Origin of the sequence: Ureibacillus manganicus DSM 26584 (assembly GCF_000772945.1) — a bacterium.
GTDB lineage: Bacteria > Bacillota > Bacilli > Bacillales_A > Planococcaceae > Ureibacillus > Ureibacillus manganicus.
In genome coordinates this window covers 1-57,671 of record NZ_JPVN01000008.1, presented here as the reverse complement: position 1 = coordinate 57,671, position 57,671 = coordinate 1, and the positions used below count along the sequence as shown (strand labels likewise).

The 57,671-nt window shown below is 35.3% G+C and carries 44 protein-coding genes; 14 read left to right on the top strand and 30 right to left on the bottom strand.

Annotated elements, in window-relative coordinates; translation table 11 throughout:
- The first annotated feature begins 113 nt into the window (after positions 1-113).
- The 4 genes from CD29_RS07885 (at position 114) to CD29_RS07870 (ending at position 4,830) form a co-directional block, all read left to right on the top strand.
- Complete coding sequence (locus CD29_RS07885; protein ID WP_036185080.1) at positions 114-392, top strand: type II toxin-antitoxin system HicB family antitoxin; 279 nt, start codon at positions 114-116, stop codon at positions 390-392.
- A 449-nt stretch (positions 393-841) separates the two neighbouring features.
- The gene (locus tag CD29_RS07880) at positions 842-1,519 is read left to right on the top strand and encodes an SDR family NAD(P)-dependent oxidoreductase (RefSeq protein ID WP_036185077.1); all 678 of its coding nucleotides are present in this window, start codon (positions 842-844) and stop codon (positions 1,517-1,519) included.
- A gap of 104 nt (positions 1,520-1,623) precedes the next feature.
- Positions 1,624-1,827 (top strand): hypothetical protein, encoded by a 204-nt coding sequence (locus tag CD29_RS07875; RefSeq protein WP_036185075.1) that lies wholly within the window; start codon positions 1,624-1,626, stop codon positions 1,825-1,827.
- Between the two features lie 630 nt (positions 1,828-2,457).
- Positions 2,458-4,830 carry a TOTE conflict system archaeo-eukaryotic primase domain-containing protein gene (locus CD29_RS07870; RefSeq protein ID WP_036185073.1) on the top strand — a complete coding sequence of 791 codons (2,373 nt, stop codon included), beginning with the start codon at positions 2,458-2,460 and terminating at the stop codon, positions 4,828-4,830.
- A 585-nt stretch (positions 4,831-5,415) separates the two neighbouring features.
- Here CD29_RS07870 and CD29_RS07860 read toward each other — a convergent pair.
- The gene (locus tag CD29_RS07860; protein WP_052124071.1) at positions 5,416-7,068 is read right to left on the bottom strand and encodes an RNA-binding domain-containing protein; all 1,653 of its coding nucleotides are present in this window, start codon (positions 7,066-7,068) and stop codon (positions 5,416-5,418) included.
- A 204-nt stretch (positions 7,069-7,272) separates the two neighbouring features.
- Here CD29_RS07860 and CD29_RS20460 point away from each other — a divergent pair, with 204 nt between their 5' ends.
- A complete protein-coding gene (locus tag CD29_RS20460; RefSeq protein WP_052124070.1) occupies positions 7,273-7,548 on the top strand; it encodes a hypothetical protein in 276 nt (91 codons plus the stop codon).
- A gap of 82 nt (positions 7,549-7,630) precedes the next feature.
- Here the strand turns inward: CD29_RS20460 and CD29_RS07850 are convergent, their stop codons facing one another.
- Positions 7,631-7,894, bottom strand: coding sequence for a hypothetical protein (locus CD29_RS07850; RefSeq protein ID WP_036185065.1), 264 nt, complete (start codon positions 7,892-7,894; stop codon positions 7,631-7,633).
- A 507-nt stretch (positions 7,895-8,401) separates the two neighbouring features.
- On the opposite strand from CD29_RS07850, the gene CD29_RS07845 reads away from it, so the two are divergent.
- From CD29_RS07845 to CD29_RS07830, 4 genes are all read left to right on the top strand, one after another.
- Positions 8,402-9,319 carry a dimethylarginine dimethylaminohydrolase family protein gene (locus tag CD29_RS07845; RefSeq protein ID WP_052124069.1) on the top strand — a complete coding sequence of 306 codons (918 nt, stop codon included), beginning with the start codon at positions 8,402-8,404 and terminating at the stop codon, positions 9,317-9,319.
- A 31-nt stretch (positions 9,320-9,350) separates the two neighbouring features.
- Positions 9,351-10,112, top strand: coding sequence for a dimethylarginine dimethylaminohydrolase family protein (locus CD29_RS07840; protein ID WP_036185062.1), 762 nt, complete (start codon positions 9,351-9,353; stop codon positions 10,110-10,112).
- 65 nt (positions 10,113-10,177) lie between these two features.
- Entirely contained in the window at positions 10,178-11,797 is a 1,620-nt protein-coding gene (locus CD29_RS07835; RefSeq protein WP_036185059.1) for a M20/M25/M40 family metallo-hydrolase, read from the top strand.
- An 85-nt stretch (positions 11,798-11,882) separates the two neighbouring features.
- On the top strand, positions 11,883-13,337 hold the full coding sequence (locus CD29_RS07830) for an amino acid permease (protein WP_081976189.1): 1,455 nt from the start codon (positions 11,883-11,885) through the stop codon (positions 13,335-13,337).
- A 116-nt stretch (positions 13,338-13,453) separates the two neighbouring features.
- On the opposite strand, the gene CD29_RS07825 is transcribed toward CD29_RS07830, so the two are convergent.
- The 4 genes from CD29_RS07825 to CD29_RS07810 all read right to left on the bottom strand — a co-directional run bounded on the left by CD29_RS07825 (position 13,454) and on the right by CD29_RS07810 (position 18,073).
- Complete coding sequence (locus CD29_RS07825) at positions 13,454-14,185, bottom strand: IclR family transcriptional regulator (RefSeq protein WP_036185057.1); 732 nt, start codon at positions 14,183-14,185, stop codon at positions 13,454-13,456.
- 195 nt (positions 14,186-14,380) lie between these two features.
- A complete protein-coding gene (locus tag CD29_RS07820) occupies positions 14,381-15,619 on the bottom strand; it encodes a Zn-dependent hydrolase (RefSeq protein ID WP_036185054.1) in 1,239 nt (412 codons plus the stop codon).
- 81 nt (positions 15,620-15,700) lie between these two features.
- Positions 15,701-17,020, bottom strand: coding sequence for a M20/M25/M40 family metallo-hydrolase (locus CD29_RS07815; RefSeq protein WP_036185051.1), 1,320 nt, complete (start codon positions 17,018-17,020; stop codon positions 15,701-15,703).
- Positions 17,021-17,191: 171 nt separating this feature from the next.
- Entirely contained in the window at positions 17,192-18,073 is an 882-nt protein-coding gene (locus CD29_RS07810) for a hypothetical protein (protein ID WP_036185049.1), read from the bottom strand.
- A gap of 242 nt (positions 18,074-18,315) precedes the next feature.
- Between CD29_RS07810 and CD29_RS07805 the strand changes: the two genes are divergently transcribed.
- Both CD29_RS07805 and CD29_RS07800 read left to right on the top strand, forming a co-directional pair.
- Positions 18,316-18,711: a (deoxy)nucleoside triphosphate pyrophosphohydrolase gene (locus tag CD29_RS07805; RefSeq protein ID WP_036185046.1), complete on the top strand. Its 396-nt coding sequence runs from the start codon at positions 18,316-18,318 to the stop codon at positions 18,709-18,711.
- 23 nt (positions 18,712-18,734) lie between these two features.
- Complete coding sequence (locus CD29_RS07800) at positions 18,735-21,617, top strand: DUF3427 domain-containing protein (RefSeq protein WP_036185044.1); 2,883 nt, start codon at positions 18,735-18,737, stop codon at positions 21,615-21,617.
- Positions 21,618-21,687: 70 nt separating this feature from the next.
- On the opposite strand, the gene CD29_RS07795 is transcribed toward CD29_RS07800, so the two are convergent.
- The 6 genes from CD29_RS07795 to CD29_RS07770 all read right to left on the bottom strand — a co-directional run bounded on the left by CD29_RS07795 (position 21,688) and on the right by CD29_RS07770 (position 30,415).
- On the bottom strand, positions 21,688-23,799 hold the full coding sequence (locus tag CD29_RS07795) for an ATP-binding protein (RefSeq protein ID WP_052124068.1): 2,112 nt from the start codon (positions 23,797-23,799) through the stop codon (positions 21,688-21,690).
- Between the two features lie 167 nt (positions 23,800-23,966).
- Positions 23,967-24,725, bottom strand: a complete 759-nt coding sequence (locus CD29_RS20665; RefSeq protein WP_235801796.1) for a DUF6339 family protein — start codon at positions 24,723-24,725, stop codon at positions 23,967-23,969.
- A gap of 3 nt (positions 24,726-24,728) precedes the next feature.
- Positions 24,729-25,574, bottom strand: a complete 846-nt coding sequence (locus CD29_RS07785; RefSeq protein WP_052124067.1) for a hypothetical protein — start codon at positions 25,572-25,574, stop codon at positions 24,729-24,731.
- Positions 25,564-27,498: a hypothetical protein gene (locus tag CD29_RS07780; RefSeq protein ID WP_052124066.1), complete on the bottom strand. Its 1,935-nt coding sequence runs from the start codon at positions 27,496-27,498 to the stop codon at positions 25,564-25,566. Before CD29_RS07780 ends, CD29_RS07785 begins: the two co-directional genes overlap by 11 nt.
- A 341-nt stretch (positions 27,499-27,839) precedes the next feature.
- Entirely contained in the window at positions 27,840-29,495 is a 1,656-nt protein-coding gene (locus tag CD29_RS07775; protein WP_052124065.1) for a restriction endonuclease, read from the bottom strand.
- Between the two features lie 143 nt (positions 29,496-29,638).
- Positions 29,639-30,415: an NERD domain-containing protein gene (locus CD29_RS07770; protein ID WP_036185042.1), complete on the bottom strand. Its 777-nt coding sequence runs from the start codon at positions 30,413-30,415 to the stop codon at positions 29,639-29,641.
- A gap of 129 nt (positions 30,416-30,544) precedes the next feature.
- Here CD29_RS07770 and CD29_RS07765 point away from each other — a divergent pair, with 129 nt between their 5' ends.
- Entirely contained in the window at positions 30,545-32,926 is a 2,382-nt protein-coding gene (locus tag CD29_RS07765; RefSeq protein ID WP_036185040.1) for a DEAD/DEAH box helicase family protein, read from the top strand.
- 224 nt (positions 32,927-33,150) lie between these two features.
- On the opposite strand, the gene CD29_RS07760 is transcribed toward CD29_RS07765, so the two are convergent.
- The 13 genes from CD29_RS07760 to CD29_RS07710 form a co-directional block, all read right to left on the bottom strand.
- Positions 33,151-33,753: a class I SAM-dependent methyltransferase gene (locus CD29_RS07760; protein WP_197061746.1), complete on the bottom strand. Its 603-nt coding sequence runs from the start codon at positions 33,751-33,753 to the stop codon at positions 33,151-33,153.
- A gap of 194 nt (positions 33,754-33,947) precedes the next feature.
- Positions 33,948-34,157, bottom strand: coding sequence for a hypothetical protein (locus tag CD29_RS20455; protein ID WP_169716166.1), 210 nt, complete (start codon positions 34,155-34,157; stop codon positions 33,948-33,950).
- A gap of 214 nt (positions 34,158-34,371) precedes the next feature.
- Positions 34,372-38,784 carry a coiled-coil domain-containing protein gene (locus CD29_RS19655; RefSeq protein WP_052124064.1) on the bottom strand — a complete coding sequence of 1,471 codons (4,413 nt, stop codon included), beginning with the start codon at positions 38,782-38,784 and terminating at the stop codon, positions 34,372-34,374.
- A complete protein-coding gene (locus CD29_RS07750; RefSeq protein ID WP_036185034.1) occupies positions 38,771-39,514 on the bottom strand; it encodes a DUF6063 family protein in 744 nt (247 codons plus the stop codon). Before CD29_RS07750 ends, CD29_RS19655 begins: the two co-directional genes overlap by 14 nt.
- Positions 39,504-41,021: a hypothetical protein gene (locus tag CD29_RS07745; protein ID WP_036185031.1), complete on the bottom strand. Its 1,518-nt coding sequence runs from the start codon at positions 41,019-41,021 to the stop codon at positions 39,504-39,506. Before CD29_RS07745 ends, CD29_RS07750 begins: the two co-directional genes overlap by 11 nt.
- A complete protein-coding gene (locus CD29_RS07740) occupies positions 41,006-42,016 on the bottom strand; it encodes a Wadjet anti-phage system protein JetD domain-containing protein (RefSeq protein WP_036185028.1) in 1,011 nt (336 codons plus the stop codon). The genes CD29_RS07745 and CD29_RS07740 overlap by 16 nt, the downstream gene beginning before the upstream one ends.
- Positions 42,017-42,428: 412 nt before the next feature.
- Positions 42,429-42,572, bottom strand: a complete 144-nt coding sequence (locus CD29_RS20205) for a hypothetical protein (protein WP_156111878.1) — start codon at positions 42,570-42,572, stop codon at positions 42,429-42,431.
- A 74-nt stretch (positions 42,573-42,646) separates the two neighbouring features.
- Positions 42,647-42,844: a hypothetical protein gene (locus CD29_RS07735; RefSeq protein WP_036185026.1), complete on the bottom strand. Its 198-nt coding sequence runs from the start codon at positions 42,842-42,844 to the stop codon at positions 42,647-42,649.
- Positions 42,845-42,862: 18 nt separating this feature from the next.
- Positions 42,863-43,426: a hypothetical protein gene (locus tag CD29_RS07730; RefSeq protein WP_036185024.1), complete on the bottom strand. Its 564-nt coding sequence runs from the start codon at positions 43,424-43,426 to the stop codon at positions 42,863-42,865.
- A gap of 125 nt (positions 43,427-43,551) precedes the next feature.
- Positions 43,552-44,040: a hypothetical protein gene (locus CD29_RS07725; RefSeq protein WP_140422901.1), complete on the bottom strand. Its 489-nt coding sequence runs from the start codon at positions 44,038-44,040 to the stop codon at positions 43,552-43,554.
- 57 nt (positions 44,041-44,097) lie between these two features.
- Positions 44,098-45,435 (bottom strand): replicative DNA helicase, encoded by a 1,338-nt coding sequence (locus tag CD29_RS07720; RefSeq protein WP_036185020.1) that lies wholly within the window; start codon positions 45,433-45,435, stop codon positions 44,098-44,100.
- An 18-nt stretch (positions 45,436-45,453) separates the two neighbouring features.
- Positions 45,454-46,365, bottom strand: coding sequence for a conserved phage C-terminal domain-containing protein (locus CD29_RS19650; protein ID WP_052124063.1), 912 nt, complete (start codon positions 46,363-46,365; stop codon positions 45,454-45,456).
- A complete protein-coding gene (locus tag CD29_RS07710; protein ID WP_036185018.1) occupies positions 46,362-46,769 on the bottom strand; it encodes an ORF6N domain-containing protein in 408 nt (135 codons plus the stop codon). Before CD29_RS07710 ends, CD29_RS19650 begins: the two co-directional genes overlap by 4 nt.
- Before the next feature lie 327 nt (positions 46,770-47,096).
- Between CD29_RS07710 and CD29_RS07705 the strand changes: the two genes are divergently transcribed.
- Complete coding sequence (locus CD29_RS07705; RefSeq protein ID WP_036185017.1) at positions 47,097-48,203, top strand: type I restriction endonuclease; 1,107 nt, start codon at positions 47,097-47,099, stop codon at positions 48,201-48,203.
- A 698-nt stretch (positions 48,204-48,901) separates the two neighbouring features.
- Here the strand turns inward: CD29_RS07705 and CD29_RS19645 are convergent.
- From CD29_RS19645 to CD29_RS07685, 4 genes are all read right to left on the bottom strand, one after another.
- On the bottom strand, positions 48,902-49,714 hold the full coding sequence (locus CD29_RS19645) for an HpcH/HpaI aldolase family protein (protein ID WP_052124061.1): 813 nt from the start codon (positions 49,712-49,714) through the stop codon (positions 48,902-48,904).
- A gap of 64 nt (positions 49,715-49,778) precedes the next feature.
- Complete coding sequence (locus CD29_RS19640) at positions 49,779-51,167, bottom strand: MmgE/PrpD family protein (RefSeq protein WP_052124060.1); 1,389 nt, start codon at positions 51,165-51,167, stop codon at positions 49,779-49,781.
- A gap of 126 nt (positions 51,168-51,293) precedes the next feature.
- A complete protein-coding gene (locus CD29_RS07690; RefSeq protein ID WP_036185352.1) occupies positions 51,294-52,622 on the bottom strand; it encodes a sodium/glutamate symporter in 1,329 nt (442 codons plus the stop codon).
- Between the two features lie 193 nt (positions 52,623-52,815).
- Positions 52,816-53,694, bottom strand: a complete 879-nt coding sequence (locus CD29_RS07685) for an isocitrate lyase/PEP mutase family protein (RefSeq protein ID WP_036185014.1) — start codon at positions 53,692-53,694, stop codon at positions 52,816-52,818.
- A gap of 191 nt (positions 53,695-53,885) precedes the next feature.
- On the opposite strand from CD29_RS07685, the gene CD29_RS07680 reads away from it, so the two are divergent.
- Positions 53,886-55,514 (top strand): PucR family transcriptional regulator, encoded by a 1,629-nt coding sequence (locus CD29_RS07680; protein WP_036185009.1) that lies wholly within the window; start codon positions 53,886-53,888, stop codon positions 55,512-55,514.
- A gap of 557 nt (positions 55,515-56,071) precedes the next feature.
- Here CD29_RS07680 and CD29_RS07675 read toward each other — a convergent pair.
- Complete coding sequence (locus tag CD29_RS07675) at positions 56,072-56,932, bottom strand: alpha/beta fold hydrolase (protein WP_052124058.1); 861 nt, start codon at positions 56,930-56,932, stop codon at positions 56,072-56,074.
- Positions 56,933-57,671: the final 739 nt, after the last annotated feature.

The following is a 57,671-nucleotide window of genomic DNA, read 5'->3' as shown; positions in this document are numbered from 1 at the left end:
TTATTTCTCTTTCAAAATCTAGATTTCCTTCCAATGAGAGAACTGCTAAATAATCCAGCTATGATTTCTTTACGGCTTGGTTATAATGTTTAGGTACAAGGAGATGATAAAATATGGCAATATACAAATACTATTCCATTATAAATTGGTGTGAAGAAGATCAAACCTACAACGTAGACTTTCCGGATCTAGAGTATGTATTTACAGATGGCGATACATTACATGAAGCAATTACAATGGCTGAGGATGTACTTGGCCAAACGTTAGCCACAAATGAAGACGACAACATCCCTTTTAACCCGCCGAGTCCCACAAAGGAAATCAATATACCTGAAGGAGCAAGTTTAGTCCTGATTACTGTTGATACGGATGATTTTAGAGATGATGATTAGATTTCGTCGAGTACTTCTGTCAATGAAATGTTCGGCCCTCTTGCGTGGCTATCGAAAATGAGATTTTTGGAATCGCGTATTTTGATGATACGACATAACTGTAATTAAGTGCAGGTTCAGCGGTTAATCGAATTTGCACTTATTTTTGATTAAGTCGTAGGTTGAAATACGCGTTTTTCATTTATTAAGATCAGAAAACCATCACTCCTCTCAAACACTTAATGTATTTCACTATGGACTTCCTTAACCCCTCGATTCCTTTCCTACTTTTTGTTCATATAAAGGCCTTACTATCTATTTTTTGAATAACAAAGGATATCTCCTAGATATAGAGAATAGTATATTCAAATGAAGAACTATTCAGAAAACTATAATTCTGTATTTCTTTTAAATAGTTAAGACATGTGAAAAGTCGCTTATGTGCGAAATATCATTTAGGAGGTAGCAATATGAATTTGCAGTTAGCTGGTAAAAAGGCACTAATTACAGGCGGTTGTGAAGGAATTGGCAAGGCGGTTGCTCGCCAATTAGCGCAAGAGGGTGTGGATTGTGTAATAAGCTCTAGTAATGCTACAACTTTGAAAGAAACTGCGAGAGAATTATTTACGGTAACCGGAAGTCATCTTTACCCAGTACCAGGAAGTAAAATTTACCCAGTCGCAGCTGACCTTAGAGATCCAGACTCTATTTTGAGTCTAGTAGAGAGAGCCGCAGAGCTATTGGGTGGTATTGATATCTTGGTGAACTACGGAAGTGATGGTGAGCTCGAGGATTTTGAAGATCAGGTTAGGAGTTATTCTCGTTGCATCCAATCAGTTGTTCCATACATGAAGAAAAATAATTGGGGGCGAATCATTAATGTCAATGCTCCGACTACCCAATCTGTTGAAAGCATTAGTGCCGATGAACAAGTTGAACTAGCGAAATACGGAATTACGGTGAATGCGGTTTATACAGGGGTTGAAGAAGCTAAAACAACGAATTCAATCGGACAGTTAGCTAAACCTGAGGAAATCGCTAATGTGATTACTTTCTTATCTTCACCACTATCCGTTGCGATTACGGGCGAAGCTATTAATGTTTCTGGTGGGTTAAATAAAAAGGTTCAGTATCAAAATAACCTATAGTTCACAGTAAAAATCCAAAATAATTCTATTTAAATGGAATCATCAGCTATACATTTAACTGATTGATAAGTACTTCTGGCAAGTTAATAGAATCACAGAAGATTATGTCAGAACATCTAGTAGAAGCAAATATCTCTCGTGAATCAAAAAGTAATAGAGGTAAAACTAGATCACCTTTCTTAATGGAAACGACAGCTCAAACAATTCCGCAAACTACTCCTTCGTTATATACAATAGAATTGTTTGAAAGAAGTAACAAAGCAGTTAAACGATTAAAAGATAGCAGTTACGGTGAAGTGAAATTATAAGACAAGACAGGATATCCCTGTCTTTTTTTGTTTAAATCCTCTAAATTATGACCATATTAAAAATAATAATATATACGTAATTTGGGAGATGTACAAATGGGAAATAAAAAGAAAAAAGTCCTTTTTCAGGTAAGCCTTCCGATGATTTACCTAATAGAGAAACTAAAGATAGTCAATTGCTAAAAATGAGTAAAAAAATAATAGGTAAAATTGATAAGTTTAAGAATGTTAGATAATCACATATTCAATCCTCTTTATCAAATATAAAAAACAATTTTTCTTCATCTGTTAAAAGTCTAAATTCTTTTTTCTCTTCGAGAGTTAGTAGATTATTATTTCATCCATAACAATTAAAATTTATCATGTTTTTTCCTATATAATTCATGAATCTGATCCGTTAACTCAACATATGATAACTGCCCCACTTCCCATTGTTGAAAGCCAGATAGGGGCTCCAGTGCATTTTAGGTTACTTTTTGATGTTACACCGTTTAACTAGTTCATGATACAATTCCTTTTGTTCTTTTCGTTTTTTCTTCTTTATCACACAAACCTCTCTTCTTTTTATGTTTCTATGTATAATGTGACTAAATAATAGAATATCTTGGGATAATATTGTTAGGTGATAATATGGAAAATATAAAATTACAACTACAACAAGCTTTACAAAAATGTGAGCAGTTGAAACAGGAAAATATAAAATTAAAGGCTATTTTACATTCTCATAATATTTCCTTGCCATCTTCCCCCGCTTCTCAAAATAATGAATTTGTAATGTCGAAAACCCAAATAATTCATGAAAGAATTCAAATATTTAAGCAGCTCTTTAAAGGTAGAACGGATACATATGCTGTAAGGTATGAAACAAAGAATGGAAAATCTGGCTATACACCAGCTTGTAAAAATGAGTGGCAAAAGCCCATTTGTCAAAAACCAGCTATTAAGTGCTCAGAATGTACTCACAGATTACTTCTCCCATTAACAGATCAAGTTGTTTACGACCACCTTATAGGTAAGCAAACTATAGGACTTTACCCACTTTTACAAGATGAAACTAGTTGGTTCTTGGCAGTCGATTTTGATAAAAAAACTTGGCAACAAGATGTACAATCCTTTATCTCCACTTGCAAGGAATTACAGGTTCCCGCTAGTATTGAACGCTCTAGATCGGGAAATGGATGCCACGTATGGGTTTTCATGCAAGAAGCAACTCCTGCATCACTTGTCAGGAAACTTGGGAATGTTCTCCTATCTCGTACCATTTCTAAAAGACACGAACTAGGGATGGATTCATTTGATCGAATGTTTCCAAATCAAGACACTTTACCAATTGGGGGTTTTGGAAATTTAATCGCGCTTCCACTACAAAATGGTCCTAGGAAAAGTGGGAATAGTGTGTTTATTGATGAAAATTTAATCCCTTTTCCTGATCAGTGGAAATACTTAAGTAGCTTACAACGGATAACGATTAAAGAAATTCAAAAAATCGTACATGAATACCACGAAAACATCGATAATCCAAAGTACTCAGTACAATCTAGTAACACACCAAATAAGGATATCCCTAAAAGGATTCTAGTTATTGAAAAAAATGGGTTATTTATTGATAAAAATCTCCTTCCATCTTCTTTAATTCTGAACTTGATGGAACTTGCAACTTTTAATAATCCTGAATTTTACAAAGCTCAAGCCAAAAGAGTTTCGACTCATGGTATACCGAGAATAATATCTTGCTATGATGAAGACAAGCATTTCTTAGTACTTCCACGAGGATGTAAAGAGAATTTAGTAAAACTTCTGAATGAGCAATCAATAGAGGTTGAATTTAAAGATTCTACGAATTCAGGATTACAATTTCCTGTAGATTTTATTGGCCATTTAAGAAACGAGCAAGAAGTAGCTGTAAATCAACTAATGCAATATCCAACCGGTATATTATCAGCAACTACTGGTTTTGGAAAAACGGTGATTGCAGCTTCATTAATTGCCAAACGTAAAACTAGTACTCTCATTCTAGTGAATCGAAAGCAATTGCTCGATCAATGGAAGGAACGCTTATCCACTTTCTTAGATTTAAAAGAACATAAAATTGGACAAATCGGTGGTGGGAAAAATAATCAGACAGGAATCATAGATTTAGCAACCTTTCAAAGCCTTAATTATAAAGGTGAGACAAAAGATCTGGTCACTCAATATGGACAAGTAATTGTAGACGAATGTCACCACACTTCCGCTTTTAGTTTCGAACAAGTTTTGAAAAAAGTTAAAGCAAAGTACATTCTAGGGTTGACTGCAACGCCAACTCGGAAGGATGGACTACAACCAATAATGAATATGCAACTAGGACCTATTCGATATAAAGTAAGTGCTAAAAACAGTAAAGCAGCTAAAAATTTTAATTACATCCTAACTCCAAGGGATACAAACTTTAAAAGTAAGATAAACGTGGAAGAAAAGAATATACAATTATTGTATAAAGAGCTTATTAACGACAGGTATCGAAACGATATGATATTTGATGATGTACTCAAAGCGTTGGATAAAGGAGCCACTCCCTTATTATTAACTGAACGTGTTGAGCATGCTCAAGCATTAGCATCTAAGTTCCAAGGTTTTGCGAAAAATATTTTCTTATTAACTGGAAAGATGAAACAAAAAGAACGCGATGAAACCTTAAAAAAACTAAAGCATATTTCGGATAATGAAGAACGATTAATAATAGCTACAGGAAAATATATTGGAGAAGGTTTTGACCATGCGAAGCTAGATACATTATTTTTAACAATGCCAATTTCCTGGAAAGGCACTTTACAACAATATGTTGGAAGACTTCATCGTCTGCATGAACATAAGACTGTAGTAAAAGTATTTGACTACGTCGATACGAAGGAGCCCTTATTAAATGCGATGTTTGAAAAGAGAATGAAAGGATACCGTTCTATGGGGTACCGTGTGTTTGAGGCGAAAAGTGATAAAGCAGAAGCTCAAATGAGGTTGTTTTAATATATTACAAAGGTTTCATAGGAGAGTAAAAATAAGTTATTAAAATTGAGTAATTCATGTAATCTAACATGCCACACTAGTCTATCTAAAAAAGAGTTGACGATCTTATTAAAGATTATCAACTCTTTCATTTTGAACAATGTTTTATGCCCTACCAAATGTATTTTCAATATAATCAGAGATTTAAACCCAAGAACTACTCTGTTTTTTGTCCATCTCTCGGGCCAAAACTCTTTTAGGTTTAGCCCGTCTCTTGGGCCAGAACTCTTTTTGGTCCGTCTCTTGGGCCAAAACCCTTCTTGATCTGGTCCATCTCTCAGGCCAAAACTCTTTTGGTTTAGCCCGTCTCTCGGGCCAGACCTTTTCTTTTGGTCCGTCTCTCGGGCCAAAACCGTTCTTGATCTGGTCCATCTCTCGGGCCAAACTCTTCTTGGGTAGGTTCGTCCCTCGGGCCAAATTCTTCTTGAGTTGGCCCATCTCTCGGGCCAAATGTCTTCTTGATTTCGTACGTCTCTCGGGCCAAATTCTTATTGGGTTGGTGTTTAGGGATACATCAACTAATATTTATCATCTTTAATTATTTAGTTAATTCTCTTGAAATAAGACATATTTACTAGCAGTTGATTTACCAACTAATTCAATTTTATTTTCACTTCTTAGTTTTCTTAATACTCTTTTACTAGTTGTATTAGAAAAGCCACATAATACCTCTACATCAGCCCTTGTGATAGTGCCATTTTTCTTTAGATAATCGATTATCATTACTTCGGCCTGAATTTCATCAAAATCTTTATCTTTTATATATTCAATTTGGTCATCAAATTCAGCATAAACACGATGAGTAAACATGTAACTGTTTCTTTTTTCTCTTTGGAGTATATTTTTCTTTTGACTTAAATTACTCAACACTGAAGCCACAGATTGCTTATTAATTTGGGCAACCTCAGCCGCTTTTGGAAGCGATATTGTTTTATACTCTTTTACATATTTTAAAATACAGATTTCCTGAACTGTAAATTCACCAATTCGTTCTTCTTCCTTTGTTATAAACTTTAAAAATTCAACGTCTTCTAAACTGCTACGCAAAATCAATTTTACAGCATTATTATATAGAGTATAATCTGGAGCAGACTTTCCTAAAGCTAGCATATCTTTAAACATAATGTCTACACCTTGACCAGATCTCTGAACGTATTTTAACTTTTGAAATATCTCTGCTATCAATTTATTTCTTGGTGTAGATGGATGACTAATAATATTTTTACTATCTATACCTTCAGGAAAAGACCCAGGATTTTCTATTACTATTTCAGTAGGATAAAATTTAATAATGATTGAAGATGTATTTTCGTAATCTCTATGAGTCATAGCATTTAGTAATGCTTCTTGGAAAACATTTATTGGATAATCTTGTACCTCTAATTTAAATAATCCTACTTGAACATTTTCAATACTATTTTGATCCTCAAATAATTGTTGAATTCTATCTATGGCTCTTACTAAGGGGATTTTTAAATCTAATCTTTTATGATATTCTGTTTTACCTTCTTTATAAGTTAAAACTAGTATTTCAGCTTGGGGCATATATTTTGCAATTGCAGTCTCGGTTCCAACAAATAAGACACCAGCAACGGTTAATTTCACTTCATTGTCTATTATTTTAATCAATTCTATATCCTTTAAAAAACTCAAATCATCTAGATTATATAAAGTTGAATCTTTTTCTCTCGATTGTAATTTACGTTTCAAGTTCTCAACTTCTAAAAAGTCTATATCATCTTCACTAGAATTTCCGATGACTTTTGCTGAAAAGTCGCCTTTATAACCTTCTATTTTATTTGAGCTATATTCTGATGGGTAATAAGGCTTTGTATTTTTCCCTAATCTCCTATATGTTATTCCATTAGAAGTTGAGATGATCTCAGTAGATTTATCAACCGTGATACAAAGAATTTCTTTACCCTCTAATTCTATGACCTCAATATCAGTAAATAATTTCGGTATTGTCTTATCATAAATAGCTTCTATAATATTTTGAGTGTCAAATTTTGAACATCCTGTAATCTCTCCGTCATCTTCTACTCCAACTAATATAGTTCCGCCCTTGGTATTCGCAAATCCTACAGCTTCTTTAACTAATAATTCTATCATTTCCTTAAATTTAGGGGTTTTTATCCAACTTTTAAATTCAACAGTATTAGTTTCTCCAGCCTTAATAATTTGTAAAATATCTAACAACATTATCCCTCCTCAAAGAGTGTTATGTTACTTCCTATATTATCAAATCCATATAATATTTTCTTAATTAAACCATAAGATCCCAGAAATCTTTTTTATCTGGATTAAATGATTTCGGATAATAAAGAACGACTAATAATTCTGACAGGTTAATATACTAGAGAAGGTTTTGACCATGCAAAACTAGGTACATTATTTTTAACTATGCAAATTTCCTTGAAGGGCACTTTACAACAGTTTGTTGTAAGACTTCATAGTCAGCATGAACATAAGACTGTAGTAAAAGTATTTGACTACGTCGATAAGAAGGAGCTCTTATTAAATGTGATGTTTGAAAAGAGAATGAAAGGATATCGTTCTATGGGGTATAGTGTTTTTGATGGGAAAAGTGATGAAATAAAAGCTGGACAAATGAGGTTGTTTTACTTTCTTTATTCTCTCAATGAGTATAACTATAGATATGGAACTGTTTTAAACTAGATGAGAACAGTCCCTAGAAGTTAAATTTCTTATAGAACAATTCAACAATTCATAATGTTTTCTCCGTCCTGCATGTTAATAATCATTGGAGTCCCCTCCTCACTCCGATAAACTTCTGTTCTCTAACTTCAATTTCTTCGTGATCAGTATGAAAGATATAATATTCTCTTGAAGGATTTGCGAGATGTAGTTTTTTGTACTCTTTCCATGCAATAGTTGACTCAGGGAAATTTGAAATGACCGATAATTCATCCATATAGCGAATTGAGTTTTCTGAATAGGCAGAGATGGCTTCCACAAGCACCCACTGTTCTGGATATTGTTCACGAATTTTTTCCCATTTCATTATTACACCTCCTACTATTGTTCTAAATAGTATATCATCTTTTGACATACTTTCACCATGTCCACCAGTTTGCACCGCGTAACCCGATTTCCACTGTAAAAGTAATTTTTAAGTTCCATTAAAATCCTTATTACGAGTCGTTTTTGCTACTTCCAAAGCGACTCAAACTCCTGCTCGGTCATCTGCCCCCAATACCCCTTCACTTGAAGACAAGATGTTATCCTCCATCAACAACTTCTTCTGATCCCCTCTTAAACATTATTCGTAATTAATGTTCTGAGATTTGCTAGCAGCTTAATATTTTATAAGAGTCTTTTTTATAACTTAATAGAGGCATTTTATAAACTAGAAATTATCGTTAAATAACAACTATTTATATTCTAATTATAATTTACGAAATATTGAGAAAATTAAATTGACACTATTTTAAGAGAGTGATAAATTTGCATTATATTTTCCATTTAATAAAATGCATTTCCACATAATGAAAAAAGGAAGGTGCTTTTCATGCTAATTTCTACAAATGCGACATATAGTTCTTCAATGGTGAATTCATTACAAAGAGTGATTATTAAACATCCAAAAGATGCTTTTATTAGCCAAGAGCACTTAAATGAGAACTGGAAAAGGTTCAATTATATTGATGAGCCTAAATTTGATGAGAGCCTTAAAGAATATGCTGAGTTTCTATCCATCCTGGAAAAACATGTTCCTGAAATTGACTTTCTTCCGCAATCAAATCAAGTGGGGTTGGATTCAATTTACGCCCATGATCCGGTCAAATTCACAAGGCAAGGAGCAATTATCCTAAAGTCTGGAAAAGAGCTTCGGCAACCAGAAGCCCAAGTATACAAAGAATATTTAAGAGAAAAAGGCATTCCCATTATAGGTGAATTAACGGGAGATGCGGTCTGTGATGGTGGGGATTTAGTTTGGTTAGACGACAAAACGCTTTGTGTTGGTTTAGGTTATCGGACAAACTTAGAAGCTATTGACCAGTTAAGAGAGATGACAAAAGAGATCGTCGAAGAATTCATTGTTGTACAACTTCCTCATGATCAGGGAGAACATGAATGCCTTCACCTCATGTCATTTATCAGCATGGTGGACCATGATTTAGCAGTTGTTCATTCCCGTTTAATGCCCGTGTTCTTTAGACAGCTATTAATAAAACGTGGGATTAAATTAATCGAGGTTCCAGATGAGGAATATTTAACTCTAGGTTGTAACGTTCTTGCTTTAGCGCCGCGCGTTTGTGTGATGGTTGCTGGGAACGATCGGACTAAGAAGCAACTGGTAGATGCAGGTGCAACTGTTTATGAATACAAAGGATATGAAATCAGCTATTTAGGTACAGGTGGGCCTACATGTTTAACATCCCCTGTTGTTCGTGTAGAAAAGGAAACGACTTCTCAACAAGATTGATGAATTTCAGTTAACTAGAAAGGAAGATATTATGTTTAAAAATTCAATCGTTAAAACGCCAGGAAAAAGCTATATTAATGGGTTAACTACTTCCAATTTAGGGAGACCAGATTATGAAAAGTTGCTCGTTCAACATGCCGCATATGTAGAAGCATTGAAACAATGTGATGTTGAGGTCACTCATTTACAAGCGAGTGAAGAATTTCCAGATTCCACTTTTGTTGAAGATACAGCGGTCCTCACTTCAGAATTTGCTGTTATTACTAACCCAGGTGCAGATTCTAGAATTAAAGAAATCGTAGAAATCGAACAAGTACTAAAAGACTTTTATGAAGACTTTTATTATATCCAATCCCCTGGGACACTTGATGGTGGTGATATTCTACAAATTGACAATCACTTTTACATTGGGATCTCTGCCCGTACGAATGAAGAAGGTGCTCGCCAGTTGAAAGAGATTCTAGAATCTAAAGGATTTGATGCAACAATCATTCAACTAAAAGAGTTTTTCCATTTAAAAACAGGCATTGCCTATCTTGGCAATAATACTATTGTTGTTGCTGGCGAATTTGTCGACCATCCAGAGTTTTCAGGGTACGACAAAATCATCGTTTCTAAAGATAATGAATACTCCGCTAACTGTATCCGTGTGAATGACTATGTGATCCTTCCAAAGGGATACGATGAAACAAAGCAAAAAATTGTAGAAGCAGGTTACCAAACAATCGAGCTTGAAATGTCCGAGTTCCAAAAACAAGATGGTGGATTAAGCTGTTTATCTCTGCGATTTTAGTCACATTCATTCTCAAATTTAAATGTTCAAATAGACAAAATGATGAAAGAAACTAGGTGAGCCCTTTGAACAATTTACAATGGAATACTCCCCAACAGCTACGTTCCTTATTGTGTGAGGTCGTAAGTTGGGACAGCCGTACACATACAGAAGGAGAACGACAATTCCCTCTTAAACTTAAACAAAAGTTACTAGAAAATGATTATTTCTTGAAACATCCTGATTATTTATCACTTCACGAGGCTGATGCCGGAAGAAGTTTGGTAACTGCTCTCTACAAGCATCCGAATGCAACAGACACGATTGTGTTAATTAGTCATTTTGATACCGTTCAAACAGAAGAATATGGAGATTTAGAGCATTTAGCCTTTCATCCAGAACAGTTGACGAAAGAACTATTCAATCGTTCGAAAGATTTAAAGCAAGAGGCACGGGTTGATTTGGAATCGGGGAACTATTTATTTGGCCGAGGCACAATGGATATGAAAATGGGACTAGTGCTGCATATGTCTATGATTGAGAAAGCGATTGCGCAAAACTGGCCGATCAACTTAATACTCGTCACAGTGCCAGATGAAGAAGTAAATTCCTCTGGTATGCGTGCTGCTGTAAAGGTATTAGTATCCTTGCGTAACCAATTTAGTATATCCTATAAGTTATTTTTAAATGGTGAGCCATCTTTCACTCAAAAACCAGGCGATGAAAACTACTATATTTATAGCGGAACGATTGGGAAAATCATGCCAGCTGCGCTCTTTTACGGAAAAGAAACACATGTCGGCGAACCTTTAGCAGGCATCACAGCTAACTACATCGCTTCATTTTTAACACAAAGTATGGAATGGAACTCTGTCTTCTGTGAAAGTGACCGTGGCGAGAGTACTCCCCTTCCCGTTTCCTTGCAACAAAAAGATTTAAAATTACAATATTCAACCCAAACACCTTACCGTGCAGTCGCACTTTATAACGTCTTTTTGATGAAACGAACGGCCCAAGATATTATGAATTTGTTTGAACAAGTCGCATTGGAAGCAGCAAAAAAATGCAATGAAGCCTATAAAACAATCTGTGCTCGTGAGCAGATTCAGCCAATTGGTGAAGTACGTGTCATGCGCTATCAGGAACTACTTTCTTATGCAGAAAAGAAATTAGGTAAGAATCAAGTTGAAAAAATACTCAATGAAGTACTAACAAATGATGAATGGGATGAAAGGGAAAAGTCTCTACGCGCTGCAGATCATTTACTCATTCGATGCAATGAACTTGCACCGGCAATTATATTATTGTTTGCACCCCCTTACTATCCTGCTGTGAATTCTTCTGATGATCCACTTATAGAAGAAACCGTGCAATTAGTGACAGACTCGGCATCAAAAGAGTTTGGTATGCAAGTGAATCAAATCCATTACTTTAATGGGCTTTGCGATTTAAGTTATGTGAATTATCAAGATGAATCAGACGGATGGACAACCTTTGAACAAAACACGCCGACTTGGGGAGCTGTGTACAATATCCCCTTCCAAGAGATGAGTGAACTTCAGACGCCTGTTTTAAACATAGGGCCTTTTGGCAAGGATGCACACCAAAGTACAGAACGGGTTTCAATCGAAAGTGCTTTCGTTCAAACACCAATGTTGATTGAACGTGTAATTAAAAGTCTGTTCGCTAGCAAAGTGGCGAAGTAAAAATGCAACATAGACCTTCAGAATATTAGAATTAATGAGTTAATCGGTGTTTCCTAATTATTTTAATATGAAAGGTGTGAAGTGGATGGTGAAAATGGAAAATCAAGCAAATCAGTTAAACCGCGCGATGAAAAGTCGTCACTTATTTATGTTATCTCTTGGAGGAGTAATTGGTACTGGCTTATTTTTAAACGCAGGGTATACCATTAACCAGGCTGGTCCTGGAGGTGCATTAATCGGCTATATTTTTGGTGGTCTTATTTTGTATATGGTAATGGTCTGTTTAGGGGAACTTGCCGTTTACATGCCTGTTTCTGGTTCATTCCAAACCTATGCAAGCAGGTTCATCAGCCCTTCTGCGGGGTTCTCTCTCGGTTGGATGTATTTCGTGGGATCGGCCACAACAGCCGGCGTCGAGTTTACTGCTGCTGGGATTTTGATGCAACGCTGGTTCCCGGATGTATCGATTTGGATATGGTGTGCACTTTTTATTGCCCTATTATTTGGCATCAATGCCCTTACAACGAGAGCCTTTGGTGAAGCCGAATATTGGTTTGCAGGCATCAAAGTTGTTGCGGTCATATTATTTATCATTATAGGGATAGCAGCAGCTGTCGGTATTGTCCCACTTGAAGATCGCCCAGCACCAATGCTTGAAAATTTAGCACCCATCGGACTGTTCCCAGCTGGTCTTGCCATTATTTTTGTTACGATGATGAATGTTATTTTCTCTTACCAAGGTTCTGAATTGATTGGAATTGCTGCGGGTGAAAGTGAAAATCCGAGTAGAGACATTCCACGTGCGATTCGAAATGTCTTGTTCCGAATTGTTGTCTTTTATCTTTCTTCTATTATTATATTATCTGCCATTTTCCCTGCGAGTGAGCTTGGCTTATTAGAAAGTCCTTTTGTAACATTAATGGATTTAGTAGGAATTCCTTATGCAGCAGATATTATGAACTTTGTTATTTTAACAGCAGTATTATCCGTTGGAAACTCTTGTATCTATGCTTCTACGCGCTTACTTTGGTCCATGTCAAATGAAGGCATGGCACCGAAAGTCTTTGGCAAATTAGATAAACGTAAGGTTCCGTTCAATGCACTAGTTTTCACAATGGTATTTTCTCTATTATCATTATTAACAAGTGTACTAGCGGCAGATACAGTGTTTGTCATCCTAATGTCGATTGCAGGGATTTCCGTCACAATTTCTTGGATGGGAATTGCCCTCTCCCAATATATGTTTAGAAAAAAATATATTAAAGCTGGCGGTAGATTAGAAGATTTAACTTATAAAATTCGTTTTTATCCAGTTCTTCCGATTGCATGTATTATCATTTGTGCAGGGCTACTTGCTTTCATTGCTACGGACCCAACTCAAATTCTAGGTTTAATAATCGGGATTGCCTTCTTAGTTGTTAGTTACCTTTTCTATTACTTTAAGCATGAGCATGGTAAAAAGAAAGAACCGTTCAATCCATTCGAAAATGAAATGCCAGGTAAAACAACAGAGACGGAGCAAGAAAAAGTGAATTCATAATTTGATCGTTCATGAGAATCCATACACGGATTTGCTTCTTCTTCACCTTTCATTTATACCGTTAAAGAGACCATGGACTAGAACTCCATCCATTGGTCTCTTTTATTTTTTTTTAGCTATTCTTTGTAACCTAAATTTTTAGAAATCCGCTTTCCACTCTCAATGACATTCTCTATGAGAAATTGTAGCTTTTCATCGGTCATATTAAAACTAACGCAACCGATACTAATTGCCCCTTCAATGTCACCAGTATGATTAAAAATCGGTGCCGCTACGGAAATCGTTCCTTCTGTCCGTTCACCACGGCTAATTCCATAACCGTTTTCTTTTATTTCATCTAGTTTTTGATAGAATGGTGTTTGCTCTTCTTTTGGGATCAGGGCGTTGATTATTTCGTCTGCTGTAGACTTATTCATATGGGCGAGCATTATTTTATTCGCAGCACCAATATTCATCGGTACTCTTAGACCTATTTTATCAACCACGCGAATTTGGTTTTCAGGGCTATCGATTCTTTCCATGATTAGCGCATCTGTTCCCATGGGCTTGCTGTAATAGACGCTCTCACTAACGATGTGCATCAATTTTTCCATTTCAGCTCGGATATGACTTGTAAAATCAATAGAATCGTACATTTGAAGGCCATACTCAAGCCATAGTGTTCCAAGGCTATACTCTTTTGTTTTTTCATTTTTTTGAATAAGCCCGTGCGTTTCTAACGATTTTAACAAGCGATGCATGGTACTCACTGGGAGGTTACATTCTTTAGAAAGTTCAGTAATAGATAACCATTGCGAATTGGCAGCAAGGGTTTTGATGATATCCATTGCTCGATCGATTGTTTGCATGATGTCACAACACTTCCTGAATTTGTTATTATTATGGAAATTATAACATATTCATAAAGTGGTGTTTCCATTAATTGAGGGACAACCTGGGCGATGGAGTATACGGATACGAAATGGATAATGAGAGAAGGAACAGTGGTACAGGTCCCTCGTCCTTAAACTCACTGTATCAGTGTATCTGTACCCCCGTCCCTATTATTTAATTTCCTCACGATCTATCATGATGACGCAGTTTTTTAATACGTTTATAACTTTCCATATTTGCTCCATTGTTGTATGCTCAGCTGGATTATGACTTATCCCTAAATGAGATGGAACAAATACCATCCCAGTTGGCGTTAATTTCGACATATACATTGCGTCGTGCCCTGCACCACTACTTAGTTTTATATGTTTATACTCCAGTTTTTCACATACACTAGCTAGCTTATCAATGATAGTTGAATCCATTAAAACAGATTTTTCTTCAGATATTTTTTCTACTTGTATCTCTAAATTTCTTCGTTTTTTTAATAACTCAATAGAATCATACAATCCATCAACTACACGTTTTCTTGAATCCATATCGATTCCCCTTATATCCACAAGCATAAAGACTTCACCAGGAACGATATTCATACCTCCGGGTTTCACATTTTGTACACCTACTGTTGCCACTGTTCCATAGACACTTTCTTTCAAGGCCAGGCTTTCTAAGTTAAGGATTAATTCGCTAGCCCCAACTAAAGCATCTTTTCTATAATGCATTGGCGTTGTCCCAGAGTGCGCTGCTTGACCGTAAAGGTTTACTTCAAATCTGATAGGAGCTGCAATCGCCTGAACTACTCCAATATCCAATCCTTCATAATCTAATACAGGTCCCTGTTCAATATGCAATTCAATAAATGCCTTAAATTCCTCTGGCCATCGATGAGCTAATTCTAAATTTTCAAGGGATAAGTTCTGGATTTCGATTGCTCTTTCAAAAGAAATTTGGTTTGCATCCTTTAGCCTTCTCAATTCATTTGCATTAATCGAACCTGTCATCACTTTGCTACCTATTGTTGAAACACCAAACCTTGATGATTCCTCACAAGCAAACGAAATTATTTCAAGAGGATGCTCAAGTAGTATATTTTCTTCCTCTAACATCGTAACTACTTCAATCCCTGCAATGACCCCAGCTAAACCATCATATTTTCCACCATTATATACAGAATCCAGATGTGAGCCTATTGCAATGGCGGGTAGTAGTGGGTTTTTCCCTTCTTTTCTAGCAATAACATTCCCGATTTCATCCATTCTTACTGTCATATTTTTAGACATACATAAGCGCATTAAACTGTGCTTAGCCGATGTTTCCATACTGGTATAAGCGATTCTATTTATCCCCTCACCACTATCTGTATATGAATTGAATGTATTGAATAGTTTCTCTAAACGCTCTAAGTTCATAATTTCTCCCCCTATATAATAGTTCCATTATATAAGAAAATTCAGTATTTTCATCTTAAAGGTTATGAAAGTGACAGGTCCCTACCTACGCATAAGATTTCTCCCCATCAAACTCCGACTCTTCTCCACCAGTAACATCACAAACTCATATGTCCCGTAGTTCGCTTGAATATCTAGTGTTTCGTCACTTGTATGTTCGTTATAGTAACCAGCTGATAGATTCACACTGTTAATGCCCTGTTCTGCCCAAATACGTGTATCGCTACTACCACCTGCAACTGTTTGCCAACGCCCTGGATGTACGATTCGACCGATACTTCCTACTTTTCTAGCAAACTCATCTGAACAGAAAGGAAGGTAGCCACCGCAAGATGTCACGATATCCCCAGTGCCGCGGCGATCAATGACGAATGCCATGTCAACATCCCAAAGGAATGACTTCGCTACTTGACTCGCACCGCGCAGCCCAATTTCTTCTTCCACCGTGAAAACAAATTTCACAGTTCCATTAAAGTCCGTATTATGAATCGTTTTTGCTACTGCCAAAGCAACACAAACTCCCGCACGATCATCTGCCCCCAATACCCCTTCACTTGAAGACCAAATGTTGCCGTTTTTCAATAGCTCACGGCCTTCTACAAAATCATACACTGTATCTAAATGAGCATTGATTAACACTGTCGGGCCATTGCCCTTCTTTATTTGAGCTAGCACATTTCCGTAATGATCCACTTCATAGTGGTCAACAAGTGGGCTTAATGTTTCAATAACGTATTGGCGAATCTCTCCTTCTTCCCCACTTACACCATAGATTGAAAGCAAGTCTTCTAATAATTGATAGTACTCATTCTCTAACATTAGAGTGCTATTTTCTTCTATTAAATCATTTGCTTCACTTTCAGTAATTTTTGCGAGAACACTTGCGATCTTAGGCAGTTCAGAACGGTCATCTAAAATTCTCAATCCTCTGTTCTCCATTCGGCACGTTACTCCAATATGTTCTAATAGTTGCTTAGCACTTCTTGTTTCTCTAACTGTTGTAAAATAAATTTGAGCATAGCGGTTGCCATGACCATCACAGCTATAAGTCGTTGGAAGGCCTAAACGATTCAACTGCATCACCAATCCACGCACATAAATATCTACTGTGTGGATGGCTAGTTCTTCTGGATGAAATAAACTTTCCCCCGTTGACTCAAAGAAACTTTCCAAAATAGCAATAAATTTTTCTTCCATCATTTCACTTTGGAGATCAATCTTACGTTGTTTTAACACTTCCACCACATTCATAAAATGTTGCTGATTGTCTACATTGGAATCAATACATAGAATGCCATCAATCGTTTCCTCTACCATAATTCCATAACGCACCATTAATTCGATCATTGAGATTTTGTTCATTTCAAATCCGCTCCTCGTCGATTTTTTGTTCCACTTGGGAACTTATACTCTAATTATAGAAAAGAGGTGAGACAGCAATTGTCTCACCTCTAAAATCAGTAGTATCAACGATTTCGCGCACACTTACGGACTAAAAAAGAGCAAATGTTGACTATTTGCTCCAAATTTATTTTAAATTATTCCATCTTCATAAAAATCACTTTGTCGAAAAACAATCATATAGTTATCCGCAGCTAACTCAAGTGATTGTGGATAACGATTTTCGAAAGTGCCTTGCGTTAACTTTAATAATCTTAACCCAGTTCCATCATCTCGCACTTTCGAATTGATGCGAGACATATATCTTGTAATGGTTCTCCAGTCTTGGTCGAAGTCTTCACGAATATCATCGTAGGTTGCGATACCTTTTTGTATTATATTTATAAGAATTGTCCTTAGTAGCTCGCCCATACCAAGTGGTAACTCTCCTTCAAGCTGGCTCCCCACTTTAATGAATACCCTATTCTCAACAAAGCTTATTAACATGACATTCCCATATTGCCCTGCTTTATATTTCAAATACTCTTCCAAACTAATCGTTCGTTTCTCTCCATTAACATATGCATCATAAAACTCTGTTTGATTTTTCAGCTTATCCAACACTTCATCTAGAGATAAGCCCTCTGTATTCAAGTAGTTCATATGCGCTTGTTCAACATTTAATTCGTTTGCTTTTACTAAACTCTCTTTTAGCATTTGCCCCGCACAATAACCAATATAAAGATGGGCTTTCATCAACTGATCTTCTTTGATTGGAAATGTGCATTCAGGATTTTCGTTAATCTTCAGTGCCTGTTTGAAAAAAAGAATCGCATTTAAGTACTGCTTCTTTTGCATAAGAAAATGAGCATATCTGTAACGTACTTCTGCATTTTTTGGCTGCTTCTTATCTGCATCAAGAACCTTTGTAAATAAGGAAATTAATTCATATTCTCTTTTCTTAATGATCTTTTCACCAATATGATCCATTTGCAAACTGCCAAGCTCCGCTTTCACTTGTCGAATCCGTTCCAAAACCCACACCACCTTCCCCACTAATTATTGAGAATAAAAAATAAACTAGCAACTATATTTTGGTTGCTAGTTTGGTTAGTACGTTATATCTCAATAATTCTCATTAAAAACATGAACCTCAACATTTAAGACTTATAATATAAATTTCCTCTAGTATAATTATAACTGAATACACAATATTAATTTATATTTTTTCTAATTTAAACCATTTACAAATACAATAGAACTTAGGTGATTACAAAATGAAAAAATCGGTCCACGTTGTTGGAGCAATTATTGAAAATGAACAAAATGAAATCTTCTGTGCGTTGCGCAGCCCAGAAATGTCCTTACCAAACTATTGGGAGTTTCCTGGTGGTAAAATTGAAGCAGACGAAACACCAGAACAAGCGCTACAACGTGAAATTAAAGAAGAATTTAACTGCTCGATTGAAGTTGGAGAGAAAGTTGAAGACACTACATATGAGTACGAGAAAGTGATTGTTCGACTTGAAACATATAAGGCAAAACTTGTGGACGGACAACCTATTGCATTAGAACATGCTGAAACAAAATGGGTATCGCGAGACGAGATTTGTGAACTGGACTTTGCCCCTGCTGATATTCCAGCTGTAGAGAAAATTGCAAACGAAAAATAATTAGAGGAAATGGCGGTTATCAAATGAATCAACAGCAACTGATCCAGAAAATTGAGAATTCCTTACATAAAGGATTTATTGATCAAAACAAACCAGTTTCTGCAACATTTAAACCAAAATTACTAACAAATAAGAACCATGAATCTGTCTTATCGACATTACTCCAAGAATTAAAAACTTGTAAGACGTTTCACTTTTCTGTTGCCTTCATTACTGAAGGTGGATTAGCTACATTAAAAACAATGCTTTATGATTTAAAACAAAAAGGCATCAAAGGACGCATTCTTACTTCAACCTTTTTAAACTTTAACCAACCTAAAATGTTTAAAGAATTATTGAAGTTAGATAACGTTGAAGTAAGATTAACTGGTGAAAAGGGTTTCCATGCTAAGGGTTATATCTTTGAACACCAAGACTATTATTCCCTTATTGTAGGTAGCTCGAATTTAACAGATAGTGCACTTAAAGCAAATTATGAGTGGAATGTATTTTTAACATCATTAGAAAATGGCGAGATCATCCAACATTTTAATAATCAATTTGAAACAGCTTGGAATGACGGAATTGTCCTAACAGAGGAATGGATTGCTGATTACAAGCAAGTTCATGAATTACAACCGTTTGTGAACACTGTTTCTTCAAATGCACTTGAGCTTAATACAAAGTATTTAACCAATTCCCTAGCGGAAAGTTTATCTATTAAGCCAAATAAAATGCAGTCTGTCGCTTTAGAACAATTGAAAGAACTTCGTGCTACTGGTGCTGAAAAAGGTTTGATTATTTCTGCGACTGGCACTGGGAAAACCTATTTATCTGCATTCGATGTTCGCAACTTCGCACCGAAAAAAATGCTGTTTATCGTTCACCGCGAACAAATTCTGAAAAAAGCAATGCAGGACTACAGAAGAATCCTTGGTGGGCATGAAGATGATTTTGGTATCCTTTCAGGAAATTCAAAGGACCTTAATGCAAAATACTTGTTTGCAACAATCCAAACTATTTCAAAAGATAACTATCTTCAGCAATTTGCAAAAGATCAGTTTGATTATATTTTAATAGATGAAGTTCATAAAGCTGGTGCAGATTCTTACTTAAAAGTAATTAACTACTTCACACCAAAGTTCCTACTTGGGATGACTGCAACACCAGAGCGTACAGACAGCTTTAATATTTACGAATTATTTGATTACAATATTGCCTATGAAATCCGTCTTCAAGCAGCACTAGAAGATGACATGCTCTGCCCTTTCCATTACTTTGGAGTTCTAGATTATGAGAAAGACGGTCGATTAGTTGATGATGCGACTGATTTAAGAAATCTCGTTTCACATGAACGGGTCCATCATATAATTGAAAAAATAAACTACTATGGTCATTCTGGTGATAGAGTTAAAGGTTTAATGTTTTGTAGTTCTAAAGATGAAGCACGAAATCTTTCAACTGCTTTGAATAATGAAGGATTAAAAACAACTGCTTTGACAGGTGATAATTCACAAGAAGAACGTGAAGAAGCAATCCGTCAACTAGAGACCGGAGAACTTCAATACATTTTAACTGTGGATATATTTAATGAAGGAATTGATATCCCCTTCTTAAACCAAATTGTCATGCTTCGTCAAACACAATCTAGCATTATTTTCATTCAACAACTTGGACGTGGCTTACGTAAACACGATTCAAAAGATTATGTAACGATCATCGATTTTATCGGAAACTATAAAAATAACTATTTGATCCCAATTGCATTATCAGGTGATCAATCAATGAATAAAGATAACGTGCGCCGTAGAACAGTAAATACAGATTACATTAGTGGTATTTCTACTATTAACTTTGAAGAAATTGCAAAGAAACGAATCTTTGATGCAATTAATAATACTAATTTAACAACATTAAAGACTCTAAAAGATGCTTATACAGAAGTCAAAAATCGTTTAGGTAGAATCCCTACATTACATGATTTCATGACTCAAAACTCACTAGATCCAGAAGTGATTATTGGATACGCGGATAACTACTACAAGTTTCTATTAAAAATGAATGAGGATATTCCATCACTTACTGATTACGAACAATCAGTAATAACAATGGTTTCCAAAGAGTTTTTAAATGGGAAGAGAATTCATGAAATAATATTAATAGAATCGTTATTAAATAATGATTCTATTAATAAAGAGGATTACATTCAAAACCTTCAAGATTTCGGTACTTATATAGATGAGGATACAATTACATCAGTCGAAAAAATCCTTTCATTACAATTCTTCGTCCAAACTGATATTAAAAAGTATGGATTGAAACCAATTGTTAAAATAGTTAATGGAAATTATCAATTCAATGAGGAAATCCAAGAAAGTCTTCGGGACTCTAATTTCAGAGGATATATCGAGGATACTATAAAATGTGCGTACATCAAAAATGCAAAATATGATAAAACAAAAGCTATGACACTATATGAAAAGTACTCCAGAAAAGATGCTTGTAGACTACTTAATTACGCTAAGAACGAAGAAGGTACGCTTAACGGGGGAAGAGTTAAAGATAATGTTTGTCCTATCTTTGTAAATTATCACAAAAATGATGATACTACTGCTAAATATTTAGATGAGTTTTTATCAAATGACTTATTCCAATGGTGCTCAACAAAAAAACGCACAATAGATGCTAAAGATATCTCCCCAATCATTCATTCTGCTGAAAAAGGTATTACAGTACATTTATTTGTTAAGAAACATAACGGTGAAGGTAAAGATTTCTACTATCTTGGCCCAGTTAAAGTTGCTAGCCAAACAGCAAAAAATGAAAAATTGGTGGACGAAGATGGTGAACATAAGGTTGTTACTATGAATATGGTTTTAGATCAACCTGTACAGTATGATGTTTATCATTATTTGGTTGAGGAATGAAAAAAAGGGACTGTTAATGGAATGGATCCAGAACAGTCCCTTTTAAAAATTCCTTTATGATTGAATATTGCTATCTAATTGATCCAATCAATTCAAAATCATCAACTGTTTTTTCTACATTTAAATAAATATCTTCATTAATTTCTGGAACTTCAAATATTATTGGAACATTTGACTTAAATGCTTTCCCAGCGCCTATTGCCTGTCTAAATTTTAACTTATTTACAGATTCAACAATTTCATTTCCAAAATAATTTGCTAGATAATCTAAACTAGTTTTATCAAATTCTTGAAATGATATTATCGAATTGCATTGTGTAAGTATAGTTTTAGATACATTTGCTGTTCTTTGAGCAATTACAAGAAGACCGATATTATATTTTCTACCCTGTAATGCAATTTGAGCTATACTATTTATTACAGCTTGCGTATTTTTATCAGATGAACCAGCAAAATTCCATTCAGGAATAATGGTATGAGCCTCTTCTAGTACTAGGCTTATTTTTTTATTGTAACTATTATTTTTTGCAATAGAAAAAAGAGTACGTATAAATGCCATTGTATAGTACATTACACCAGAAGTATTATATACCTCTGGCAATTCAATGATTGTAATTTTATTAGTATCATCACGTAAAAATGCATCAATAGATTGCTTCATTATTTGATGCATTTGAGATTTCCATTCTTTGAGAGCATCATTATTTCTTTGATTAGCAAACTTAGCCTCTTCAACTTCTATCTTATCAATATATTCATAAATAGTTTCCACTTCATTTTGATTTATTATATTTACAGGATTTAAATCAGTAAATTTATTTTTATACTCTCCTGTGAAATCTATACATATAACTTTAACGTCATCATTCAATAATTCTCTTATTAAATTTCTAGTAAATACTGATTTTCCAGTGCCAGTTACACCAATAATAGCTGTGTGATGTGTAATAGCAAGTGTCTTATTTATTATTACGGGATAATTTGAATCTGGTAAGTATCCAACTATCAATTCATCTTTATCTAATATTACTTCATCTATTGGACTAGAAATATAAACAGGGGTGTTTATTTCTGGAATCCATCCATACTTGTCAAATTGACTTTTTTGATTATTCCACATTCCCAATTGAATTGCTTCACCTAACACATAACCAGATTGATTCCTATTTGCTAACTGTTCAATTTCAACTTTTCCCTGTACTATTTGATAAATAATCTTTTTACCATTTATACCTACTTCCAACAAACTACCTTCTTCAATTTCTATAATAGAATTGTAAATGAATCTTAATTTACTTATTACTGTTCCTTCCGTAACTAATCCTACAAATTTATGTAATAAATGATCAAACTGTGGACTATCAATCTTATACACCGTATCCTGAGTATAAGAATCAATAATGTTTCTATTATGGAAATGTTTGTTTATATCTTCATTTGCAATTACTTTTAGCCATTGTTCATTATCTAAGAGCATAATCTCACAAATAAAGCCTCTATAAATTTTATTATCTACTGAGTACTTCATTTCAACATATGAAAATAGTTCAAAGTTTTCATAATTACCAACAACTTTAACTAAAAATACATTTTTAGATTGAACACCAAAGATTTTCCCAATACCTAGCCTCTTTATATTTGTTTTTTCAAATAACTTTTCAATTACTTTTGATAGCTCTGGAAGATTCAACAACATAAAAATTACCCAAAATAATAGTAAGGCATTAAATTTTCCAGAACTTGTGGTGTATTGTATTGCAGCTCCCCAAAGGAAGAAAGCTGAAAATATCGCGTCGGGCTTTCCTATAATTCTATTAAACCGTGCAATAAATTGAATAAATTTATTTTCTTCCTTTAATTCTTTACTCCTCATAATCATTAAAATATAACTAGATATTACTAGATAAAATGTATAAACAATAAAAAAATAATAAACAAAGTTGTGATTTTCAATGGGTACTAGTAAAAGTGCCATAATAGCAGTAATAGCATTCATAAAAATATTAGAGTCTTTAGAGAAAAATGGTTGATCAACTAGAGACATTAATATTAGTAAAACAAACCCTGAAGTATACCAAAAACTAGAAAATAAATTAATAAAATTTCCTTCAATAATTAAACCAACTACTTGTAACAATACAAATGTACAAGTTAGTAGAATAATACGATATCTTCTACTCATACTAACCTCCTTAGATTCTCCACACCTAATTCTCCCACATAATTTACATTTTTGGAATTATTATTAACATAAAAGAACCTTGAAAAGTAACTTTTCAAGGTTCTTTCATTAGGCTATCTCTAAAACTCCTACATGCTTCTCTATTAGATTTATATCCCTTTATATTGTTAATTAAATACTACTTGTTCTCTAAACACCCTCAGCAACCTCTTCTCCACCATCTCTTTCACTTCATCATCTTCTAAAAGATCAAGTACCATCGCACCACCAGAAATATTGAGGAACTTTGTTGACTCAACGAAATGAGCGCGCTTAATATCCACACCATCTTCACGAAGTGCAATCAGAGCCCGTAATATCCCCTTAGTAATCGCACAATTAGAAGTGAAGTTACTCGAGAAGAACACCACACATCTAGCAGAGAAATCTGCTGAACAGAAAAACTCTGTCAGCCAGTAAGGATCTTCTTGGTTATTCTCGTCATATGTCATGTACCCTACCCACCATAATCTTGCTAAAGCATGAACAAACAACGAACGTTTAGCACCGTTCTCAAAAAACATGGCTGATTTGATTCGAGTATCGTTTTTCTTTTCAATGTCTTTTGCAATACGGTAATAAATGTAGTCACGGAAATAGACGTGAGCAAGTCCGGACCAGAGCTTTTCTTGAGTTGCTAGAGATACTGGTAGATCTTTCAATGATTCATAGACAATCTTCACATTTTCAAAATCACTTACTAAGTAATCTTCACCTATATGTAGCTCTGGTTTCTCAAACTCAATCCTCGACTCTATCAATCTACCTTCTTCACTTAAATAAGCGTCAAACCATGCATCATCGCGTTTATAGTAGTGCTCTTTATAGGTTTCGAAGTTTACACGAAGGTCTTGTAAGGCGTCTTCAGATAAAAATTTGATTTTCATTGATTATTCCATCCCTTCGTTTAGTTTTTGGATTTCGTTGAATGCTTTTTCTAATGGATTTTGTAGGACCATTTGTGCTGCACGTAAAACAGGGATTGTTCCATCAATGACTTGCGATAATGGAATGTTGTTCTTTTTAAAGATTTGTTCAAGGACTTGGTACCATTTGTATTCGCTGTAGTCCGCGCTATCTTCTTTTAATGTGTAGAATACTTCGATCAAACTTGGCAAAATGACCATAGAAAGAATCGTTTCTTTTAACCGTGAACCTGCATTAATTGCGTATTGATCGTAAATAGCCTTTGGCAACTCGATAATAACTTGTGGTGAGTTGAGTGAAACGACCAATTCCTTTGCACTTTCTGAACGGCGAATCGTCACAATTGAAGGTAGGTTTTGTGATTCTAGGTCATCTTCAAATAGAGTGACTTCTACTGCTTCACCAAGCGCTAGAATATTTCCCTTCTCGTAGGTGATGGATGTACCAGTGTAGAATTCATTCAGGTTTGGATTCGTGTATCCTTCAATTGTTTCATTAGCCAAGAGAAATGGATGCACATCGATTTTTCCGCGCAAAAGGTTCTCAGGAATCGCAGCTACAATTTTTGTTTCATTTGATTGATAGATTTTACGGAAACTCGTTTGTGGGCACTCCACATGCAAAGCATACTTTGCTTTTCCTTCATTTATAAGGTTCGTAATCTTACTGTCTTGGAGATTACAGTTTAGATTGATATAAAGTTGGCCAAATGTTTTCTGTGCTTCAACCTTTGTTTCAAACTTCGAGCCAATATAATCGTCGTTCTCTACTGACAGCACTGGGTATGGGAAGGAATTATTAAATTTCATATAGGTCCACCTCCAACACGCAGTATTGCTCGTATTCTACTTTTACTTGAATGTTTTTTGGTTTCTTGCCTGTTAAATTAATGAATCGTACAACATTTTTATCGATACTTGTCACTTCAATGTCAGGTGATTGAACGTCAATGATTGGTAAGATGTAATCGCTTTGTTCACCAGCTACTTTGAACTCTAGTTTCCCTTTTTCAAATTTCTTATCGGGTTTGATATTGATGCGATATAGTCCTTCATTCTTTTGAAGACAGACGTAACGTTTTTCCATGTCAATCGGTTTATTTTTTTCCTTTTCGCCTTTTCCTTCTTTTGCTCCACCGTCACCCTCATCCGAAGGTCCTTGTTCTCCGTGTGTATTGCCAGTTCCGCCACCTTCACCAAGACCTGGTTCACGTTCTTCATCGGAATGGCCTGCTTGATCGCCTTCAGAAGTAATGCCCGCTTCTTCAAGCGTTTCTTCGAAGTCTTGGTTTCGTTGTTTTTTCTTCAGTTTCTTTTTCGGCTTTTCTTTTTTCTTTTGGGTGATAGATTTGATTTTGAGAGTAAGAGATTCTTTTTTATCGTCCCCTTCACCTTCTACTGTCGTTGTGTCTGGTAGGAAGTCGCTTAAACCAAAGGCATCCATTGTGTCAGTTGTTTCAGCCTGGAATTGTTGCTGTACAGTTTCGCGAACAAATTTCCGCAAGTCTTTAAACGCCGTATCAGCCTCACGCGGAGCTTCCTCAAATCGATTCGGTTCCCAACCAGTGTGCGCAGGGTTTTCCATCTTCTTAAACACTTGGTTCATGTGCTTACCAGTGATAATTAGAATCCCAGTGAATGAAATACTTCCACTAATGCGATTTTGTTCAAATAAACGCATACCAGCTTTACGTGTCATAAGAACACGTCGATTTAGGTCTTCACCTTTCATTATGTAAAGTGTTGCCTCGCCATCTTCGAAGTTACCAATCTTTTTATAAGATTTTGCTGGATATGGAATTTGGATGCTGTCCTCAGAAGTTAGAAGTCTAAAGTAATTTTTTACATGACGATAATCTTCATTACCATCATCAAGCTGCGCAATGAACGACCCGATATTTTCATGTGAGATAATCTCATCTTCCACTTTTACGACAAGTTTGTTTTGCCAAATAGTGATGAAGAAGTTGAAAATTACTGAATTACGTACAGCTTCTACCCAGTTATTATCTTTTGGTTCAAAAGCCGATACGAAAATATCTGTTCCTGTTTCGGCACGATTGAATTGTGGATCTAGGTTGATTAGCCCAGGAATTGCCGTTGAGTTTGGATTGTTAGTGAAATAACCCGTTCCTAGTGTAATATGGCCAGGCTGCTTTTCAAACGACATAATATTGGCTACACCAATATGAGATTGGTAGTTTGTTTGGTCTTGTGATGAGTAGAATAAAATACGCAGCTTCGAGTTCGCAAACGGTGCAGACTTCCCAATCCCAAAGCTCCCACCTGAACTATCCCCTTTGTTTGAGGAACCCGCTTCTCTTACCAATGAACTCCAAGGCGTACCAAGCTCCCCAGATTGCGCACCTTCTAATCCTTTAGTGTTGAAGTCGCTAATTCGTAGGAATGGTATTTCATTTTCATTTAATATGTATTTTGCTTGATCAATAAACTGCTCCGATTTTGGATTCTTGCCTTTCCAAGTCGTTTCGCATTTGTTTAATGCCTCTAATAACTCCGCGCGTTGTGGAAATTGGTTACGTTGTAGTTTGAAACTTTTGAACTCCACCACAACCGGCTTCGTTTCATCTTTTATCGCATCCAGCGAGTTCTGACAAATCTCTCGCGTCAACGAATCCAATTCATTCCCTTTAAACGTCTCAATCCCCGCATTGTTGATAGAATTAATCGTCCCACCAGCCGCCGCCGGAAAATTCCAATATGATGATTGCATTTCAATCCCCTTTCCCTACTATCGTACTATGACTATTGTAATATTATAACAGGTTTGGATCTGGTGTTGGTTGGTGGAAAAAAGGGAGGGATGGGAATTAGTGCGAGAATCGGTAGTTCTTAAATTTGCTAATTATAATCTGTAGCTTAACTAATATTATATAAAAAGACACCTTTTGCTTTAATAGGTGTCTCAAGAGATTGCAGTATACTTTAGATTGTAGTTTGGGTACGATTTTTAACTGATTCTTTACAATACCCCTAGCGGTAATATTCCAACTATTATTACCCAGACATAGCTCAGCGCTCAGCAATGTACTAATAAATTACAATTATATTTATTTACTGATTATCCGATAGTATTTTTTTAGCCTCTTTAAGATCTATTTTCGCTTTATGACCATGTTTTTGTAATAAGTGAAGAAGATTATTTCCGTTCAATAGGGTTAAAGGTTTATCTTTCGCAAAATTATATGCATCTGGTCCGTAGTCTGCAGTTGATACTAAAATGCCTTTTGTAGCGCCTTCATTCATTACTGTTCCATATAAATCACGGACTGCTGATACGCCTACGACATTCGTATATCGTTTCGCTTGAATTACTATTTTCCCACCTCTTATTGGATCGGGATCAAACGCTACTGCATCAACTCCCCCATCCTTACTTGCTTGTGTGATTTTAACTTCTCCTCCTGATTGGTTAAATTCCTTTTCAAACAATTCTCTTATTAAGTGTTCGAAATCTTGCCAGTCCATTGCTGCTAGATTTGTTGATTCATCTAATGTTTCCGCTACGTCATATGAGGATACAAATCGCTCATCTTCCTTATTAATTTTAATTATCGGTGCTATCGGTGCAAGACTATGTAGCTTGCTACTTCCTACTCCCTTTAGATTTTTAAAACATACTTTTGGATCTACCAATGCTAAATTTATTTCTTCAAATTCTGACTTCACAGTTTGAATTGATAAAATACATGCAGTTATTTCTTTTCCAGTACCCTTATCAATTGATTTTACCCATCCGTTGAATACAACAGAATCAATAGAATTAATATCATCTGCCTCATATAATTCATGAATTGTTCTTAACGTAATTTGATAAAGCAGGTCATCAAACATTTTATTAAATGCTGAATCTGAAAGATGAATTTCTTTAAATTCATCTTTTGTTTGTACATACTTTACTTCTTTCAAACTTGGCACTTGTCCGAGAGCTGGCAATAAATAATCAACAATTAATGTTTTATTAAGCTCGTTATAGTCTAAATCATATTCCTTTGGAAAACTTTCTGGGTAATTGGAATTCGATAAAACCATATCACAATACTCAATAATTGAGGACGGAACACCTCTTAAATAATTCTCTTTTTGCGTTTCGATAGCTTCATTTTTTTCTTTTTGTTCCTTTAGGAATTTTTTCTCCGCATCTTTCCATTTCTTCAATTTTTCCTCGTATTTATTATTGTTTTCTTCATTTGAATTTTCTATTTTTAATTTTTCGTTTTCCCATTGTTCATAATCCAGTTGATATAATTTATTTGATGCTTCAATTTTCTGCTCTTTTTTCGAAGATATTAACTTGTCAATTAACCCAAGCTTAGGTTGATATTTAATATCACTTTTGTTAGGCTCAATTGGAATTTTTAGTGGCTCAACTTTCTTTGGTTTTGGTTTAGTAAATTTAGATTTATCTTTGAGTGAATCCCAATCAATTTTGTCATCTATATCTAAAGTATGCTTTAAAATATTTTCAATTGTTTCAATTTGTTCAACAGCTTCTTTTGTCAATTGTTCTGCTAAAGACTTCTTTTCTTCTTTCTTTAGGGCAGCTCTTTCTCTTTCTTGTTTCTTTGCATCTTGCTCTTGTTTTCGTTCCCACATTTCTTCCCAAGCTCTCTCTTGCATTTCTGCTTTTTGATTCACTACGTATAAATCTGATCCTTTTATAACTCTGTATTTGTTTAGCCCATCATGCCGAATCTCTACTTCGTACATTTATCACATTCCCCTTTCCATAGTGCTAGTAGCATTATTTTTAATAGGAAAATATTCCTAATTACATTATATACAAAATTTGTAAGGTTATTTCTAATTAATTTACTTTTATTTGATTACGAAATCTATATCCTTTAGTAGTTTTATATTTTCCTCGTATACCTACACTTCGGGTAATTACCACACCCATAAAAAGAACCATACTTCCCCTTTTTAATAGACAACTCTCCCCAACATTTAGGACATAAATTTTGCTTCACGCTTTCAGTTTCTTTCACTTTTTGATTTTTCAGATTCGTTTTTATCGTTTGGACATGTTGTTTTTGAAGTTGCCTCTTCACTTTCCTATCAACAATAATCAATTTCTCAAGTGCTCGATTTAGTTCTTGCAACTCAAGTTCGCTTATATTGATTTCATTCCATTCTTTGATGACTTTTAATAGTTGTGGGAATTGGATGACTTTTGCAGATTTAAAGGTTTCTTTGAATTTAAAAGTAGATTGTGATGAAAATGCGATGATGGAGTGGATTGGTTCAAAGTATTCTTTGCCTATATATTTTTTTATAGCTTGGATGTGGCCATAGTTTTGCCAGATGGGATTGTATAACTTCTCTTTTCTTTTATAGATGACTTGGGTCCAGTATTTTTGATTTTCTTGACCAAGTATCCATCCGTCATAATGTTTGGTTTCAATGACGAAAATTCCATACGGGGATGTAACAATATGATCGACTTGTGTTGTACCACCTTTATCGTTCGGGACATAGAGATCATGAAACACTCTGTAGCTTGTACCGAGTTCACTTAGTTTTTTATTTACAAAGCGTTCACCTACTGCACCTTTAATGGCTGGGTATTTTGCCTTTAGTACTGCCATTGCGACAAAAATAACAATTAGAATTAATAAGGATAGTTCCACTTTGCTACATTCCTTTCTATGATTTGTGAATTTAATATTTGGTATTTATATTCCAATTATATATTATTAAAGAAAGAGAAACTATCTTGTTTTATGTTTATAATTTTTTATTCCAGTGAGGAAGCCACTATGAAACTAATCACATCCAACTTAATACAAAAATTAGTCACTCTATCAGATGATGCAATCCACATTTGCTGGATTACTGCATTTGCCATGAAATCTGGGGTTGAATTGATGCTGCCAACTCTTCGAAAGGCACATGCAAGGGGTTGTGAGATTCAGCTTTTGGTTGGGGATTATTTATGTATTACGCAGCCAGAAGCGCTTCGATTGCTGATTAAAGAGTTGCCGAATTCGGAGATTCGAATGTTTCAGTCGAATGGAAGGTCTTTTCATCCAAAAGCTTATTTGTTTAGGGGGAATCAATCGCAACATGTGATTGTGGGGTCTTCTAACTTATCGAAGTCGGCGTTAACGAGCGGAATTGAGTGGAATCTTCATACTATTGATATGGAGACGTTCGAACAGTCTATCGATGCATTTCATAAGGTTTTCTATAGTGAAAGTACAATTCCTGTTAATGATGAGTCCCTGAGACTATATGAGACAAAGTATTTGGAGGCGAATAAAGTTACGCCTTTATCTAGTATGTGGAATGAAGCAGAATCTACTGAATTAATGTATGGTGCCGGGGCTACCCCTTCTATTGTTATGGATGAACCAGCGCAATACGGTATTATACAGCCGCGCCCTGCTCAAAAGCTTGCACTATCGGCATTAGAGGATACATTGGAGCAAGGTTACGATAAGGCACTTGTTGTTCTTGCGACTGGACTTGGGAAAACCTATTTAGCTGCATTTTTTGCACAAAAGTTTAAACGTATTTTATTCGTTGCTCACAGGGATGAGATTTTGCAACAAGCTAAGAGTGCTTTTCAAAATGTACATCCTACTCGATCTACTGGCTATTTTAATGCAAATGAAAAGGATACAGAGAGTGACCTGATTTTTGCATCGGTTTATACTATTTCTCAAAAGTTTCATTTGGACAAGTTTTCAAAGGATGCCTTTGATTTAATTGTCATTGATGAGTTTCATCATGCAGTTGCGAAAACCTATAATCGAGTGATTGATTATTTTGATCCTCAGTTTTTACTTGGGATTACTGCAACTCCTGACCGACTGGATAACCAAGATGTATATAGTCTTTGTGATGGTAATGTGGCCATACAGATTCATTTCCTCGATGCGATTGCACGGAAATGGTTAAGCCCCTTCCACTATTACGGGATAAGGGACGAAATTGATTACTCTCAGATTCGTTGGTTCGGTATGCATTATGATGAGGAAGAATTATTGAACGAGCAGCTCCGTGATGACGTTATTAAGAAAGTTTTTCGTGAGTGGCAAAATCATAAGCAAACAAAAACCATTGCATTTTGTTCTTCTGTTAAGCAGGCAATTTATTTATGTAAAAACTTTAAATCCCAGGGAATTGAAGCTGAGGTTTTAACTGGTCAGAATGCGAAACATGAACGAAAATCGATTCACGAACGTTTTACTAATGGCGATCTTGAGATTATTTTTACGGTCGATCTTTTTAATGAAGGGGTGGATATCCCAGCTGTAGATACGTTATTATTCATCCGCCCTACTGAGTCGATTTCAGTTTTCACACAACAAATTGGTCGTGGCTTGCGGATTGCCGAAGGAAAATCTCACTGTGTCATTATCGACTGTATCGGGAATTACCGGAATGCTGATCGCAAATTGCGGATTTTCAAACCAGATCTAAAACCAACGGAACGTTTGAAGTTAACTGAAGTTGAAACGATACCAATGACGGATTGTGTGCTGCATTTCGATTTGGAAGTAATTAATTTATTAGAAGAATTAACGAAGAAAAATAGAAATTATCGTCAACAAATCATTGATGCTTATTTTGAGTTGAAGATGGAGTTGGGACGCAGACCGACTTATTTGGAGATGCACTTGAATAGTAATGTATTGGAGTTGAACCTATCTCGTGAATTTGGCTCTTATGTAGGGATGCTTGCGGAAGCTGAGGAACTCACTTCGGAGGAAAGTTTGGTTTTTAATCAATTTATGGATTTGTTGAATGAAATTGAAAAGACAGCTATGTCCAAAAGCTATAAGATGGTTGTTTTGAAAGCGATGCTTGAGAGAGGTAAATCGGAATGGAAACGTGCCATTACAGCTGAGGAAGTTGTCCCCTTCTTCAAAGAGTTCCTATCTGAAAAAGCAAGAAGGCACATTGATCCAGTTGATGATGATTTGAAAAAAGTTACTTCACTTATCGAGCGAATGCCGATGACGAAGTGGTCGGGCAGCAGCAAAGGGCTTGTTGCATTCCGTAATAAGGAGTTTGCCTTCGAAATTGAGGTCCCTACTGAAATGGAATCGATTTTATTTCATTGGGTGACTGAAATTTGCGATTATCGACTTCATCGATATTTTGAACGGAAAGCAAGGAAACTTGAGAATTAATAGTAAAAAAATTCGAACATCCACACAAATTTCTCGCTCGTAAAACTTAGTGCTACTTTTAAATCTTCAAATTCCTCAGCTGACGAAAACCAGATACGACATATTCAAAGTTATGCGCAATTGCACATAACTTTGAATATGTCGTATCTCAACTTCGGAAACTAGAGGAATTGATTGCAAAGATTCATCGGTTCTCAGATTTAACTGCGTTCTCCATTCATTTCCTATTTCTTTCTCACAATCGCATTCAACCACATTTCATCTCCCCGCCCTGCTCTTACATCAGGTGTGACGGACGTTTCTAGCAATTCCAGTTGTGTAAAAGGCTCCAATAACTCTCTCAAACTTTTTTCATTTTGATTTGTGAAATATCTCCCGTTTCGCTCGCCTTCGAAGTCGCCATATTTAAAAGAAACATAGAAGTAACCGCCTGACTTTAATGCCCTTTCTATATTTTCAATTACTTGAGGCAATTCAACAGATGGTACATGGAGAATGGATGCGCATGCCCACACTGCATCAAAAGCTTCCACTTCATCTAGCTCATGGAACTTCTTACATTGCACGTCTTGGCCAATATACTCACTTGCAATCTTACACAATTCACTGGATCCATCCATGGCAGTCACTTTGTAGCCTTTTTCAAGAAAGGCTTTGCTGTCTCTTCCCGAACCACAACCGAAATCTAAGATATGTGCACCTGGCGCAAGATATTTGAGGAGTACGTTTTGCTTTTCATCGAAGTCCACTGCGACAGTGTCTGAAGTGAATGCTGATGCGTTCTGATTATAGTAATTTATCGTTTTGTTAGTAGATTGATTTGGCAATGAGATCATTCCTTGTTAGTTGATTTCTATTATTAATTATTCTTTATTCGATCCGATTCTCCCTCTATAGATTGGAGAATAGTAAACTTATCTCTTTTACAATTGGTCATATAGTTGGGATTCATAAAAACGAACGTACGTGCTATAATTTAAATGTAATAGTTTGGTAACTCAAGGGTGGTTGGCTCACTCCTCTATTCAGAATGGGGGTGAGGCCTTATGACAGTATTTGAAGCATTAATGTTTGCAGTAGCATTCGCAGCATTAATTGTATCAATACTTTCGTCAGTAAATAAAAAATAACCCATCCTTGAGTTTGCAGGCACGGATGGGTTAGTACTATCTTGTAGCCAATCCCCTTGTAGGGACCAACTATTATTGTTGACTACTTGATGCTGGAACATCAGGTAGTCTTTTTTACATTACGCTATTTCTTCCTTTATTATACAAGAATTTTATGGGTTGAACAATAATGGCTTCAATTCTTTTGGCATTGACCAAAGTGTTTAGGTAATTTGCATTGTTGAAATTTAGAATGTCATTTTATTTTTGTACAAATCATAATATTGCGTTCTTAGGGCAATATCTTTCACTCTATTAACCATAAAATACATTCAATCATTCAAACAACACCAATTGCTGCCTTTCACCTAAACGTTCCAGACTTTCTGGTGCATGGTCACGTAAGTATGCCTTTTGCAGTATCTTCTCTTTTGTTAAAACTTGTTTTGATTGTCCTTCTAAGAATTTCAAACGACAACTATAAACAATTGGGAAATAATCGCTTAAGAACTTTCCTTCTGCATGGGCAGTTAACGTAATCAGTTGGAATCCTAGTTGGTCTGCGATGAAAAAGACTGGGCTTAATACGTGATCACTTGATGCTTTACCAAAAGGATTGTCTAATATTACTGTTCGATTTCGTTTCATACTCTTTGCAAGCTTTTGGCTTTTTTCAGCTATGAAGTTTAACAAACCTAAAAATAAAGCCATATTTTTACTCCACTTTTCTCCGCCTGACCATCGATTCGACTCTTCCCACGTATAAAAAGTATTGGAAATGTGTGTTGCACTTTTCACTTTACGACATTTTACTTTTATTGATTGATTACCCATTACAACTCGCAAAATAGGAACTGTTTTGAAGGAATCGTGTAAAAACCTTTGAACCTTTGCACTATCCTCTTTTCCTGTCTCATCTATATAATGTACAGTTTCGAGTTTACTTAATATCCAATCAATATACTCCTGAATTCTTTCTTTTGCGATTTCATCGTCCCAGTCTGGTACATCAATTTTGTAAATATATTTTGTCTCGTTTTCTACTTTTACCTTTGTTTTTTTCTGTAGCTCATGTAAATCATCACGTAATTTTCTTATATGCATGTGAATATACGTAATAAATTGCTGTAACTCTTTATCATGATCACGCATCGTGTTTTCAGCCAATTGTATGACATTTTCAATCCGTTCACTCATGTGTTGGTCATGTTCTAATATTTCAGCAAATGTTTGTTTCATTTTTACTCCATCAATCGTTGTTTTACGAAGTGTAGGATCTATCACATTTTTTTCAGCAAATCCAATAAACTGATCTTTGGCATCTGCCAAAACATTTAGCGCTTTATTGTATTGTTGTTGTGCTTGTTCCAACTGGTTCATTAGTTTGTTTGTGAGTGCGAGTTTATTATACAAATAGTCACTTTGCTCTGTTTCTGTTAACGGTAGAGGGATCAACATTGGATCTAATAATCTATGAACCCTCGAATATTGGTCAAATAGTTTCTCAACACTTTTGCATAGTTCCTGTTGTTCGATTAATTGTTTTTCTCGGTCTTTAATAAAGCGGGCTTCTTTTTGAAGTGTTTGCTTTTGCTGTTTTAACTGTACCAAAGCAACATCCAGATCCCCTTCGAATTCCCACAGTTCTTTAAACCTTTCTACAAAATGTGCTTGCAATTGGTCTAATATTCGTTGTTCTGTGTTAACCGCCACCTGGGCTGCATTATGTGTGTCATTCAATTCTTTTTGTTCACGGATTAGCGTTAAATAGATCTTACGTAGAGACGAGATTTGTTGTAATCCATCTATAGGAAATGCGTATTTTGTGTCTAGATTTGGCCATTCTTCTAATTGTTCGTTCATCGCTACTTTTGCTGCCTCAATTTTTTCTAAGCAGTTTTTGAGGCGTTCCAATAGTTCTCCACGAGACGTTTGTATTTGTTTAATTTGATCTTCTATAGTTTTGAAGTGATGTTTTAAGACTTCTAGATTTTCGCTATTTTCAGTAGGTGGAACAGATTCCGTTTGTTTATAAAGGGCATTTTCTTCAATTTGATACTTTTTCTGATTTTGCAATTGTATAATTCTTTGGTTGTATTCATCCATTTGACCGATCAGCTTTTGAAGTTCCTCTAATATGTTGTTCTTTACTTCTTTTAATAGTTGTATTTTCGATTCACATTGCTTCACTTCATTGTCGAGAATCGGTATATTTCTAGACAGCTGAATATACTGATTTGCTTGTGGAATGCGGTTGTTTACTAAGTCTTGGTATTTAGAAGTGTTTGTAGCAAAGGTTGACTGTTTTGCTTCGTATTCCATCTTTAGCTTTTCTAATTCGCTAGCAATTTTTCTTTTTTCGTATTTATAGTTTTCAATTCTTTGATTGATTGTAAATAATTGTTCCTCTGTTTCCTTAAACAAAGAAAACGGATATTTCTCTAAAAACTCCTTCAAGGAATGATATACCTGTTGCCAAGAACGTAAATCCTTTTCAGTACCTTTACGTTCATTTTCCCTTTGGATAGCGATTTCTTGTATTTCTCTTTTATATTCAAGAAAAACAGATTGTTGTTGATAGTCAGTCCACCCAGTAGGGACAATGACGGCATTTTGTGGTAAGAAATCATTTCCTACTTGCCGCGCCTCATCTAAGGATAAAATATAGATTGGTAACGTTAGTTCATGCTGAATCGATTTTACTTTATCAATTAGGGCGTTTTTATCTTTTTCGTTTGTAATTAGAGTCGATGCCCAAAATGGATAGTTGTTCCCTTTTAGTTCACTTTCATGTTGCTGAATAAATTCAATCCCAGAAGTAACATAAAAATTCTGTGCCCAATCTGTTATTTTCCTTTCAATTAATGGATCTGCAAAGAAGCTCTCTTGCTGTTCGTAATCATCGATAAATCGCTTCGTTCTTCTTTCTTGAATGAGTTTTACCTCTTTTTCCTTTTCAAGTCTTTCAATTTGACTTGTTATTTGTTCAACAAAGGATTGCTCGCGTTCATAAATTGACTGAATATGACTCCAATTCCCACGCAAAGTCGCCATTTGCGCTAATAAGACCTTTTCTTGTTTTGTGATATGTTCTAATTGTTGCTCAATCCGCGCCTTTGTTAATTCTTCAGCAGAATGGTCCTTCTCTATCTCTAATACTTGTTGATTGTATTCATTTTGAAGTTCTTTAATTTTTTTAAGGCGTCCGCTTAGATTCACATTCTCTAGATCAAGTTTTTCAGATTCCAAAACCCAATCTTCTAAAAGTTGCTCGATGGATTCTTCGTCTCGTGCTACAAGTCTAGATTTAATATCCTTCATTTGGTTATGTGTATAATCAAGTGCTGTTTGTGATTTTGTTCGCTGTTGAAGTTCTTTTTCTATTTCTGCATCATTTGTATCTTGTTGTTTTTCCAGCAGGGTTTTCTTTTCACCTACTAGTTGTTGCTCATACGATAAATTGTATATTTGCTCATCAAGTTGTTGTTTTTGTACAGAAAAGGCATATTGAATATTTCCACTTAATACGTTCAGTTGACTTTGAAGATCAGCTACATCTTTTGTTTTCTCAATTTCAGCTAGTTGTTGCTCTACTAGAGTCAATTGTGCTTTTTCAAGATTAGAAGTCTCACGATGTTGTGCATACATAAGAGAAAAGTAAAGTTGGCGATTCTTCTCGATTCTATCCTGTAATTCAAGTAGCTGTGCATGCAGCAACTGTTCCTTATCCGCGTACTCTTTCCACTTTCTTCGTTGCTTTATAATATCAAGTGATGCACTTTTTCTTTCCCAATCTTCCATATCCTGATTATATCGTTGCCATTGTTCCTCTAAAGAAGTAAGTTGTCCAGTTATTTCATTCATTTCCTCTGCTAATAAATGCATATACCCCTTAGCATGTTGTCGAACTTCGTTATAGGTTTGTTCTTTTTCATCCACTTTACGGAAATAATCAACATAGATTTTTAGTTCTTGATTTAGTTGTTTGGATTGTTCAATCGTTTCTTTCAACGCCTTGTATTTTTTGAACTCTGCCCGTCGATTCTCGAAAGTTTCCGCAAATCCATGTTCTTTAAAGCCATCCATCGCATTTTCAATTGAAGGTATTAAGAGACGATTAACTAGATCATCGGTTTTACTACATTTATCAAAGAATTTCTCAACATCTCCTTCTCCACCGTTAATCTTAATAATATTTTCCCATTCGGAATGGATGATTTGATAGTGATTTTCTATATAATTTGTAAAGCTTTTAATAGATTTTGAGAACGTTTTAGCATTTAAGCTATTGCTTTTCTCCATATATGCATAATAATCCGCCATTTCACCGCGATCACTTGGTCGGATACCTTGTGCTGTTTTTTGAACAAAGGGAATTTCAGTGATACTTTGTGCATCGTTTTCTCCATACTCATACACATAGCGTAAGGAATCGATTCCATTTTGTTTCTTATGTAAAGTAACTGCTGTTACGATATAACGCCTAGGGTTTTCATTGATAATCCATTCTATCGCAATATGAGCAGGGCTTTCTTCTAAGTACAATGTATCTTTAATGTCCCGGTCTGCAACTGTCGCATGAGGAATGACAGCTTGTACAACAGTTTGGATGAAAACAGTTTTACCTCCCCCATTTTCAAGAACTAAGGCACCATTCAAACCATCAAATAAGAAAACTTCATCGTGATAGCGCTTTTGTCCATTCTCGTAAACAACATTTGTTAGACGAATTTTACTAATAGCTGGCATGTGTATCCTCCTGTTCCTCAAATCCATATAAGAATTCTAGTATTCCCCTATTGAATTCACGTTCCATAAAGTACCTACCAACAATGACCTTTGTCTTTTCTGTTAGTGACACTTCATTTTGGCCTATGAATTCTACTAAATCGTACTCTTGTAAAAAACGTCTGACTGTATCGATGAAACTTAATCTACTCATTGTCCGACCTGTTTGCCTAGAGGCGGATTCTTTTAATTCATCTAATGTTTCCCACTTTTCAATAATGGCAGACCATCTGTATGAGTACTCTTTTTCTAGTTTCTCTAATTGTTCTTGATCGTGTCTCTTTAAACTTTCAATCCGATCGTTTACTTGCTGAACCCACACTTCATAGGTCATAAATTCTATCGTTGGTTCTGTCGATTGATAGCTATTATAAAAACTTCCAATTAGCACAATGCTGCATAAATACATTAAGTAAATATCACTGTTCGATGATTTTGACCCTAAAAATTGACGTTTAATATATTCGTTACTAATGTGAAATGGAGATAGTTTTGTTCTAGGGATTAAATGAACTTCATGTCCAACAGTAATACAATCTGCGTCTAATTTATCTACAAATTGGTTCGTTAATGTATAGATGGCCTCATTCACCTTATACGTATTTGCTTTATCTCCCGAAATGACACCTTTTAACGCTAGTTCACGGTATAGTTCAAATGCTTGCTCTACTTCTTGACTATCAAATCTCAATTGGGGCTACCTCCTTAACTAAAGAAAATTGCATATTTTGAATTTCAAATCGCTCATTAACTTGAATTCGATCAGGAAGTTCTTTACATATCAATGTTCTTCCGTGTAGTAGTTCCATCACCTCGGCAAGTAAATGCAGGGATTCCTCTGATTGCACCTCAATTTGTGAAGTAACAGGGCTTTTTTGATGACATAGGATGAAAAAATCATAAAATCGGCGTTGTAGTAGGCGATGATCATTGCTAGATTGAAGTTTTTCAATCCATTCCTTCAATGTCCATTCAGATTCAGGTTCAAAAGCAGTCATCATATCTTGGAAAATTTCTTTATAGTAAGTTCGGATAATTCTAGCATATTGTTCTTGTTGTTTTTCATCTATTATTTTTTCAAATGTTTTACTCGTGTGTCCATCTTCTGTCTCGCTCCATGATTGAGGTGAGAACACTGTGAGAAGTGACCAAGTGTTAAACTGTCCTAATGGTAGGAAAGGTGCCATAATCCCTTTCATAGACTCAAGAGGATATGGTGTGCTCACGATTTTGGATGTCACCTCATTATCAAAGTTAAAAGAATTTACACCGATATAGTACAAAGCTTCTTCTGCCGATTGTAGGACTTGTGTTTTTAACTGCAGGCTTTTATTTAATAATTGCTGGTGTTGGTGGTGTACTTGGTGCAAAGCCTTCTCAACTTTTAAAAGAATTTCAAATGCACGGGCTTCCTGGGTTTCATCTGCTAAGTTATAGTAGTTTTGTTTAGTTTCATAGACAAATTGGTGAAGTTCTTCAAATTCTTCATTCTCTCGATTTAAACGGAAATTTCGATCTTCAATTACTTTCATAAACTTGTTTTGCGTTTCAATGGAAACAACATTACGCTTAATTTCATGTTCGATTTTATTCATTCTTTCATGAATCGTTTCAACATCCATACGCATTTCATTAATTTGACGTAAGGCACCAACAAATTCTCCCTTTTCTAGAAGTTTGCGCAGCATCAATTGGTGAATGGATAACTGAAACTCCTGGAAATACTCTTTTGTTGCAAACACTAGTTCCAAGCCGTCATCATCAAGTGCATAGTATTGTCGGTTTGTTTGAATATCAAAATCGTTTGTTTTTATATAATGGAAATCAATCGAATCCTCCGTTTGTAATTCAAAATTATAAAATGAATATGATTTTCTTTGCCCACCGGTTGGTCTAAATACTGCTAAAATTATTTTTACGATTTCTTCTAACTGCGAATCAGATAAAGCATAAGTGTCCTTACTTATACTTTTCAGAAATTGCGCAATTTCAATTACACCAATATGTTTTTCACGTATTAGCTTCATTTCAAAAAAATATAGTAATACATATAAACCAAAACTACGTAGATCTACTCGTTTTTCATGTAAATCCTTAAAAGTTCTCCGGTCTAGTTCAAAAAGTGGTTCGAATAATAATACACGTTTCAGACGTTCGCGACTATCTTTTACGATGGTTTCACTTAGCTCTGTGTCCAATTCGATTCCCTCCAAACTTGTTTTAATTCTTTCGAAGAAAGAACTTCTTGTGGCCAATATTTCTTATTTTCAAGTGTGATATTAACCTTCTCTTGTTGAATTGAGTCAAAATAACTAAGAAATTTCTCTATTGCTTCTTCGGAAGGTTTTTGTTTTGTTTTCAATGTCGTAGGTGTTTTATCAATACACTCAGCATAAAAAGGAATAGCTAAATGAATATCAATTATTTGTCTTAATTTGTACCAAATCTTAATCCCTTCCCAATCTAAATCTCCAAAGTAGTAGAACTTATGGTGAACACGGTCCAGTGGCAATTGTTTATGGAAGTAATCAATGCTACTAGTTATTTTGTATCCTTGTCCGTAAATAAGTGTGGTAAACTGAGTATCTAGAATTGCTGTCGACAATCCATCGAAGGTTGTTTTGTTTTCAACAATAAGATGGAGATGCTTATCACTGGTTACTTTTTTGGGATTAATAATAAATGCTACTGGGTCACTAACAGGAGTAATTTGAAGTGCATCCCATATATTTAATCTTTCTAATATCTTTTGTCCGCCTTTTTCTTGGATCCATTTTTCATCTCCTACTAAAGCAAGACTTCGTTCAGGGGCAGGAACTTCATTATTGGGTAAACCATTTGTTTCAATATATGTATTAATTTTTTCAATATAGGGATAATCATTTTTCCACACTTCTGGTGGTAGGTGAAAATATTCATCGAGAATGAGGAGTTTATGAAGTTTAAATCGTTTTTTTTCAATATCTTGATAAACGTCTTTTTTTAATAGAGCTTTATTAATACGATATTTATAGGCTAACGATGGGACTTTGAGATTTCTATGTGTTGATTTTCCAGCAACGAGGACCCCCTCTTCTTCAAGAGCTAAAATACTTAAGGCGAATTGCTCATATGATATATTATGTTCTGCAAACTGCTCTAAATGATCTAATGTTATAAAGCTATTTTTGAACCTTGAGATTTTACCACGCATATAAACCACTTCCTATTATCAATAGTATATGTTTAGTAGATATTAACTGCCGAGTTATTATAAATAAAAGGATATCTCATAATATTCTTAAAATTATTTTTTACCTCTACTAATTTGATTATATACTACCAATTACCTAGCTACTATCCACAAATTATTCCTATACGAAACGTTTGAGAGTTTATTACCAAGTGAGCATTATCTTAAAAAGTAAATATAATAGCCCATAAAAAAAATAGCCCCTCCTTTTGGTTTGTTATACATGGAGGGTTAGACATATATAATCCAAAGAGCCAAGCCTTCCGAATGACGAACTCTAATGACTACTTGATGTTAGGGTAGTTGTTATAGTTTCGTTCCATTTCTTCGTGATTATCTATTAACTAGATGTATGAAAATTTCCAAAAGGTTTTCAGTCTTTCGATTTATCCTTTACTTGAAAACCAGATTTCTTTAAATCCGCTTTCAACTTATCTTTATTTGAATTTTTATAGTACTGGTCAATTTTCTTTTCCCAGTTGTTTATCTTATTTTCTTTTTCTTTTTTATTAAACAATGTTTCCACTCCTCAACATGTTTATTAACATGATGGAAGAGTAGTAAAAGTTTTATACAAGTTTATTAGAAAATTTATAGTTTTACAGCAATTTCATTATTATCTATTTCTATTAGCGAATGATCTTCAATAGTACATGCAACTTCATCATAGTACTGTGATACTATTTCGTGGTTAAATCCAGCAGCTTGTAAGTCTAATTTCAGCGTTGTTGCGTCTGCATTATCATAATAATCATTCATTCGATTAATCCATTTCACAATTTTACTCAATTGTTTTCACCTCATCTTTCACATTACTTTTGATAAGTGGGTAACAATTCTTTTATCTCTAATAACAAACTGTTTTTCCGTTCTGAAATGTCTTGTTATAACATATGGCGATGATTTATTGTTTGAAAATAACGGCGGATAGATATTATGCTTATCTTTATATACAAATGTCTTAGACACCATAACTAAATTAAGTATTCTTGATAAATAGTTACAAAAATAAGCATCACTATATTTATCGATTTCTAGTTCCTTCTCTTTAAGTTGCTTATCAAGGCGCATCATTTCATTAAAGAAGAAATCTTGTTGCTCTCTAAAATCAAGATCAAGAAAGTACTCTCCATCATATGTTACAGAACATTTTAGAACTGCCCAGTTTTGGCCGAAATACTTTTTACTACGTGTTACCTTCATTTTTGCCCAATGCTCTGCTTGTTTTGGGTCATTGTAAAAATAGAATCCATCACCTAAATAATGCTTGTCTCCAAATGATTTAAATTTATCTAATAACATACCTTTTTCAATAATTTCATTAATAACTTTCTCTGTATTACCATGATAAAGGATCATTCTTTTTACCATTGAATCCATGCTCCATAGAGAATAATAATTACCAATATATTACCACTTCGCTGAATTTTTACAATAAATATAGCGAAAAAAAACAATTTAGAACATAAACTATTGTGATCTGTTGGAACCCTAAATTATTTGATTATTATATTATGATGAGTACCTTTGGGAATATTCACCTCCCCCACATACCAAGGAAACTCCTCCGCCTCCCCGATTAACTCCCTAAAATTCTTATACCGCTTTACCTCAGGACAATAGAGAGACTTATCAATCATCTGATTGTAACAACAGTGCACCTTTTTCACCCACTGGCCATAGTGTTTGAAATGTAGTTCCCTTGCATCTAGTACATTTTGTGCAAGGTAGAATGCATAAGAACGCTCACTACACTGGATGGCGTAAATCTTCACCGGCCGCATGTTAAGCACATCTTTAATTCTTAGATTTTTCAACTCTAGTTCTTCTGCGTCCGTAAGCATTATTTCATCGAGTTTGCTAACCGGATCTTGTAAATTGATTTCCCCCTTTTTCTGAAGGTAGTAAATGAGATGCGCTGTATACGGCTCGTCATAGAGAATGGCATCTTCGTATAACGCCTTTATGTTTTCGTACTGGCTCATTATTTCCACCTACTCCTCCTTTATTCTCCAGAATCACAAAGGACCAATACTCGCCCCCTACGTCCCAACAACTCGTTCCGAAATCTGCCCCGTTGTTTTACGATAATTAACAACGGCACTTCCGGTAGGGCCATTTCGATTCTTCGCTACAATGAGTTCCAGCGGTTCATTTCCCCTTTTATCCACATACGCTTGCGTATCAGCTTCCTCACTCTCATATTCGTACTCTTCACTCGCTTTTTCCTTTAATTCCGCGTAATAGGAATCCCGATACAACAAGATAATGACATCTGCGTCTTGTTCGATATTGCCGGAATCTCGAAGGTCACTCATGAGTGGGCGTTTGTTTTGGCGTGTTTCTACGCCTCGATTGAGTTGGGCTAGGCAAACGACTGGGCAGTTAAATTCTTTTGCCATTCTTTTTAGTTCCCAGCTGATTTGACCGATCATGTAGGTTTGATTTCCTCCGCGCGTATCGTTTGAGAAAATGATCTGCAAGTAATCGATAAAGATAATCGGTTTCCGCTCTGGAGTAGACCGGATAATGCTTCTCGCTTGTGCACGGATTTGTCTAACGGTTAGTCCGGCACGGTCGTCGATATGGATTTTTGCTTGATCGACTTCTGTTAGCGTATTTACCCAGTTTTCTTTTTGTTTTTCTGAGAAATATTTGTATGGGTCTCGCATTTTTAATCGGTTTATTTTACCTGTGGTTGCTACGAGACGATTGATGAGCATCGTGCGGTCCATCTCGAGTGAAAACACGATCGGGAGGAATCCAGCTATTCCCGCGGTATAGGCAAAGTAGTTCATGACATCTGTTTTCCCCATAGAGGGCCTCCCCGCTACGATGGTGAGCTCCCCGTTTCTAAATCCAACTAACAAGCGGTCAAGCTGTTTTATCTTCGTTCGTACTGCAGCGATTTCTTCCATCGGCTTTTCGGGGAGTGGGAACATGGCTACTAAATCATTTGTAATGCTTGTGTCTATTCTTGTGGTGTTGGTTTGGAGCTGATCCAATGCGTTTTGTATATCTTCGATGGACCAGTTTCCACTTTGCGCTTGGAATACTAGTTTTTGTTTTTCCCTTTCCCGCCAAGCATTCAGGACCATTTCGTAATAAGCGTCGAATTTCTCTGAGTCAGCGAAAGTTTGTAGATTTGCTAAATACGGGGCTCCCCCTACTTCTTTTGGTTCCACTATTGTCAAAATAGTTATGTAGTCAACGGGCTTATCCTGGTACGCTAAGTGCTGCATCGCCCGAAAAATAGAGCGATGCATCTGTGTTTGAAACATATCTGGTGTTAAATCTGTATCTAGGATCAAGTAGTTTTCGTTTAGCATTGTTCCTAGAAGACTTCTTTCCATGAGTTCGTAGTTTAGTTGATTAGCCATTCGCTTACCTCCAAACGTTTAATCTTCCTCGCCTAAAGTGAAATCCAATTCAACTGGTTTCACTTCACGTCTTTTCCGCTTTATTGGAGTTTGTTGTGACTCAACTAAGTAGTTTTCAAAGTTTGTAGGGCTAAATAATGTGCTTGGTCGTAAGAAGCTATTCATTTTTGGATCATATAGCCATTGTTTCACTTTGAAATCAATGACACTTATAAAGTCCTCAAACTTATAACCGTCATTAAATCGGCCATTGATAAACCTTCTAGTAGAGTGACTATTCAATCGGTAGTTACGATTTGTTTTCTTGTTTAAGTAATTTATGATTTCAGCCGCAACGTCGAGATTCTTCTCGACAATACCTTTTTTATATTCTTCTTTTAATTCTTCTTTTATATATGCACCATCTGTGTCATCCAGCGTAAACACACTTTGACATGCACCCGACGTTTCTCCCGTGTTAGTGGTACTGCCAATTTGCGGGTTATTGGCAGGATCATCTAATGAATCGTGGACGCCATCTACATCTACAACGTAATACGGGAATACTTCTTTTGCGTTAAAATTAATTACCTTTTGACTTTGCGGGTCATATTCAATCCCAAGTAAGTGGTAAAGATTCTCGTAATCGATTCGATACCATTTCGTTTTTATGAGTTTATATGGATTGTATTCTTGGGTTGAAACAATAATGTTATCATCTTCTAAGTTGAGAATCGCTCGACTAATCGATCGTTCCGAATAGAACGGTAACTGCTTCTGCCAGTCCGTGTACGTATGTTTGTACCATGTATAACCATCTTTTTCATAAGGAGAACTCAATAGCCGGTAATGCAGCTGTTGTAGAATCAGTGCTTCTTTTAGACCTAGTTTCAAAACAAGTGTAGGCAAAGTTTGTAAAGGTGCTTCAGGGATCAATAGTTTATCTTTCATTGTGCATTCCACTCCTTTTCACATATACGGTAAATATAAAGGGCCTCTAGTTGTTTCGTAGCATTTTCAAGTATGTGGACGGCTTCTTTCAGTTCTTCAGAGTCACTAAAGTGGAGGTAAACGAAATTCATATACGCCCGCCAAGCCTCAATCCCCGTTAGCAACTGTGCGTGCTTGTACATCCCTTCCAAAGTCCATAAAAAAGGGCTTACACATTCAGTAAATTCTTGGGGGTATCGCAACTCCAATGATTCAAGCTCCTGGGCATTCAGTTGATAATAATGAACTCCTTCAACAAATTGATCTTCGTGTTGGAGGAAATTCCAAATGAGCTTCTCAGCAGAGCACTGAAAAGTCTCCGCCAACCGGTAAGTCGTGACAACTAACAAATCCTGATATTCCATCTTCATCTCTCCTTTGGCATTTTGTCCTATCACTTACTTATATAGGTCTGGGAGGTTAAAAGTGAGACATTTTGCTGGAAAAAATTTTTGGAGGTGAGATTGAGGGAGGAAATAAACAATCTAAAGTAAATAGCGATATTCAATTTTTATATCAGAAAATATTATTCTTAACCCTAGGTAAAGTTAGAAGATTGATTAAATAAAGACTTGGAATTGTTCTAAATTAAGTACTATTGGAATACATTTTCCATAAGATTTAACGAGAAATTAGTAGTTTAGAAGTAATTTTACAAAATGGAGCCTATTACTGAATTTAGGGGGTTAATAATGGAGCAATTTACGGAACAGCTAAAAAGTTTAGCAAAAAGGAGTGGTACGTTAAGAGATTCAATTACAACTGAGGAAGCTACAAAAACTGCAATAGTAATGCCGTTCTTTCAACTGTTAGGATATGATGTGTTCAATCCATTAGAATTCTGTCCTGAATTCACTGCGGATGTAGGAATTAAAAAAGGTGAAAAAGTGGACTATGCTATTTTAGTGGACGGAGAACCTATTATTTTAATTGAATGTAAAAGTATAAACGAGAAACTTACAAAACATGACTCACAACTTTTCCGGTATTTCGGAACTACATCAGCAAAATTTGGAATTCTCACAAATGGAGTGGAATACAAATTTTTTACTGATTTAGAAGAGTCAAATAAAATGGATGCTACCCCATTCTTCATCTTCAATATTCTTGAATTACGTGATAGCCATGTCCAAGAGATTGCTAAATTTAGAAAAGAAACGTTTGATGTTGATAACATTGCAAGTGCAGCTTCGGAATTAAAGTATTTAAATGCATTAAAACTTTATTTATCTGAGCAATTTGAAGATCCTGGAGATGACTTTATTAGATTTCTCGTTAACAAAATTTATGATGGTGTAAAAACAAAAAACACTATAGATAAATTCACACCTATCATTTCAAAAGGGCTCAAACAAATTGTAAACGAAAAAGTAAATGATAAATTGAATGCAGCTCTAAAGTCAACTGGTGACAGTAAGATTAATATAACTCTACCTGATCCAAAAGGTGAATTGGCTAGTGACAATGAGAAAATAATCGAAAAAGAAAATGATGAAACAAATGCTATTAATACAACCCTTGAAGAATTAGAAACATATTCTGTGGCAAAGGTAATCTTAAAAGATTTAATTTCTCCTAATCGCTTATTCTATCGTGACAATCGAAGCTATTTCAACATATTAATTGATGATAGTATTCGGAAATGGATACTACGAGTGTATTTCAATGAAAACAGAAACTATATCGTTTTAAATAATGCATCAAATGATAAGGAACGTACGATGATAGATTTCCAACAACCGATTGATCTTATAGATTTTAGAGAGCAAATTATTGAAACTGCTAGGCAATATGCGTAATCATTTATTTAATAAAAAAGCTACTAGTCGTGACTAGTAGCTTTTTTCATTCACTTACCTCTCTAAATTGGAAGTTAGTAAACTAACTCTATTTTACAATTAGTAGTATAGTCGGAATTCTAAAATACGAACATATGTGCTATAATTTAATTGTAATAGTTTGGTAACTCAAGGGTGGTTGGCTCACTCCTCTTTTAGATTGGGGGTGAGGCCTATGACAGTATATGAAGCATTAATGTTTGCAGTAGCATTCGCGGCATTGATTGTATCAATACTTTCATCAATCCATAAAAAATAACCCATCCTTGAGTTGAGAGCTCGATGGGTTACTGTACCAAAGGGCCAATCCCCCTTGAAGGGATCGACTATTATGTTTGACTACTTGATGCTGTAACATCAGGTAGTCTTTTTTAAAATTACGCTATTTCTCCCTTTATTATACAAGAAGTTTATGGTTTGAACAAGAATGTAACCAATAATGACCTTGTTATTTAAACATAGTTACCCCACTTTAACTATCAATATTTGCAGTTGCTTTCGCGACATTAATCGTATCAACATTTTCATTTAACCATAAAAAATAACCCACCTTTGAGTTGTCGCCTCAGATAGGTTACTTTACCAATATAAATAGAATAACCCATCCTTGAGATGGGTCTCTTTTACTGTAATTAATTCACCTGTGGGCTATATTAATCTTATCGTTTCAGTATTCCTTCCATTTCCTTAACAATATTTTGACATGCCTCATAGAATAACAGCTGATCGATTGTATACAGACAAATTTGTGCACCTTTGTCAATTGCTGCTTTGACATTACTTAACGTTGCATCTGGCCAGGGAACTGCGTTTACTGGAATTCCTGTCCTCTTTGAAACTTCTAATACTTTTTCATATGCCTCCATGACAAATGGATGATCCCAATCCACTTCTTCCCCTGGTTTTGCAAGCGATTGAGCCAAATCTCCACGGCCAAACGAGACTGCATCTACACCAGGTTTCAATTCTGCAAAAATTTCTTCTACATTGTCGATGGCTTCCTTGTCTTCAAGTACTGCCATTAACATTGTTTCACTTGAATGATGCTTTAAATATTCATCCCACCCTTTTGTCGAATAACTGGCGGAGCGAATCGAAGAACACGAGCCAAGGTTTCCTTCCGGAGGATATCGAACAGCACTTACCGCCTTACGTGCATCTTCCCTATTTTTAATATGAGGAACGGAGATTGCTTGAGCCCCTGCCTCTATAGCATGCATGATTGTTATAGGGTTTAAATCAGGAACTTTGACTAATGTAGTAAGCCCAACCGCATCTGCAGCACGTATACAATGTTCCATTGTTTCAGGATTAATCCGTGTATGCTCCATATCTAACTTATAAAAATCAAATCCCGCATATCCAATAATCTCTATTAATGATGGATTACTCGTATAAACCTCCATACCTAAAGCTACTCTTCCATTCCTTATAGCTTCTAAAATCCGGTTTTGTTTAGGGCGAAACGCCATGGTTCAGTTCCTCCTTTTAAATCCTCATTGTTTTAAAGAGGTTATTCTAAGTTAAAGCTACAATCTACAATTTAAAAAGCTCTCTCATATCACTTTCTGTTTCTAAATTAATAACACGATCCCAAATTACTTTACTTGTTTTATTATTTATAATTCCGTTAGTTAATGACATGAATTTGTTATATACGTCAATGTCTTTCGAAGAATTCCCTATACGTCCGTAAATCTTTTCGCACTTTCCTGTTAGTAATTCTCCATTTTTTAATTCAATTGATACCTCTGCTAATAAATTTCTAGAACTTATATCTGAATCTATTTCTAAACTTACTAGTTTTTCTAACATTCTCACTTTTGTATTTGCTAATGCTTCATCATTAAAACTTTCTATGTTTGCGTTTCCTGCTATCAAGTATGTTGCAACTGTAAAAGGCAGAGAAAATTTTGCTGATAACTTTTTATTCTCAGCTATATACATCAACCTTTGAGGCCGTTTATTACTGCCTTTAATTTTGATGCTCTTAATGTCATTCGGATTAAGTAATACCTCAGATTTATATGGTGGAAATTCTTCATGTTGTAATCTAAAATTCAAAGCATCTGCGATGGCTTCTAGACTGGGGTGAATGACACCACATGATGCGTGAAATTTAAAATGATTATTCATTATTCCAAAATCAATACCTAAACGATCTGTTAAAACCTCAGAGTTGAAGTTTTCCCCCAATATTTTTCCAAATGTATCACTTAATGCACTATCATATCCTGTAAACCCACTTTCAACTAAATCTTTAACAATAAAAGCAATTGGTCCAGCTATGGATGCGAAAACACTTGCAATTGTAGAGCCCTTCAAACAAGGGTCATACGATGTCCCAAGTGGTAATCCCGCCGCAATATTAATGCCATGGCGAAATTGTTCTGCATCCCACCCAAGTAATTTTCCAATTGCAACAACAGCCCCTATATGACCAGTATTACCATGAGGATACACTTCTTCTCGTAGTTCAGTAGCTTTTTGCACTCTATAATGTGCCTCATAACCTAAAATAAAGGCCTCAAGGAACTCAGATCCTGACTTCCCCAAATATTGTGACATAGCTAAAGCTGGCGGCAAAACATGTAAAGCAGGGTGCCCACTTGGCGGTGTTCCCTCATCTAGCTCAACAAAACAGATTGCTGTTGCATTTGCTAAGGCTGCCTTAGAGATATCGTTAGTTTTAGGAAAGCCACTTTTTAATATAGTAACGTCTCCCTCTTTAGGTAACCTTTCATAAAGCTGTTGCATTTCAGACTCAACTGACCCACTAATTGCCACACCTAACGTATCTGCTATCGTTAGCTTTGCTCTTTCAACTACCTCATTAGGAATATCTACTAACTGTGTTTCAGCTAAGAAATTAGATAATACCCTTGAATGTTGAATATCGATATTTCCCCCTATTTCTACTGTCATATTTTGCTCCCCCTTACTAGTTGCTGGAGTATTTTAGAAACACCGTAACTACTAAAGTATGAGTATTAGTTACGGTGCAAGTATATTGTTGAAAATTCTCTTAACTAATATTTCTTACTTCTGAGACTAAGCCTTTACACCTTTACTTCCCCTTCTCGCAAATAGGAACCATCCTAAACCGAGTGAAACAATCCCCATTCCAAACATCATTATTAATGGTAATACCATCCCTTGTAGTAACAGAAGCGGAAGTAATGCAACGAAAAACTTTAGCCATGCCGTAAGTCCTGAAGCAACACCCAATGCTTCTGCTGCACTACTTTTGGAATCAGGGTCTATTGTTCTAACTAACATAAGAGCAACTCCTGCATGTCCAGTTCCTGCGCCAAAAATCGCCATTGCCTTTTCGAACCATTCTGTTGAACAAAACTTTTTACAGAAATATAGTGCAATAAATATTGTTAAAACAACCATTATTATTGAATAAATCATAAGTGGGACAAAGAAAGTTGTTGCTAGCTCTATACTTATTGTCGCAATAGCTGTTAAAATAACAATTTCTAACAATAAACCATTTATACTGTTTATCGTTTTCTTGTCAACATATACATCTAATTTAGTTAAAACCATGAGTGGCCAAATAATCATCGCACCAACCATTCCATAAGTTAACTCTGGTAATACACTGAGAAATGGTAAAATTAATGTGAGGGACTGAATTAGAACTTTACCCAAGAACATTGCTACTAGAATCAAACCAAATTGAAGTGCTAGGCCATTAATACTCATTGAAGTTACTTTTTCTGTCCCTATACTCTTTTGCTGTTCTTTAGGTAGGCTCCCACCGTAAAACCAATTCGGGCGTGACTTAGCATCTTGTATATACTTTGCCCACCCCTTACGAACACCATAGTTTATAATGATCATTCCGATTACTACTCCACTTATTAAACCTATTGTTGCTAAAATCATACCGATTCCAAGATTACCTTCAATTCCAAGGTCTGCAAAAACTGCACCTGCAGCACCCGCTGTTCCATGTCCTCCAAAGAATGAGAATACGCCCATAACACCCCAGCCTTCTGGTAACAATGGCCAGAAGATAATAAAAGCAGCACCAATTAAAATACCTACTCCAGCTTGTAATCCATATACACCAAGCGAAACTAATGTATAATCCATATATGATTTCGCTTTTTCAAAGTTTAGGCTAATACCGAGTATGAGTGCAGTCATAATTATATTAATAAGTACACCGGAAAATTGTGAAAATGAACTGGGTAATTCAACCCACCCTAACACTTGTTGTCCACTAATTAATGCAATTACACCTCCAATAACTGATGCCGGTAAGAATATTTTCTGCAATGGCTTTATCAATTCCCTAAGAATAAAGCCAATGATTAAGAAAACTCCTATAATAACTAAATCCCCTTGCAAACTACTCAATGTCATTTCCAATTGCATCTCTCCCCATTTTAAAAGTCTAAGACACACCCCTTGAACAAGGTTAAGACTAACTGATGTTAATTAACCTGATATACTTAGTTTTAAAATTATCTTTATCGACTTTGGATATATCTCTATATTATTTAAGAAAACGCTTCCACCTTATTGAAAATTTATTGATTTACTTCTGTTTTATTCTCTATAAAGACTCTCGTTGTACCCCATATTTAATCTCTTGACTTCGTACTAACTGCTCATCTGTAATATCATTCAGTTCCTCAAAAGACATTAGCCCTTCATAATGTTCCGCTGTGCCTTTTTCCTTCAAATAATCTAGTGCGAGTTCGATTCCTCTTGCAGCAGCAAACATAGTAGTCAACGGTACACTTACACGTGCAACTCCTAAATCTTCAAATTCTTTTACGGTTAGATCCGGAGTTACCCCACCTTCTTTCATATTTATACTAATAGGTGCTTTAATTTCTTTTACTAAGCGTTTAATAATTTCCACTGATGGAGGACTTGAAATATAAATCATGTCTGCTCCTGCCTCTACATAGGCATTTCCTCGTTTAATTGCATCCTCTACACTTGTAACACCAACTGCATCCGTTCTAGCATTAATGATGAAATCTGGATGTACTTTATGATCTACGGCCGCTTTTATCTTCCCAACCATTTCATCCAATGAAATGAGAGCTTTTCCCTCCAAATTACCACAGATTTTAGGAAACACTTGGTCTTCAAGGTTTACTCCAGCTGCTCCTGCTAGTCCTAATTGGCGAACTGTCCAAGCTGTGTTTACTGCATTTCCATAACCTGTATCAGCATCTGTCATCACAGGTATGTTAACTGCGTTTACAATATTTCTTGTTATCATAAAAATATCTGTTAGGTTTGTAAAACTTGCGTCTGTCATTCCTAGATATGATGCACTAACGCCGAACCCTGAAACCTGTACGGCATCAAAACCTGCCCTTTCTATCAATCTAGCGGATAAGGCATCGTATGCTCCTGGCATTACTAATATTTTATTACTTTTAATAAGCTCTTTTAGCTTCATTGCTGGGTGTTTCATTGTCTCTCCTTCCCCCTATCAAAAAGTAAAACGTAATGTTCAAACGTATTTTATCACCACCCCATTTTCTGAATTTTGTGTTATTTCACATTTTATCACCGTCAATCACTTGAATCTATGGTACAATTGTGCTCAAAAGTGAAATGGATTTTAGAAATCTTTTGTACATTACGCACAATGGAGGAAATCTAATGATTACTGTTGAGGAATCTTTACTTTTACCAGAATTAAGTAGTATTACTGTGCGTTCCGGTCAAGGTGGATTGTCACGGAGAATTCGTTGGACACATATAATGGGGGGCAATAAAATCGGGCACTTTTTAGAAGGTGGAGAGCTTCTCTTAACGAGTGGAAAAGGATGGCCAGACGATCCAATTCTTGAAGAAAAACTACTTCATTCACTCTTAAATCACCAAATATCCGGCATCATTTTCGCTACGGGGCACTATCTAAAGGACTGTCCTCCTGCTGCATTAGAGTTCGGTGAGTTCCATGACATACCCATTTTAGAAATGCCATTTGATGTTCCATTTGTTAAAATCTCAAAAGCGATTAATCAACTCATTATGAATAAGCAATTTTGGAAGAATGAATTAATGAACTCTATCTCCCCCGGCCTTACTAAACAATTAACATCTTTTACAGATATTAAAGAGACTTGCGATTTTATAGCAAATTATTTAAAATGCCCTATAATATTAACGACATTTGATCAAAAGATCCTAACAACTGCAATTCCTGTAGATTATCAAGAACCTTTCAATCCTTCTCGCCAAGTAAAAATGATGTCTAATCAACTAAACAATACTATCTCTGAAGAAAAATCAATTAAATCGTTTCCGAATATAGTTCGTGTATCAAATCCTGAATTTCCAAATTCAGTTGCTGTTCAATTACTTATAGGTAACGAAATATGGGGTATACTTTGGCTACTTAATTTAGGACAAGCTAAAGATCAATCAAACCAGCAGTTGATTCTTGAATACTTTAGTTCAATATTAATAGACATTTTTGTACAACAAAAGCAATTAGAGGCCAAGGAAAAATTAGCACAATTAGAAATGTTGGAATTCCTTATTGAAAAAACGGAAATCGATTTAAACGATGCGGATGTAAAGTTGAGAAATCTGGGGTTTTATCATAATAAACAGTGGATAATGGGAATAGTCCTTCCAGATTTGAATAATCAATCCATCTCTTCGAAGGAAATAACCCAAGTACGTGATGCCTACAAAAGTTGGCTAGGAGCGAATGAAGAAGTAAGTGGTTTTTGTCAGTTCTATAAACAACAATTGATTCTATTAATCTCTTCAGATTTTGATAATCTTCTATTGAAACAGTATTTGAATGAACTGCATTCATACTTAATAGAAAACACACAGATACCAAATATATCAATTCTGTTTGGTGGAATTAAAACAGAATGGAAATCATTGAATCAGAGTTATAACGATATAAAGTCTCTAATGTCCATAGTTAAGACCATTTGCTATAAGGAAGGTGTATATTTCTCAGATGAATTACGTCGAGAAATGCTTCTTTATCAAGGATTTAATCGTCATCAAGCGATTGAACTACGTAAAGCGATTCTTCCAGCCGAATTTTTCACTGAACGTGGAGAGGTTTTTTACGAAACATTAAAGTGTCTTGCATTAAATAACTTTAATAGAGAAAAAACCTCTGAAATTCTACATATCCATCGCAATACATTACGTTATCGAATTGAAAAAATTGAAGAACTTTTACAATGCCGTCTATCTACATCTAGATCTCAGTTTTGGGTTCAGGTTGCACTTGACCTCGAGGCACTCGCTACTTAGATTTGATAATAATAGATTTCACAATATTTAAGGTATTTTATGCAGATGAAAAATAATGGTGGCTGCCTCACTCCTTTTTAAGGGAGGGCAGACTAAGAACGCCACTTCCTGTGGAAACACCCGCATGACCCACATCGTGTGGGCCACTTTTGACAGTATTTGATGCATTAATGTTTACGTTACATTTGCAACATTAATTGTAACGGTACTTACGTCAAATCATAAAAAATAACCCATCCTTGAGTTGACAGCCTTAGATGGGTTACTATACCTTATTTGGCCAATCCCCTTGTAGGGACCGACTATTATATTTGACTACTTGATGTTGGTGCATCCGGTAGTCTTTTTTACTTTACGTAATTTCTACCTTTATTATACAAGAATTTTATGGTTTTCTCAAGAACGTCTCCTATAAGGTCACTTCAAAAAAAACAACCCATCCTTGAGTGTGCAGGCACGGATGAGCGGCTATTCATTATTCATTCACCAGACTGGATGATTGACCTGATTTCCCCTTCTTTTTAGGAGATCAATGCCTCTAATTCAACCAATCTATTTTAGACAATCTTTTTATACAAAACCTGATCAGCAGCAGCATGCTTATGTATAAACTCTAATGTAACTTCATTAAATTCAACTGGCTTCTCAATATTACACACATGTCCACACTTATCAATGAGATGTAACTCCGAAAATTCTTCATTTTTTACATATGCGTTAATTCCCTTTAGGAACATGTGGTCTTCATTCCCACTGATATATAATTTCGGAATTTTATTATTTAAACCCTTTAGCTGATTGTATAATTTGTAAGCGTCTCTTGCGACAAGTGCCCAGCGATGGTAGGCTTTTTTGCTTAATTTCTTTGCTTCTCTTATAAAAATCTTTCTAGAAGTCTTGTGATTACTCTTAGGCATTAAGATAAAGGCAAAAGCCACATATGGTACCTTATATGGAAGGAGATTTCGTACACCTTTCATTAAAGTGGGTCTACCAATAATTTCTCCCCATGTTCTCCATTTTGCAACAGCACCTGCTAAAACCATAGATTTTATTCTTTTTGGATAATGGATTGCTATGTACTGCATCAAAATTGTCCCTAATGACACTCCTACAAAATGGGCAGTCTCTATGTTTTCTTTATTTAATATATCTATTACTAGATGACTTGTAGCTAGTAATGTACTAGTTTCTTTTTTCGATAGATCATTTGATTCACCATGTCCTGGTAAATCAATTAATAGCAGATTGTATTTTTCCTTAAAGAGTGGAATTTGTTTTTTGAAAATACTACAGTTTCCACCAAGACCATGAAAGAATACTATCCATTCTTTACTAGTCAGATTAGGAATCACTTCGTAATATAATTGTTGTTGTGTTTGGCCAAGTAAATCGGAATCTCTAGCTGTAAAATTCAATATAATATTCTCCTTAGTCATTCTTAGATAGTCCTATAAATAACACTATCACATTACTAATGGTAGATATATTGATAAATAAATTTTTACTTATATAAGTTTTAGAAACAGTTAAAATTATTAGTAAATTGTTCATAATTTTCAGTTGTTTTGTTGGTTCTAGCTTTACTACATACCAACCGCGCTAGAGCCTCATTTAATCTCGTTATAATTTTTGTGCTCTAGTAATTCACCGAACGCTTCTCGTATCATAAGACGGTTGCGTACTACTCTTAAGTGATAATTTTTCAAGTTATAACCCTCCCCCTTCCGTTCATTGCTCCATAGTAATTTATCATTTTGTTCATAATTCATTTGTTTGCTCAATATAACCACCCCATTTTCATATGTATACGCTACAATTATTCTCATTTATTAGCTAAGGATCTTTCAAACTGTTTCCCTATCAACTCTTTTAATATTTATCATTTGTATTCCAATCAATTACTTCAAAAGAGTTAAACTCTTCATGTTTTTTCAATAAAATATTTCTCATTTCTTTTATGTCTAAATATAATGGTTGTTGAACTTATTTTTAGGTAGTTTTCCGTTTATGAAAGTTGAATTACCAGGGTCAACATGTAGAATTACACATCTATATTTTTTATCCCCGTGTAAGCAATAAAATGCCCACCTGTGAGGTGGGCATTTCAGATTGTCGACAAAAGGTCATCAAAATGCTTTTCATTTTGAAGACCTT

Excerpts from the sequence above, each read along its gene's own strand:
- CD29_RS07885 (WP_036185080.1), top strand. The coding sequence starts at position 114 with ATGGCAATATACAAATACTATTCCATTATAAATTGGTGTGAAGAAGAT.
- CD29_RS07880 (WP_036185077.1), top strand. The coding sequence starts at position 842 with ATGAATTTGCAGTTAGCTGGTAAAAAGGCACTAATTACAGGCGGTTGT.
- CD29_RS07875 (WP_036185075.1), top strand. The coding sequence starts at position 1,624 with ATGTCAGAACATCTAGTAGAAGCAAATATCTCTCGTGAATCAAAAAGT.
- CD29_RS07870 (WP_036185073.1), top strand. The coding sequence starts at position 2,458 with ATGGAAAATATAAAATTACAACTACAACAAGCTTTACAAAAATGTGAG.
- CD29_RS20460 (WP_052124070.1), top strand. The coding sequence starts at position 7,273 with ATGCAAATTTCCTTGAAGGGCACTTTACAACAGTTTGTTGTAAGACTT.
- CD29_RS07850 (WP_036185065.1), bottom strand. The coding sequence starts at position 7,894 with ATGAAATGGGAAAAAATTCGTGAACAATATCCAGAACAGTGGGTGCTT.
- CD29_RS07845 (WP_052124069.1), top strand. The coding sequence starts at position 8,402 with ATGCTAATTTCTACAAATGCGACATATAGTTCTTCAATGGTGAATTCA.
- CD29_RS07840 (WP_036185062.1), top strand. The coding sequence starts at position 9,351 with ATGTTTAAAAATTCAATCGTTAAAACGCCAGGAAAAAGCTATATTAAT.
- CD29_RS07830 (WP_081976189.1), top strand. The coding sequence starts at position 11,883 with ATGGTGAAAATGGAAAATCAAGCAAATCAGTTAAACCGCGCGATGAAA.
- CD29_RS07825 (WP_036185057.1), bottom strand. The coding sequence starts at position 14,185 with ATGCAAACAATCGATCGAGCAATGGATATCATCAAAACCCTTGCTGCC.
- CD29_RS07820 (WP_036185054.1), bottom strand. The coding sequence starts at position 15,619 with ATGAACTTAGAGCGTTTAGAGAAACTATTCAATACATTCAATTCATAT.
- CD29_RS07815 (WP_036185051.1), bottom strand. The coding sequence starts at position 17,020 with ATGAACAAAATCTCAATGATCGAATTAATGGTGCGTTATGGAATTATG.
- CD29_RS07805 (WP_036185046.1), top strand. The coding sequence starts at position 18,316 with ATGAAAAAATCGGTCCACGTTGTTGGAGCAATTATTGAAAATGAACAA.
- CD29_RS07800 (WP_036185044.1), top strand. The coding sequence starts at position 18,735 with ATGAATCAACAGCAACTGATCCAGAAAATTGAGAATTCCTTACATAAA.
- CD29_RS07795 (WP_052124068.1), bottom strand. The coding sequence starts at position 23,799 with ATGAGTAGAAGATATCGTATTATTCTACTAACTTGTACATTTGTATTG.
- CD29_RS20665 (WP_235801796.1), bottom strand. The coding sequence starts at position 24,725 with ATGAAAATCAAATTTTTATCTGAAGACGCCTTACAAGACCTTCGTGTA.
- CD29_RS07785 (WP_052124067.1), bottom strand. The coding sequence starts at position 25,574 with ATGAAATTTAATAATTCCTTCCCATACCCAGTGCTGTCAGTAGAGAAC.
- CD29_RS07780 (WP_052124066.1), bottom strand. The coding sequence starts at position 27,498 with ATGCAATCATCATATTGGAATTTTCCGGCGGCGGCTGGTGGGACGATT.
- CD29_RS07775 (WP_052124065.1), bottom strand. The coding sequence starts at position 29,495 with ATGTACGAAGTAGAGATTCGGCATGATGGGCTAAACAAATACAGAGTT.
- CD29_RS07765 (WP_036185040.1), top strand. The coding sequence starts at position 30,545 with ATGAAACTAATCACATCCAACTTAATACAAAAATTAGTCACTCTATCA.
- CD29_RS20455 (WP_169716166.1), bottom strand. The coding sequence starts at position 34,157 with ATGTTCCAGCATCAAGTAGTCAACAATAATAGTTGGTCCCTACAAGGG.
- CD29_RS19655 (WP_052124064.1), bottom strand. The coding sequence starts at position 38,784 with ATGCCAGCTATTAGTAAAATTCGTCTAACAAATGTTGTTTACGAGAAT.
- CD29_RS07740 (WP_036185028.1), bottom strand. The coding sequence starts at position 42,016 with ATGCGTGGTAAAATCTCAAGGTTCAAAAATAGCTTTATAACATTAGAT.
- CD29_RS07730 (WP_036185024.1), bottom strand. The coding sequence starts at position 43,426 with ATGGTAAAAAGAATGATCCTTTATCATGGTAATACAGAGAAAGTTATT.
- CD29_RS07725 (WP_140422901.1), bottom strand. The coding sequence starts at position 44,040 with ATGAGCCAGTACGAAAACATAAAGGCGTTATACGAAGATGCCATTCTC.
- CD29_RS07720 (WP_036185020.1), bottom strand. The coding sequence starts at position 45,435 with ATGGCTAATCAACTAAACTACGAACTCATGGAAAGAAGTCTTCTAGGA.
- CD29_RS19650 (WP_052124063.1), bottom strand. The coding sequence starts at position 46,365 with ATGAAAGATAAACTATTGATCCCTGAAGCACCTTTACAAACTTTGCCT.
- CD29_RS07710 (WP_036185018.1), bottom strand. The coding sequence starts at position 46,769 with ATGGAATATCAGGATTTGTTAGTTGTCACGACTTACCGGTTGGCGGAG.
- CD29_RS07705 (WP_036185017.1), top strand. The coding sequence starts at position 47,097 with ATGGAGCAATTTACGGAACAGCTAAAAAGTTTAGCAAAAAGGAGTGGT.
- CD29_RS19645 (WP_052124061.1), bottom strand. The coding sequence starts at position 49,714 with ATGGCGTTTCGCCCTAAACAAAACCGGATTTTAGAAGCTATAAGGAAT.
- CD29_RS19640 (WP_052124060.1), bottom strand. The coding sequence starts at position 51,167 with ATGACAGTAGAAATAGGGGGAAATATCGATATTCAACATTCAAGGGTA.
- CD29_RS07690 (WP_036185352.1), bottom strand. The coding sequence starts at position 52,622 with ATGACATTGAGTAGTTTGCAAGGGGATTTAGTTATTATAGGAGTTTTC.
- CD29_RS07685 (WP_036185014.1), bottom strand. The coding sequence starts at position 53,694 with ATGAAACACCCAGCAATGAAGCTAAAAGAGCTTATTAAAAGTAATAAA.
- CD29_RS07680 (WP_036185009.1), top strand. The coding sequence starts at position 53,886 with ATGATTACTGTTGAGGAATCTTTACTTTTACCAGAATTAAGTAGTATT.